47 protein-coding genes, 1 other RNA gene, 1 pseudogene and 1 riboswitch (1 of these 50 only partly in view) are annotated in these 48,216 nt (G+C 74.5%); of the genes and pseudogenes, 27 read left to right on the top strand and 22 right to left on the bottom strand.

Annotation, left to right across the window (positions count from 1 at the left end; all coding sequences use genetic code 11):
- Nucleotides 1-437: 437 nt before the first annotated feature.
- A complete protein-coding gene (locus ACWCYO_RS07055; RefSeq protein WP_270147257.1) occupies nucleotides 438-1,463 on the top strand; it encodes an ATP-binding cassette domain-containing protein in 1,026 nt (341 codons plus the stop codon).
- Nucleotides 1,460-2,287, top strand: coding sequence for an ABC transporter permease (locus tag ACWCYO_RS07050; protein ID WP_270147255.1), 828 nt, complete (start codon nucleotides 1,460-1,462; stop codon nucleotides 2,285-2,287). The genes ACWCYO_RS07055 and ACWCYO_RS07050 overlap by 4 nt, the downstream gene beginning before the upstream one ends.
- Nucleotides 2,288-2,423: 136 nt before the next feature.
- Here ACWCYO_RS07050 and ACWCYO_RS07045 read toward each other — a convergent pair whose 3' ends face one another.
- Nucleotides 2,424-5,792 (bottom strand): AfsR/SARP family transcriptional regulator, encoded by a 3,369-nt coding sequence (locus ACWCYO_RS07045; RefSeq protein ID WP_449783631.1) that lies wholly within the window; start codon nucleotides 5,790-5,792, stop codon nucleotides 2,424-2,426.
- 193 nt (nucleotides 5,793-5,985) lie between these two features.
- Here ACWCYO_RS07045 and ACWCYO_RS07040 point away from each other — a divergent pair, with 193 nt between their 5' ends.
- Nucleotides 5,986-6,810 (top strand): site-2 protease family protein, encoded by an 825-nt coding sequence (locus ACWCYO_RS07040; protein WP_449783630.1) that lies wholly within the window; start codon nucleotides 5,986-5,988, stop codon nucleotides 6,808-6,810.
- Here the strand turns inward: ACWCYO_RS07040 and ACWCYO_RS07035 are convergent.
- Nucleotides 6,807-6,989 (bottom strand): hypothetical protein, encoded by a 183-nt coding sequence (locus ACWCYO_RS07035; protein WP_270147250.1) that lies wholly within the window; start codon nucleotides 6,987-6,989, stop codon nucleotides 6,807-6,809. The two genes, ACWCYO_RS07040 and ACWCYO_RS07035, sit on opposite strands and share 4 nt — an antisense overlap.
- Nucleotides 6,990-7,102: 113 nt before the next feature.
- Nucleotides 7,103-7,795 (bottom strand): NADPH-dependent F420 reductase, encoded by a 693-nt coding sequence (gene npdG / locus ACWCYO_RS07030; protein WP_270147248.1) that lies wholly within the window; start codon nucleotides 7,793-7,795, stop codon nucleotides 7,103-7,105.
- Between the two features lie 47 nt (nucleotides 7,796-7,842).
- On the opposite strand from npdG, the gene ACWCYO_RS07025 reads away from it, so the two are divergent.
- Complete coding sequence (locus tag ACWCYO_RS07025; RefSeq protein WP_270147247.1) at nucleotides 7,843-8,448, top strand: hypothetical protein; 606 nt, start codon at nucleotides 7,843-7,845, stop codon at nucleotides 8,446-8,448.
- A gap of 187 nt (nucleotides 8,449-8,635) precedes the next feature.
- On the opposite strand, the gene ACWCYO_RS07020 is transcribed toward ACWCYO_RS07025, so the two are convergent.
- Nucleotides 8,636-8,866, bottom strand: a complete 231-nt coding sequence (locus ACWCYO_RS07020; RefSeq protein ID WP_270147246.1) for a hypothetical protein — start codon at nucleotides 8,864-8,866, stop codon at nucleotides 8,636-8,638.
- Nucleotides 8,867-8,972: 106 nt separating this feature from the next.
- Between ACWCYO_RS07020 and map the strand changes: the two genes are divergently transcribed.
- A complete protein-coding gene (gene map / locus ACWCYO_RS07015) occupies nucleotides 8,973-9,818 on the top strand; it encodes a type I methionyl aminopeptidase (RefSeq protein ID WP_270147244.1) in 846 nt (281 codons plus the stop codon).
- A 261-nt stretch (nucleotides 9,819-10,079) separates the two neighbouring features.
- On the opposite strand, the gene ACWCYO_RS07010 is transcribed toward map, so the two are convergent.
- Nucleotides 10,080-10,778 carry a bifunctional DNA primase/polymerase gene (locus ACWCYO_RS07010; RefSeq protein ID WP_270147242.1) on the bottom strand — a complete coding sequence of 233 codons (699 nt, stop codon included), beginning with the start codon at nucleotides 10,776-10,778 and terminating at the stop codon, nucleotides 10,080-10,082.
- A gap of 428 nt (nucleotides 10,779-11,206) precedes the next feature.
- Here ACWCYO_RS07010 and ACWCYO_RS07005 point away from each other — a divergent pair, with 428 nt between their 5' ends.
- On the top strand, nucleotides 11,207-11,425 hold the full coding sequence (locus ACWCYO_RS07005) for a hypothetical protein (RefSeq protein WP_270151507.1): 219 nt from the start codon (nucleotides 11,207-11,209) through the stop codon (nucleotides 11,423-11,425).
- A 43-nt stretch (nucleotides 11,426-11,468) separates the two neighbouring features.
- Nucleotides 11,469-11,678, top strand: coding sequence for a hypothetical protein (locus ACWCYO_RS07000; RefSeq protein WP_449783629.1), 210 nt, complete (start codon nucleotides 11,469-11,471; stop codon nucleotides 11,676-11,678).
- A 57-nt stretch (nucleotides 11,679-11,735) separates the two neighbouring features.
- Here ACWCYO_RS07000 and ACWCYO_RS06995 read toward each other — a convergent pair whose 3' ends face one another.
- The gene (locus tag ACWCYO_RS06995; protein WP_405000712.1) at nucleotides 11,736-12,410 is read right to left on the bottom strand and encodes a PadR family transcriptional regulator; all 675 of its coding nucleotides are present in this window, start codon (nucleotides 12,408-12,410) and stop codon (nucleotides 11,736-11,738) included.
- A gap of 156 nt (nucleotides 12,411-12,566) precedes the next feature.
- Between ACWCYO_RS06995 and ACWCYO_RS06990 the strand changes: the two genes are divergently transcribed.
- Both ACWCYO_RS06990 and ACWCYO_RS06985 read left to right on the top strand, forming a co-directional pair.
- Nucleotides 12,567-12,965, top strand: coding sequence for an ACT domain-containing protein (locus ACWCYO_RS06990; protein ID WP_270147239.1), 399 nt, complete (start codon nucleotides 12,567-12,569; stop codon nucleotides 12,963-12,965).
- Between the two features lie 113 nt (nucleotides 12,966-13,078).
- Nucleotides 13,079-13,336, top strand: coding sequence for a Prokaryotic metallothionein (locus ACWCYO_RS06985; protein ID WP_270147237.1), 258 nt, complete (start codon nucleotides 13,079-13,081; stop codon nucleotides 13,334-13,336).
- Nucleotides 13,337-13,560: 224 nt separating this feature from the next.
- Here ACWCYO_RS06985 and ACWCYO_RS06980 read toward each other — a convergent pair whose 3' ends face one another.
- From ACWCYO_RS06980 to ACWCYO_RS06970, 3 genes and pseudogenes are all read right to left on the bottom strand, one after another.
- Nucleotides 13,561-14,406 carry a GNAT family N-acetyltransferase gene (locus tag ACWCYO_RS06980; RefSeq protein WP_449783628.1) on the bottom strand — a complete coding sequence of 282 codons (846 nt, stop codon included), beginning with the start codon at nucleotides 14,404-14,406 and terminating at the stop codon, nucleotides 13,561-13,563.
- 96 nt (nucleotides 14,407-14,502) lie between these two features.
- A complete protein-coding gene (locus ACWCYO_RS06975; RefSeq protein ID WP_097238145.1) occupies nucleotides 14,503-14,700 on the bottom strand; it encodes a hypothetical protein in 198 nt (65 codons plus the stop codon).
- A 1-nt stretch (nucleotide 14,701) separates the two neighbouring features.
- Nucleotides 14,702-15,322 (bottom strand): annotated as a pseudogene (locus ACWCYO_RS06970) (radical SAM protein); the annotation flags it as partial.
- A 134-nt stretch (nucleotides 15,323-15,456) separates the two neighbouring features.
- Here ACWCYO_RS06970 and ACWCYO_RS06965 point away from each other — a divergent pair.
- Nucleotides 15,457-15,759, top strand: coding sequence for a hypothetical protein (locus tag ACWCYO_RS06965; protein WP_449783627.1), 303 nt, complete (start codon nucleotides 15,457-15,459; stop codon nucleotides 15,757-15,759).
- A 206-nt stretch (nucleotides 15,760-15,965) separates the two neighbouring features.
- Here ACWCYO_RS06965 and rnpB read toward each other — a convergent pair.
- The 5 genes from rnpB to ACWCYO_RS06940 form a co-directional block, all read right to left on the bottom strand.
- An RNA gene (gene rnpB / locus ACWCYO_RS06960) (RNase P RNA component class A) lies at nucleotides 15,966-16,363 on the bottom strand.
- Between the two features lie 13 nt (nucleotides 16,364-16,376).
- Nucleotides 16,377-17,888, bottom strand: coding sequence for an MFS transporter (locus ACWCYO_RS06955; RefSeq protein WP_449783626.1), 1,512 nt, complete (start codon nucleotides 17,886-17,888; stop codon nucleotides 16,377-16,379).
- Between the two features lie 197 nt (nucleotides 17,889-18,085).
- Complete coding sequence (locus ACWCYO_RS06950; RefSeq protein WP_270147229.1) at nucleotides 18,086-19,561, bottom strand: RNB domain-containing ribonuclease; 1,476 nt, start codon at nucleotides 19,559-19,561, stop codon at nucleotides 18,086-18,088.
- 54 nt (nucleotides 19,562-19,615) lie between these two features.
- A complete protein-coding gene (locus ACWCYO_RS06945; RefSeq protein ID WP_270147228.1) occupies nucleotides 19,616-19,990 on the bottom strand; it encodes a type II toxin-antitoxin system death-on-curing family toxin in 375 nt (124 codons plus the stop codon).
- Nucleotides 19,987-20,322, bottom strand: a complete 336-nt coding sequence (locus tag ACWCYO_RS06940) for a hypothetical protein (protein ID WP_270147226.1) — start codon at nucleotides 20,320-20,322, stop codon at nucleotides 19,987-19,989. The genes ACWCYO_RS06945 and ACWCYO_RS06940 overlap by 4 nt, the downstream gene beginning before the upstream one ends.
- Before the next feature lie 183 nt (nucleotides 20,323-20,505).
- On the opposite strand from ACWCYO_RS06940, the gene ACWCYO_RS06935 reads away from it, so the two are divergent.
- On the top strand, nucleotides 20,506-20,958 hold the full coding sequence (locus ACWCYO_RS06935) for a DUF3995 domain-containing protein (RefSeq protein ID WP_270147224.1): 453 nt from the start codon (nucleotides 20,506-20,508) through the stop codon (nucleotides 20,956-20,958).
- A 10-nt stretch (nucleotides 20,959-20,968) separates the two neighbouring features.
- Nucleotides 20,969-21,754: a peroxide stress protein YaaA gene (yaaA, locus tag ACWCYO_RS06930; protein WP_270147223.1), complete on the top strand. Its 786-nt coding sequence runs from the start codon at nucleotides 20,969-20,971 to the stop codon at nucleotides 21,752-21,754.
- A 37-nt stretch (nucleotides 21,755-21,791) separates the two neighbouring features.
- Here yaaA and ACWCYO_RS06925 read toward each other — a convergent pair whose 3' ends face one another.
- The 3 genes from ACWCYO_RS06925 to ACWCYO_RS06915 are packed head-to-tail and all read right to left on the bottom strand — an operon-like array spanning nucleotide 21,792 to nucleotide 24,542.
- Nucleotides 21,792-22,934, bottom strand: a complete 1,143-nt coding sequence (locus ACWCYO_RS06925; RefSeq protein WP_449783625.1) for a bifunctional RNase H/acid phosphatase — start codon at nucleotides 22,932-22,934, stop codon at nucleotides 21,792-21,794.
- Nucleotides 22,935-22,938: 4 nt separating this feature from the next.
- The gene (locus tag ACWCYO_RS06920) at nucleotides 22,939-23,682 is read right to left on the bottom strand and encodes a zinc ribbon domain-containing protein (RefSeq protein ID WP_270147219.1); all 744 of its coding nucleotides are present in this window, start codon (nucleotides 23,680-23,682) and stop codon (nucleotides 22,939-22,941) included.
- A gap of 23 nt (nucleotides 23,683-23,705) precedes the next feature.
- Nucleotides 23,706-24,542: a Nif3-like dinuclear metal center hexameric protein gene (locus tag ACWCYO_RS06915; RefSeq protein ID WP_449783624.1), complete on the bottom strand. Its 837-nt coding sequence runs from the start codon at nucleotides 24,540-24,542 to the stop codon at nucleotides 23,706-23,708.
- A 460-nt stretch (nucleotides 24,543-25,002) separates the two neighbouring features.
- Between ACWCYO_RS06915 and lanL the strand changes: the two genes are divergently transcribed.
- The 4 genes from lanL to ACWCYO_RS06895 all read left to right on the top strand — a co-directional run bounded on the left by lanL (nucleotide 25,003) and on the right by ACWCYO_RS06895 (nucleotide 30,784).
- The gene (lanL, locus tag ACWCYO_RS06910; protein ID WP_449783623.1) at nucleotides 25,003-28,014 is read left to right on the top strand and encodes a class IV lanthionine synthetase LanL; all 3,012 of its coding nucleotides are present in this window, start codon (nucleotides 25,003-25,005) and stop codon (nucleotides 28,012-28,014) included.
- A complete protein-coding gene (locus ACWCYO_RS06905; protein WP_270147214.1) occupies nucleotides 28,011-30,002 on the top strand; it encodes a S9 family peptidase in 1,992 nt (663 codons plus the stop codon). Before lanL ends, ACWCYO_RS06905 begins: the two co-directional genes overlap by 4 nt.
- A 145-nt stretch (nucleotides 30,003-30,147) precedes the next feature.
- Nucleotides 30,148-30,291: a VenA family class IV lanthipeptide gene (locus ACWCYO_RS06900; RefSeq protein WP_270147213.1), complete on the top strand. Its 144-nt coding sequence runs from the start codon at nucleotides 30,148-30,150 to the stop codon at nucleotides 30,289-30,291.
- A gap of 319 nt (nucleotides 30,292-30,610) precedes the next feature.
- Nucleotides 30,611-30,784, top strand: a complete 174-nt coding sequence (locus tag ACWCYO_RS06895) for a hypothetical protein (RefSeq protein ID WP_270147212.1) — start codon at nucleotides 30,611-30,613, stop codon at nucleotides 30,782-30,784.
- 87 nt (nucleotides 30,785-30,871) lie between these two features.
- On the opposite strand, the gene ACWCYO_RS06890 is transcribed toward ACWCYO_RS06895, so the two are convergent.
- Complete coding sequence (locus ACWCYO_RS06890; protein WP_449783622.1) at nucleotides 30,872-31,954, bottom strand: alcohol dehydrogenase catalytic domain-containing protein; 1,083 nt, start codon at nucleotides 31,952-31,954, stop codon at nucleotides 30,872-30,874.
- Between the two features lie 164 nt (nucleotides 31,955-32,118).
- Here ACWCYO_RS06890 and ACWCYO_RS06885 point away from each other — a divergent pair, with 164 nt between their 5' ends.
- From ACWCYO_RS06885 to ACWCYO_RS06865, 5 genes are all read left to right on the top strand, one after another.
- Entirely contained in the window at nucleotides 32,119-33,471 is a 1,353-nt protein-coding gene (locus tag ACWCYO_RS06885; RefSeq protein ID WP_449783621.1) for a M48 family metallopeptidase, read from the top strand.
- A gap of 115 nt (nucleotides 33,472-33,586) precedes the next feature.
- On the top strand, nucleotides 33,587-34,240 hold the full coding sequence (locus ACWCYO_RS06880; RefSeq protein WP_270147209.1) for a class I SAM-dependent methyltransferase: 654 nt from the start codon (nucleotides 33,587-33,589) through the stop codon (nucleotides 34,238-34,240).
- 217 nt (nucleotides 34,241-34,457) lie between these two features.
- A complete protein-coding gene (locus ACWCYO_RS06875) occupies nucleotides 34,458-35,735 on the top strand; it encodes a hypothetical protein (protein WP_449783620.1) in 1,278 nt (425 codons plus the stop codon).
- Nucleotides 35,736-35,742: 7 nt separating this feature from the next.
- Nucleotides 35,743-36,729 carry an N-acetylmuramoyl-L-alanine amidase gene (locus ACWCYO_RS06870; RefSeq protein WP_449783619.1) on the top strand — a complete coding sequence of 329 codons (987 nt, stop codon included), beginning with the start codon at nucleotides 35,743-35,745 and terminating at the stop codon, nucleotides 36,727-36,729.
- Nucleotides 36,730-36,938: 209 nt separating this feature from the next.
- Nucleotides 36,939-37,844 carry a hypothetical protein gene (locus ACWCYO_RS06865; protein ID WP_270147204.1) on the top strand — a complete coding sequence of 302 codons (906 nt, stop codon included), beginning with the start codon at nucleotides 36,939-36,941 and terminating at the stop codon, nucleotides 37,842-37,844.
- Nucleotides 37,845-37,910: 66 nt separating this feature from the next.
- On the opposite strand, the gene ACWCYO_RS06860 is transcribed toward ACWCYO_RS06865, so the two are convergent.
- The 3 genes from ACWCYO_RS06860 to ACWCYO_RS06850 all read right to left on the bottom strand — a co-directional run bounded on the left by ACWCYO_RS06860 (nucleotide 37,911) and on the right by ACWCYO_RS06850 (nucleotide 41,180).
- Complete coding sequence (locus tag ACWCYO_RS06860; protein WP_270147203.1) at nucleotides 37,911-38,972, bottom strand: prenyltransferase/squalene oxidase repeat-containing protein; 1,062 nt, start codon at nucleotides 38,970-38,972, stop codon at nucleotides 37,911-37,913.
- Complete coding sequence (locus ACWCYO_RS06855; protein ID WP_270147202.1) at nucleotides 38,969-39,718, bottom strand: class I SAM-dependent methyltransferase; 750 nt, start codon at nucleotides 39,716-39,718, stop codon at nucleotides 38,969-38,971. The genes ACWCYO_RS06860 and ACWCYO_RS06855 overlap by 4 nt, the downstream gene beginning before the upstream one ends.
- Before the next feature lie 151 nt (nucleotides 39,719-39,869).
- Nucleotides 39,870-41,180: a glycosyltransferase family 4 protein gene (locus ACWCYO_RS06850; protein WP_270147200.1), complete on the bottom strand. Its 1,311-nt coding sequence runs from the start codon at nucleotides 41,178-41,180 to the stop codon at nucleotides 39,870-39,872.
- Nucleotides 41,181-41,443: 263 nt separating this feature from the next.
- Between ACWCYO_RS06850 and ACWCYO_RS06845 the strand changes: the two genes are divergently transcribed.
- From ACWCYO_RS06845 to ACWCYO_RS06820, 6 genes are all read left to right on the top strand, one after another.
- On the top strand, nucleotides 41,444-42,064 hold the full coding sequence (locus tag ACWCYO_RS06845; RefSeq protein ID WP_449783618.1) for a TetR family transcriptional regulator: 621 nt from the start codon (nucleotides 41,444-41,446) through the stop codon (nucleotides 42,062-42,064).
- 103 nt (nucleotides 42,065-42,167) lie between these two features.
- A riboswitch (cobalamin riboswitch) is annotated at nucleotides 42,168-42,247 on the top strand.
- Nucleotides 42,248-42,354: 107 nt separating this feature from the next.
- Entirely contained in the window at nucleotides 42,355-43,611 is a 1,257-nt protein-coding gene (locus ACWCYO_RS06840; RefSeq protein ID WP_449783617.1) for a prenyltransferase/squalene oxidase repeat-containing protein, read from the top strand.
- Entirely contained in the window at nucleotides 43,611-44,522 is a 912-nt protein-coding gene (locus tag ACWCYO_RS06835; RefSeq protein ID WP_449783616.1) for an SCO2322 family protein, read from the top strand. Before ACWCYO_RS06840 ends, ACWCYO_RS06835 begins: the two co-directional genes overlap by 1 nt.
- 20 nt (nucleotides 44,523-44,542) lie before the next feature.
- Nucleotides 44,543-45,649: an energy-coupling factor transporter transmembrane component T gene (locus ACWCYO_RS06830; protein WP_449783615.1), complete on the top strand. Its 1,107-nt coding sequence runs from the start codon at nucleotides 44,543-44,545 to the stop codon at nucleotides 45,647-45,649.
- Nucleotides 45,646-47,247, top strand: coding sequence for an ABC transporter ATP-binding protein (locus tag ACWCYO_RS06825; protein WP_449783614.1), 1,602 nt, complete (start codon nucleotides 45,646-45,648; stop codon nucleotides 47,245-47,247). The genes ACWCYO_RS06830 and ACWCYO_RS06825 overlap by 4 nt, the downstream gene beginning before the upstream one ends.
- Nucleotides 47,244-48,083: an ECF transporter S component gene (locus tag ACWCYO_RS06820; RefSeq protein WP_449783613.1), complete on the top strand. Its 840-nt coding sequence runs from the start codon at nucleotides 47,244-47,246 to the stop codon at nucleotides 48,081-48,083. Before ACWCYO_RS06825 ends, ACWCYO_RS06820 begins: the two co-directional genes overlap by 4 nt.
- 93 nt (nucleotides 48,084-48,176) lie before the next feature.
- Here ACWCYO_RS06820 and ACWCYO_RS06815 read toward each other — a convergent pair whose 3' ends face one another.
- Nucleotides 48,177-48,216, bottom strand: partial view of a putative quinol monooxygenase gene (locus ACWCYO_RS06815; RefSeq protein WP_270147192.1) — the end only. The gene runs 266 nt beyond the window's last position; the window shows 40 of its 306 coding nt (coding positions 267-306); the start codon falls outside the window, past its right edge; the stop codon is at nucleotides 48,177-48,179.

The following is a 48,216-nucleotide window of genomic DNA, read 5'->3' as shown; positions in this document are numbered from 1 at the left end:
GCTGGCTGCATTTTTGGCGCTGGCCTCCTCGCTTGAGGAGGCCAGCGCCATTCTTCTTTTCCTTTGGCTCCCTCTCGATCGCCCGCCTCGCCGCCGAGGCGAGGCGGGCGATCGAGTTCCGATGTCCTGGGTTATTTAATATCTTTCGATGGCTGGGTTGAGGCCAACCCTCAGCAATCTTGGGCCAACCCTCGACTTGCCAAGGAGCCGGGCGTGATCTTTCTCTATTTGTTCAGAATTGGCTTTTCTTTCGGTGGCGCCTCCTCGATCGAGGAGGCGCCACCGATTTTCAAAAACTCTTGAAATGATGTGTGTGGGCCTCCTCCTGAGAGGAGGCCCGTACACCCGTACAGCGACGACAGTCGGGTGACAGCGGCGTGACAGTGGTGCCGGCGGCGTGACAGGGGGGTGACAGGCGGGGCGGACAGTCTGGGGGCATGACAGGAATCGCCATCGCCCCGAAGACGCGGGGAACAGTCGGGCACGCCGTCGAGGTGCGCGGCATCGTCAAGCACTTCGGCGCCACCAAGGCGCTCGACGGGGTCGACCTCACCGTCCGGGAGGGCACCGTCCTCGCGCTGCTCGGGCCGAACGGGGCCGGCAAGACCACGCTGGTGCGCGTCCTCTCCACGTTGATCAAGCCGGACGCCGGCACCGCGGTCGTCGGCGGGTACGACGTCGTGCGCCAGCCCAAGCAGTTGCGCCGCACCATCGGCCTGACCGGGCAGTACGCGTCCGTGGACGAGCTGCTCTCCGGGTACGAGAACCTCTACCTGATCGGGCGGCTGCTCGACCTCTCCAGCCGCGAGGCCAAGGCCCGGGCCGCCGAGCTGCTGGAGCGGTTCTCGCTCACCGAGGCCGCCAAGCGGCCCGCCAAGACCTACTCCGGTGGCATGCGCCGCCGCCTCGACCTCGCCGCCAGCATGATCGGCCGCCCCCGGGTGCTCTACCTGGACGAGCCCACCACCGGCCTGGACCCGCGCACCCGCAACGAGGTCTGGGACGAGGTGCAGCGGATGGTCGCCGAGGGCACCACCGTGCTGCTGACCACCCAGTACATGGAGGAGGCGGAGCAGCTCGCCGACGAGCTGACCGTCATCGACCGGGGCAAGGTGATCGCCAACGGCGGCGTCGCCGAGCTCAAGGCCAAGGTCGGCGGCCAGATCCTCCAGGTCCGCCCGGCCCACCCGGCCGAACTCCCGGAGATGGCCCGCTGCCTGCACGAGAGCGGGATCACCTCCGCCACCGTCTCCCCCGACGACGGCCTGCTCGCGGTGCCGATCACCGGCGAGGAGCAGCTCACCGCCGTGATCGGGGTGCTCGGCGGCCGCGGCTTCGCCATCGCCGCCATCGACACCAAGGTGCCCAGCCTGGACGAGGTCTTCCTCGCCATCACCGGCAAGCCCACCGCCGACGCGGCCACCGCGCCCGCCGCCGCCCCCGTCAAGGAGCCCGTCGCATGACCACCGCCACGCTCGCCCCCGCCCGGGTCGACAACGCCCCGCTCGAGGACAGCCGGATCGGCCTGGCCGGCACCCTGCGCCACATCGGCGCGCTGACCCGCCGCAACCTGATGCGGATCAAGGCCGACCCGGAGTCGATGTTCGACGCCGTGCTGATGCCGATCGTCTTCACCCTGCTGTTCGTCTACGTCTTCGGCGGCGCGATCTCGGGCGGTCAGGACGGCTACATCCAGCGCCTGGCCCCCGGTCTGCTCGGGCAGACCGGCATGACGCTGGCGCTGGCCGTCGGCACCGGCCTGAACAGCGACTTCCAGAGCGGGGTGATGGACCGCTTCCGCACCCTGCCGATCGGACGGGCCTCGGTGCTGCTGTCCAAGCTCGTGGCGGAGTCGCTGCGGGCGCTGCTCTCCTCCGCGATCCTGCTGTCCTTCGCGTTCCTCCTCGGCTTCGAGCTGAAGACCGGCGTGCTGGAGGTGCTGGCCGCGGTCGGCCTGTCGCTGGTGTTCGGCATGTCGATCGTCTGGATCTCGATGCTGCTGGGCATGTCGCTGCGCAACGCCCAGGCCGTCCAGGGCGTCTCCATGCTGGTCCTGATGCCGATGCAGTTCGGCAGCTCGATCTTCGCGCCGACCAGCACCATGCCGGGCTGGCTGCAGTCCTTCACCAAGGTCAACCCGCTGTCCCAGCTGGCCGACGCCTCCCGCGCGCTGCTCAACGGCGAGGGGGCGGTGGCCCACCCGGTGATGGTGGTGCTGATCTGGTCCGCCGTCTCGACCGCGATCTTCGCCCCGCTCGCGGTGGCCCGCTTCCGCAAGCGGACCTGAGCGAGCCGGGGTGGGGGCGGCCGGCGGCCCGGGACAGGACGCCGGCCGGGGACGGCCGGTCGGCCGGTGACCAAGGGGACGGGCACCGGCCGACCGGCCCAGGGCCTGCCCGGCGGATCGTGCCGGGCAGGCCCTACTAGTCGATCAACTCGGACAGCACGGCCTGGGTCTGTGCCTGGGTCATCCCCGTGCCGACGGCGTGGGCCGCCTCGTACCCGGCGTCCCCCAGCAGTTCCCGCAGGCAGGCCGCCGAACGGTCGCGCTCCGTGCGTTCCAGGAAGCCGCCCTTCGGACCGTTCAGCCCCCCGTGCGCGCCGAGCAGCACGGCCGCCTGCCGGGCCTGCTCGACGTCGCCGTCGCGCACCGCGAAGGCGCACAGCACCCCGACCGCGGCCGGCACCACCATGACCGTCATCTGCTCGGCGAAGCCGCTCGCCGCCGTCATCTCCAGCAGCAGCCGCCGGCCCTCGCGCAGCAGCTCGAGACCCCGGTCGGGATCCCCGGCCCGGGCCGTGACCCAGCCCCGGGAGCTGGCGACCAGACCGCTCACGATGCCCGGCACGAACCCGCCCGACGTGATCGCGTCGAGCGCGTCCAGCTCGGCCAGCGCCTGCTGGAACTCGCCGCGCTGGGCGTGGATGCCACAGAGCGTCAGGTGCCCGATCAGCAGGGCGCCGGTGGTGGACTGGTTGAGGCCGGTGCCGTCGATGGTGGCCAGCGTCTCCCGGACGATCCGCTCACCGCGGGCCATGTCCCGCTCCAGCAGGACGCTGCCGAGGTTCACCTGCAGCATCGGCACCTCGTGCGGCGCGCCCAGCGCCTCGGCCAGTTCGATCGCCCGCTCGTACGCGGCGGCCGCGCCGTCGACGTCGCCCCGGTTGGCCAGCGACTCGCCGCGGGCCGCCAGCGCCTGGGACACCCCCCAGAGGTCCCCGGCCTGCTCGAACAGCTCCAGGGAGCGCTGGCCGTCCCGGAGGCTCTGTTCCTCGCCCTCCGGCCAGTCGTTCAGCATCCGGGCCCGGACCTGCAGGGCGAACGCCAGGTCGTTCACGTCGCCGTACCGCTCGCAGCCGCGGACGGCGTCGTCCAGCAGGCCCTTCATCAGTTCCAGGCGGCCGGCGAGGAAGGCGCCGAACACCCGCATCAGCGCCGGGAACCGGTAGGCCTGCGGCAGGTCCTCGGTGTAGGTGCCCAGCAGGTGCTCCGCGATCCCGACCGCCTCCGGGTTGCCGAGCACGTCCAGGTTCCCCTCGAACAGCCCGAGCAGCCGGAACATCGCAACCAGCCGGCGGGCCTCCTCGAGCACTCCCTCGGGCATCGGCACGCCGTACGCGAGCACGTGGCGCTCCAGCGGCACCGGCGGCGGGGTGTCCGGGCCGAACGGGTCCGGGCCGAGCGCGGCGACGGCGCCGTACCAGCCGCGGGCCTCCATGCTGTAGCCGCGCAGCGACCAGTACCAGCCCATGCCGACGGCGAGGACCAGCGCCTGCTCCTCGTCCGCGAGGTCGATCGCCCGGCGCAGCGCGGCCCGGATGTTGTCCTGCTCGCGGTCCAGCACGGCCAGCCAGTGCAGTTGCCGCGGACCGTGGATGTTCAGTTCGGCGGTGGCGACCATCGCGCGGAAGTGCGCCAGGTGGCGGGCCCCGGTGGCGTCGCGCTCGGCGGCGGACTCGGCGAGGCGCTCGGTGGCGTACTCGTGGATGGTCTCCAGCATCCGGTAGCGCGGCTGGCCGCCGTCGTCGGTGAGGTCGGCCACCAGCAGGGACTTGTCGACCAGGGAGAGCAGCAGGTCGGCGACCTCCGGGGCGACCACCTCGGTGCCGTCGGCGCAGACCGCCTCGGCGTCCTCCAGCTGCCAGCCGCCCGCGAACACCGAGAGCCGGCGCAGCACCGCCCGTTCCCGTTTGCCGAGCAGGTCCCAGCTCCAGTCGACCACCGCGCGCAGGGTCTGCTGGCGCGGCAGCAGGGTGCGGCTGCCGGCGGTGAGCAGGGCGAACCGGCCGTCCAGGCGGTCGGCGATCTGGCGGGCCGTCATCACCCGCAGCCGGGCGGCGGCCAGTTCGATGGCCAGCGGCAGGCCGTCCAGGCGGCGGCAGATCTCGGCGCAGGCCTGCGGGTCGCCCTGCGGGTCGAAGCCGGGACGGGCGGCGGCGGCGCGCTCGGTGAGCAGCCGAAGCGCCACCGGGTCGGGCAGCGGCTCGACCGGCAGTACCGTCTCGCCGGGCACGCCGAGCGGCTCGCGGCTGGTGGCGAGCACGGTCAGTCCGGGGCACTCGGCGAGCAGGGTGTCGACGAGGTCGGCGGCGGCCTGGATCAGGTGCTCGCAGTTGTCCAGGACGAGCAGCATCCGGCGGTGGCCGCAGTGCTCGACCAGTCGGCGCGCCGGGTCCTCGGCACGCTTCTCGATCACTTCCGCGACCACGCTGCTGCTGTGCAGCACGATCTCGCGCAGGCCGAGCGCGGAGACCACGGCGGCGGGGACGGCCTCCGGGCTCTCCAGTGGGGCGAGTTCGGCCACCCAGACGCCGTCCGGCCAGTGCCCGGTGGACTGCTCGGCGCGGCCGGCCTCGACCGACAGCCGGGTCTTGCCGGAGCCGCCGGGGCCGGTCAGGGTGACCAGCCGGCGGTCCGCCACCAGCCGGCGCAGGGTGGCGAGATCGCCCTCCCGGCCGACGAAGCTGGTCAGTCGGCCGCGCAGGTTCCCCGCGGTGCGCGGGAGCTGGGGGGCGGGCGTGGGCGGCGCCGGCGCCGGCGCCGGTATCGGTATCGGTATCGGATCTGCCGTCGGCTCGGTCGAGTTCAGCAACTCGGCGTGGAGAGCCTGGAGTTGGCGGCCCGGGTCGGCGCCGAGCTCGTCCGCCAGGGCGCGCCTGGTGCGCTCGTAGTGGCGCAGCGCCTCGGCGGTGCGGCCGCTCTCGTGCAGGGCCCGCAGCATCAGCAGCTGCAGCGGCTCGTCCAGTGGCTGCCGTTCGCACAACTCGGCGAGTTCGGCTACCAGTTCGGCCGCCCGGCCGAGCCCGAGGTCGGCGGTGATCCGGTGACGGCGGGCCTCGTCCCGCTGCGCCTCCAGCCGGGCGGCCGGCCCGGCCCGGTCGGGCAGGTCCGCCAGCGCGGGGCCGCGCCACAGCGCCAGCGCGGCGCGCAGCCGCTCGGCGGCCAGCGCGTGGTCACCGGCCTCCAGGGCGCGGCGGCCCTCGGTGCTCAGCCGCTGGAAGTCGGCGAGGTCGGTGGCCGGACCGGTCAGCCAGTACCCGGCCGGGCCGGAGCCGACCCGCTCCCGGCCGATGGTTCGGCGCAGCCGGCCGACCAGGGTCTGCAGCGCGGCGGAGGAGTCCTGCGGCGGCTCGGCGTCCCACACCTCGTCCACCAGCAGGTCGGCCGGGACGGGCCGGCCCTGCCGCAGGGCGAGCGCGGTGAGCAGGGCCCGCAGCCGGGCACCGCCGAGCGGGACCGGTGTGCCGTCGTCGTGGTGGGCCGTGGTGGTGCCGAGGATGCCGTAGTGCACCGGTCCATTCTGGTCGATGAGCAGCGGCGGGGCCGCACAATTGTGCTGGCGCCCACCGGGCCACGCGCCCGACGGAACCGGGCGGCGCCCCTCGGACGTTCACCCGGCGCGGCTTGTCCGGTCACCGCCCCGCCCGGCATGATCGACCCCAGCCCGTATCCACCCCCTTCCTCTGCACCCGGAGCACCCACAGATGACCTTCGCCGCAACGCAGCGCTCCCGCAGCGAGGACCGCCGGATCAGCCCGGTGTTCTGGGTGCTCCTCGCCACCCTGGGCACCTCCGCCTGGGCGGTGTACTCCGGCTACGGCAACGCCTCGTTCGGGGTGTTCCTGTTCGTGGTGTCGGGCTGGATGGTCTCGCTCTGCCTGCACGAGTACGCCCACGCGCGCACCGCGCTGCACGGCGGCGACATCACCGTCGGCGCCAAGGGCTACCTCACGCTCAACCCGCTGAAGTACGCCAACGTGCTGCTCAGCTTCGTGCTGCCGATCCTCTTCGTGATCCTCGGCAGCATCGGCCTGCCCGGCGGCTCGGTCTGGATCGAGCGGAGCCGGATCCAGGGCCGGCTCAAGCACAGCCTGATCTCAGCCGCCGGCCCGCTGGTCAACCTGGTGATCGGGGCGGCGCTGCTGATCCCGGTCGGCGCGGGGTGGCTGGACAACCCGGGCCTCTCGATGGAGTGGCACGGCTTCGAGTGGCCGTGGCGCTACGCCCCGCTGGCCTGTGCCTTCGCCTTCCTCGGCCAGCTGCAGATCAGCGCCGCGATCCTGAACCTGCTGCCGGTGCCCGGCCTGGACGGCTACGGGATCGTCGAACCCTGGCTGTCGTACAGGACCCGGCGCTCGATCGAACCGTTCGCGCCGTACGGGATGCTCGCGGTGTTCGCCCTGCTGTGGCAGCCCGAGGTGCGGCACGTGTTCTTCGACCTGGTGTCCGCCGTGACGCACCTGTTCGGCATGACGGACGACAACTTCGCGGGCTACGGCCAGCTGCTGTTCCGCTTCTGGGAGAACTAGGCCCGCTCGGCCGCCTCCGCCAGCTTCGCCCTGCGCCGGTTCATCCACAGCACGTTGCTGGCCACCCCGGCCAGCGGCAGCCAGATCAGCCCGAGCCAGAAGCCCTCGATCACCGAGACCACGGCGGCCGCCAGCGCGAGGACGACGACGAGCAGGGCGAAGAGGGACGTGCGAGGCATGGCGCGGGGCTCCTAGGACCGGGTGCGGACGGCCGGGTGACGGCCGCCCCCCATTGTCGCCGACCTCACCTCCGGAACGGGTCCAGGGGTGAGGTCGACACGGCGCCCCTCGGTCACACGTCGGTGATCCGCAGGCCCGCGTGGGCCTTGTAGCGGCGGTTGACCGAGATCAGGTTGGCCACCAGCGCTTCCACCTGGTGGGCGTTGCGCAGTCGGCCGGAGTAGATGCCGCGCATGCCGGGGATCAGGCTCGCCAGTGCCCGGACGACGTCGGTGGCGGCCCGGTCGTCGCCGAGCACCATGACGTCGGTGTCGATCCGCTCCACCGACTCGTCCTGCAGCAGCACCGCCGAGAGGTGGTGGAAGGCGGCGGTGACCCGGGCGTCCGGCAGCAGGGCGGCGGCCTGCTGGGCGGCACTGCCCTCCTCGGGCTTCAGCGCGTACGCGCCCTGCTTGTCGAAGCCGAGCGGGTTGACGCAGTCGACGACGATCTTTCCGGCCAGTTCCTCGCGCAGCGCGGTCAGGGTGGCGGCGTGGCCCTCCCACGGGACCGCGATGATCACCACGTCGCTCTCCCGGGCGACGGTGGCGTTGTCGGCGCCGCGCACGCCCACGCCCAGCTCGGCGGCGGAGGCCTCGGCCCGGGCGCCGTCACGGGAGCCGATGATCACCTGCTGGCCGGCCTTGGCCAGCCGCAGGGCCAGGCCGCGCCCCTGGTCGCCGGTGCCGCCCAGGACGCCGACCACCAACTGCGAGACGTCCGGCAGCTCGTGGGCCGGGTTTGTCGCTGAATCGAGGGAAGTCATGGACTGATCTTCCCAAATCGCGGGCCGGGCGCGACATCCTGGCCCGCATGGACGCGGTGAGAGTTTCGGCACTCCGGGAGCGGCTCACGGGCACCGGCTGGCTGGAGGCGGTCGGCGGCTTCGCCGGCTCGCTGCGGCGCTCGGTGGAACGGCGCGGCGCGGGCGAGTTGCTGCTGGTCGGCACCGAGGCGTACGAGCCCTGGCACCTGGCCGCCCACCTGGAGGACGAGGCCGCCTGGTCGGCCGTCCCCCGGCTGACCCCCACCCTGCTGCGGCACCGCCCACCGGCCGCCGCCCCGGCCCACCTGACGCACGGCCTGCGGCGGCTCGCCGAGGCCGGGCGCGGCGCCACCGTGCTGGTGGTGGCCCCCGGGGCGGCGGGCACCCCGCTGCTGGAGCGGGTGCAGGACGCCCGCCGGCAAGGCGCGACGGTGCTCGCGCTGGAGGGCGCCGGCCCTGCGATCCCGGGGGACCTCGCCGGCCTCGCGCACGAGCGCCTCGCCGTCGGCACCGCCGCCGAGGAGCCCTTCGACCTCGCCCAGCACCTGGTCAGCGCCGCCGCCGGGCAGCCCGTCGGCCGCCGCTCCGCCCTGGGCCGGCTGGCCGAGCTCGCCGGGCGGCTGACCTCGACGCCCCCGCTCAGCCGCTGGTGAGGAATCCGTTGCGGGGAGTGAAGTAGCCGTCCCAGGATGGTGGTTCGTGAACGACGACGAACCACCCCGTACCCGGTCAGCCGTGCGCGCTGCTGCGCTCGCTGACGCCCGACCTGTACGTCGCCGTGCCGATGCGTCAGTCGGCACGGCGGTGGCGGCCTCGTCGTCGCGGCGCACGATCACGGGGCTACTCGGTCCCCTCGTCCTTCGGCTTGTCGCTCCAGCGCGGGTCGTTCTGCCACTCCCGGTTGCGCTCGTCCGCGATCTGCAGGGCGTGGGCGGCCTCGTCGGGAGTGGCGTACGGGCCGAGGCGGTCCTTGGCGGGGCACTCGGGGCCCTCCTCGACCTTGCCGTGCTTGATGCAGTAGAACCACTCGCCGGGCTTGCCGGTCGGCTTGCGGTGGAATCCGAGGGGCATCGCGCTCTCCCGTCCAGACGTAGGGGTGGGTACCGATCATTCCCCGGGCCGGGCCCCCGCGCACACCACCCGGGGACGACGGGGCCCGGCGGATAGACTCGCCGCCATGGCTCTCGTACCCGGCATCCAGTCCCCCACCCGCAAGGTCCCGGCGCACATCCCGCGCCCCGAGTACGTCGGCAAGCCCGCGCCGACGCCGTACACCGGGCCCGAGGTGCAGACCGCCGAGACGATCGAGAAGATGCGGATCGCGGGCGGGATCGCCGCCCGGGCGATGGAGGAGGCGGCGAAGCTGATCGCCCCCGGCGTCACCACCGACGCGCTGGACGCCGTCGCCCACGCGTACATGTGCGACCACGGCGCCTACCCCTCCGACCTCGGCTACCGCGGCTTCCCCAAGTCCGTCTGCACCTCGATCAACGAGGTGATCTGCCACGGCATCCCGGACTCGACGGTGCTGCAGGACGGCGACATCGTCAACATCGACGCCACCGCGTACATCCACGGGGTGCACGGCGACCTCAACGCCACCTACCTGGTCGGCGACGTGGACGAGGAGTCCCGGCTGCTGGTCGAGCGCACCCGGGAGTCCCTCAACCGGGCGATCAAGGCGGTCAAGCCGGGCCGTCAGATCAACGTCATCGGACGGGTCATCGAGTCCTACGCCAAGCGCTTCGACTACGGCGTGGTGCGGGACTTCACCGGACACGGCATCAACACGTCGTTCCACTCCGGCCTGATCATCCCGCACTACGACAGCGAGCGGGCCACCGAGGTCATCAAGCCCGGCATGACCTTCACCATCGAGCCGATGCTCACCCTGGGCACGTACGACTACGAGATCTGGCCGGACGGCTGGACGGTCGTCACCAAGGACCGCAAGCGCACCGCCCAGTTCGAGCACACCCTGGTGGTCACGGCGGACGGCGCGGAGATCCTCACCCTGCCGTGAACCCGTGCGGGCGCGCCCCGAGCCGAAGGGGCGCGCCGGTGTCGAAAGGGAGAAGCGACAAGCGAGGAACGAGCGCCGGAGCGCCGACCGTCGGCACCGGGTCAGAGCGGCCCGGAGGCGAGCGGGTGAGTAACCCGCCCCGAGCCGAAGGGGCGCGCCGGTGCCGAAAGGGAGAAGCGACAAGCGAGGAACGAGCGCCGGAGCGCCGACCGTCGGCACCGGGTCAGAGCGGCCCGGAGGCGAGCGGGTGAGTAACAGCCGTCAGCCGATCAGCCACTGCTCCTCGGCGACGGCGCCCACCTCGGTACAGGCGTCGGTGAGCACGTCCAGCACCCGCAGCGGGTCCGGCAGCGGCAGTTCGGGCCCGCGCAGCCACCGCACCTGGGAGCCGTCCGGCAGCGCGGCCGGCGGGAGCAGGGTGTACGAGCCGCGGCAGTGCCAGCGCAGGCCGGGGTGCTCGGACATGGTGTCCGGGGTCGAGTCGAGCGCGCTGTCCCACCACTCGTCCTCGTCCTGCGGGGTGCCGCGGGTGGCGGTGAAGAACAGGTAGCGGTCCTCGCCCACGGCGGCGACCGGGCCCTCGACGCCCAACGCGGTCAGCCGCTCGAGTGCCAGCCGACCGGCCTCGGCCGGGACGTCCAGAACGTCGTGCACCCGCCCGGTGGCGGTGACGAAGTTGGCCTGCGGGTCGCGGGAGAGCCAGCGGGAGAGCTGCTCGGGGTCGGTGGTGGCCTGGGTCTGCCAGGCGAAGGAGACCGGGTGCTGGGCCGGGGCCGGACAGGCCACCCGGTCGCAGGAGCACCGGTAGCCGGCCGGGTGGGCGGCGGGCGCGAGGGGGAATCCGGCGCGCACCGCGCCGAGCAGGTGGTCCAGTCTGGCTGCCGGGTCCGTGCCGTCGGGGCGGGCCCGCTGTCGGTCACGCTTCTGCCACCAGGTCGTCCACCTGCTGCCGGCTTCCATCGGGCCCCTTCCGCGCAACTGCCGTGCCTGGTGCGACACAGCGTTCGACGTTCCACTCCGACGCAACGCACAGCGCCCCCCGCTGCTTCCCGGGGCAGTGCTCGGCCCTGCTGTCCGCGCCCTGCCGACCGCGGCCCGGGGTCACCGGACGGCCGACGCCCGGGTCTCGGTACGCCTGTCGCGGCAGCACGCTGTCCGCGCCGGTGACGGCCGGAGGGCACGCAGACTCGCGCCTCGCCCGGCCCGTACGGGGCCCGCTGACCCGGGGTGAACCCGAGGGCGTAACAGGAAGGATAAGGGTGCGCGGGGCCTCCCGATGACCGGGGGCGGTGCCTCTCCGGTCACACCCCGGGCACTTCGTCCTCACCGGGCCTCCGCTGCGGGGTGCTCCCGGCGTGGCCACCGCGTGGAGGTGAGACCCTGGAGGGGTGAAGAGCGCGGACACCGAATTCGTCGGCGGCCCCCTGGACGGGAAGGTCCTCCCGATCCCGCTGGGGCCGATGCTCGGCGTGCCCAAGAAGTACAAGGTCCCGGTCCCCGCGCACGGTGACTCCCCCGCGCGCACACTGGTGTACGTCCGGACCAAGCAGGTGCGGGGGCTGAGCTGGTTCTGGCGCTACGAGTACGACGAGGCGGCCTCCGGCTGACGGTCCGCCCGTCCGTTCCCCCCTCGCCTCCCGGGAGGTCGGCATGGCCAGGACGGTCCGGTACGGGGACCGGCACCGCAGGAGCCGCGCGCAGGCGGCCGCCCACCACAACCGGCAGGTCGCCGGGGTGACGGCGGTGCTGCTGCTGGTGGTGTGCCTCTACTCCGTGACGATCGGCCCGGACGGCTGGCTCTGGTTCGGCTGGGCGGTGCTGCTGCTCGCCTGTGTGGCCCTGTTCCTGACCCATCCCTGAGCAGCCGCAGCGCCCGTGCCCGCCGGCTCACCGGCGGCACCGGTCCCCCCGGACCGGTCAGTCATCCTCGGCGAGGATGAGGTACAGCTTCTTGCGGGCCTCGGTCAGCACCGCCAGGCCCTTGGTGCGCTGCGCCTCGGTGCCGGTCCGCATCACCTGCTGGACCGCCTGGTCGACCGCGGCGAGCGCCTGCCCGACCTCCTGGACGGCCTCCCAGTCGACCTCCCGGCCGGCCTCGGCCCACGGCTCCGCGGGCCCGGCCTCGGCCTCGGCGCGGCCCGCCTCGGTGAGCGAGACCAGCCGCTTGCCGCCGACCTCCTCCGCGGTGATCAGGCCCTCCTCCTCCAGCAGCTGGAGGTTGGGGTAGATCGAGCCCGGGCTGGGCCGCCAGGCCCCGTTGGTCCGCTCGGTGATCTCGGCGATCATCTCGTAGCCGTGCATCGGCCGCTCCTTGAGCAGCGCCAGCAGCGAGGCCCGGACGTCACCGCGCCGGGCCCGGCCACCGCGCCGACCGTGCGGGCCGCCGCGCCGACCGCCGTGCCCGCCGAAGCCGTGCCCGAACGGGCCGCCCATCGGCCGGCCGGGGCCGCCGCCGAACGGCGGGCCGAAGCCGCCGAAGGCCGCCCGCTCCCCGAAGCCCTCCCCGGGCATGCCCCGGAAGTCCGGACCCGGACCACGACGTCGTCCGCCGCCGCGCGGGCCCTCTCCGCGGAATCGCATTCCTGAGCGCATGGCGCCCACCTCCTTGAGGTTCCATCTGGTTCTCCGAGACAGTCGAGTCACTGTCTCGATAGTTCGACGATATATCGGTGACTGTCGCTCGTCAACTGATTCCGACACGCCTCCACCGGGCGGCGCGGCCACCGACGAGCCGATACGGTGACGGGCATGGCCGGTGAACGAGACCTTGCGACCCTGCTGCGCGGGATGCGACCGCAGCTCAACCCGGGGCGGTACGTCTACTGCACCCTCCCCGCGAAGGTGCCCGCCGGGATGCGGCCGGTGGTGACCGTCGCCGAACCCGAAGGGGTGACGGTCGTGGTCCCCCAGGAGGAGGCGGACGCCCTCGGGCTGCGCTACGAGTACGTGGCGGCCTGGATCACCCTGCAGATCCACTCCGCGCTGGAGGCCGTCGGACTGACCGCGGCCGTGGCCGGGCGGCTCGCCGAGGAGGGCATCAGCTGCAACGTGGTGGCCGGTTTCCACCACGACCACCTGTTCGTCGCCGCCGACGAAGCCGACCGCGCCGTCCGGGCCCTGGCGGAGCTCTCGGCCCGCTCCGCCTGATCCGCCTGATCCGCCTGGCGGTCCCGCCGGGTGGCCGCCTTCGACCTCCGCTTCGACACTGGGAGTGTCAGCCGCCACCCACCGGCTGCCCCCACCGGAAGGAGACGGCCGCCATGGCCACCTGCGTCACCTGCGGAAACGACTACTGGCTCGCCTTCGAGATCAAGACGGTCACCGGCGACACCTACACCTTCGACAGCTTCGAATGCGCGATCCAGAAGCTCGCCCCCCGCTGCGAACAATGCGATGTCCGCATCGTCGGCCACGGCGTCGAAGTGGCCGGCAGCTTCTTCTGCTGCGCCAACTGCGCCCGCGTCAACGGCGGCCTCGGCGATCAGATCCGCGATGCCGTCGGTTCCCGCCCGGCCTGAGCCCCCTCGATGCACGAAGGCCCTCCGACCCGTGCGGGTCGGAGGGCCTTCGGCCGTTCAGGGGGCGGAAGAGCCGGCCTGTACGCCGGGAACAGTCTCCTCACGAGCAGCGACCTGCGGAAACGTCGTTCCCGGCGGTCCGATCGCCACGTGATCGCCACACCTTCGGCGACCGCCACTCACCTCGCCTCTTCAGCGGCTCCTCGTCCGTCGTGAGGCTCTCGTCAGACGGTGGTGGTGCAGACGAATCCGAGGTCGGCCAGGCCCTCGCTCTGGCACAGCCGGTCGGACGCGCCCCCGGCAGCTGTCTGCAAGAGCTGGTAGTCGGCGCCGCACTCCTTGCCCCAGTGCATCGCCGAGCGCCACAGGAGCCGCCCGAGGCCGAGGCCTCGGTATTCCGGCAGAACACCGAAGTACTGCGGGAGGAGTCGTCGCCTACCGATGGGGTCGGCCATGGTCTCCATGGGGCCGATTGCGCCTACTACGCGCTCGTCCTGGACAGCGACCAGCACGGGGCCGACGCTGTCGATCCGGGAGTGCAGGAACACGAAGCCCTCGCCGGCCAGCTTCTCGGCGAACTCGGGGAAGGTGGTCCGGATGGCTTCGGGCCGTTGGCCGAGGGCCTCGATTCCCTCAACGGCAGGTGCGTCCTGATCGAAGGCACGGAGCTGTACACGGGTAGAGGCGGCCACTGGGTCGGCGGCGTCCTGGAACCACACCACACGGGCTTTGGATGCACCGCGCCCGGCGGCGAGCTTGGCGGCCAGCTCCTCGGCCTCCGGCCGGTGTTCGCGGGCGCCATAGAGATGGACGCGCAGGATGCCGCGACCGGTGATGGTGGGGATCAGCGTGCGAGCCTGGTCCTGAACGACGGCGTCCACCAGGACATGCTCGTCCTTGTGGTCGGACCACCGCCGGCCCTTGTCGTGCGGCAGGAATTCTCCAGTGCCAGCGACGGCGAACACCTCGGCCAGAAGCTCAGCGGAAACAGCTTCGGGGTGGAGCGGCCCGAGCGTCGGAAAATACGGGACGCACATCACGGGGCGCAGCAAGTCCCAGCGCAGATCCATACCCGCACCCTACTCGCCCGCCCCGCACGGCTCAGGCCCCGACGCAGAGAGCGCCGGGGCCTGAGCGTTACTGATCAGGTGCGATCAGCGGGTGGTTCAGTGGGGGTTGTCGTCGCCCGCGTTGCACGAGCACTTCACGCTGTCCATGACGTCGTCCAGGTCGCCGACGGCGATGATCTCGGTGACGGGCGGGGTCGGGGCCGCGATCGGCCTCGTGAGGTACGGCAGGCGCTGGGCCGGGCCGTCGTCCGGGAGCGGACGCCTCGGGGAGAGTTCGACAGCTACAGCGGTCATGTCATCCTGCTTTCTTGATCCCGTGCTGGCAGTAACTTGCGAGTGGTGCCTTCGCCTCCTGGTAGTGCTTGGCCAGCGGCCGGCAGACAGTGCACGAGCCTGAGAGCTGGCAGCCGGAGCAGCCACCGGTGCGAAGCATGAGGCGGTCGGCGATGGCGCCAAGCCGGGCGAGGCCGTCGATCCCCTCGGAGGGAAGACTGATCTGGTCGTCACGGCCGATCTTGCAGATGGACACCAGCCCGTGTGGGTCGGTGTGGAAGAAGGTGTGTCCGGCGTTGCAGCCGCCGAACGGCCTGCGCATCCGCAGGTGCTCCTTGGACTGCGCGGTCAGCGTCTCCCCGCCGCCGTAGATGGTCGGCGTCATGTTGGTGAAGACGTTGTACTCCAGGCCCCAGCCCTCGCACAGGTCGATCATCGCCTGTTCCTCGGTGGCGTTGTCCTCGGTGACGATGATGCTCATCCGCAGTGGGAGCCTGGCGCGGCGGGCGGCGTTCATGCCCTGGATGAACAGGTCCCAGGCGCCCTGTCGCTGGGTCAGCTCGTCGTAGCTGGCCTTGGTCGCCCCGTACATCGACACCGTGACTCGGTAGGGCGGGCACTCGCGGAACATCTCCAGCAGGTTCTCCAGCGCAGGCGACCTCCGGAGACCTCGATGGGGCCCGGCGAGCACTGGACGACGCGCGCAATCTCGCGGAGCGCCTGGACGGCGCCGAGGCGGCCGACACCTGGTTCGGCTACCCCGAGCAGAAGCACCACGTGCACCTGTCGCAGGCGTACACACTGCTGGGCGACACGGGCAGCGCCCACCAGGCGCAGGAGGACGCCCTGGCGCTCACGGATTCTCCGTCGGTGATGGTGCGCGCCCTGCTGGCAGTGGACACCGCCGCATGCCTGCACGTCGACGGCGACCCGTCCGGTGCCGCCGAAATGGCATCCGGGGTGTGGGAGCGGCTGCCGGCCACCTACCGTGAGGGTCTGATCCGATCCCGCGCCGAGACGCTGCATCGCCGGCTCACCGGTCGGCCGTACGCGCTGCTCGGGGAGGCGCTGGCCAGCTGAGTCGCGCGTCGAGTGCTGTCGTGATCAGCGCATGGGTCTCGGATGGCTGTTTCGACAGTTCTCACCGCCACGCGATCGCGACAGCACACCCAGAAACAGGCAGAAACAGAAACGAAGAGTCAGCAAGTGGTTACAGGTCTTCGAGGCATGAAAAGGCCCCCTGACCTGCTGTTTCGCAGGTCAGGGGCCTTCCCTCAGGTCGGCGACGGAAGAGTCGACCTGTACGCCGGGTTCTGTCACCCGGGTCGCTTGCGCGGCCCGGGGAGACGGCCATCCATCTAGGGCTGCCGTTGCCGACAGCCTCGTGCGGTCTACCCGCGAGCTCGGGCGAGCAGCCCTCGAACACTCGCGCACGGTGCCCGGAGGCACCGATCTTGACCTTGCTCCAGGTGGGGTTTACCTAGCCGGCCGGGTCACCCCGGTCGCTGGTGGTCTCTTACACCACCGTTTCACCCTTACCCACGCGCCGAAGCGGTGGGCGGTCTGTTTTCTGTGGCACTGTCCCGCGGGTCACCCCGGGTGGGCGTTACCCACCACCCTGCTCTGTGGAGCCCGGACGTTCCTCGGCGGGTCAGGGACCCGTCGCGACCGCCCGGCCGGCTCTTCCGCCGTAGTGGTCATAGTAGCCGCTCGGGCGGGGCCTCCCGAACACCGGACCGGGCCACCGGGGGCTCGGCGCCGAGGCGGGCGGCCACCCGGGCGGCGGTGTCGGTGGCCCAGGTGCCGGTGGTGAGCACGCCGAGGGCGAGGATCGCGGCGCCGAGGCCGACCAGGATCCACCAGCCGGCGTGGCTGGCCGGGGCGAAGCCGGTGGCCAGCGGGCCGACCACGGCCGAGGTGACGACCGTACCGATCACCGCGACACCCAGCGACTGGCCGACCTGGCGGCTGGTCGAGGCGACGGCGGCGGCCACGCCCGCCTGGGAGCGCGGCATGCCGGAGACGGCCGCGTTGGTGATCGGCGCGTTGACCATGCCGAAGCCGAAACCGAACAGCGCGTACGCGACCAGCAGCAGCGCGGCCGGGGAGTCCGCGGTCAGCCGGGTGAGCAGCAGGCCGCTCGCGGCCAGGCCGAGCCCGGCCACCACCAGCGGCAGGCGCGGGCCCCGGCTGCCGACGATCCGTCCGGACAGCGGCGCGCAGACCAGCATCAGCCCGGCCATCGGCAGCGTCCACAGGCCCGCCTCGACCGGGCCGTAGTGCCGGACGTCCTGCAGGTAGAGGGTGTTGAGGAAGAGGAAGCCGCCGAGCGCGGCGAAGGCGCAGACCGCGGTGACGGTGGCGCCGGTGAACGGCGCACTGGCGAAGAACCGCGGGTCCACCAGCGGCTCGGCGACCCGTCGCTCCCAGAGCGGGAAGGCGATCAGCGCGGCCACCGCGGCCGCGGCGAGGGCGAGGATCAGCGGGGAGGTCCAGCCGTTGCCCGGGCCCTCGATGATCGCGGCGGTGCCGCAGCCGAGCAGCACGATCATCAGCAGCTGTCCCACCGGGTCGAGCCGGCGCGGCCGCGGCGCGCGCGACTCGGGGACGTAACGGATGGTCAGCAGTATGGCGAGCAGGGCCACCGGAACGTTGATCAGGAAGATCGAGGGCCAGCCGGCGCCGTCCACCAGGAAGCCGCCGAGCAGCGGGCCGAGCGCCATCGAGATGCCGACCACACCGCCCCAGACGCCGATCGCCCGGGCCCGTTCCTTCGGGTCGGTGAAGGTGTTGGTGATGATCGACATCGCCACCGGGTTGAGCATCGAGCCGCCCACCGCCTGCAGCGCCCGGAACACCACCAGCCACTCCAGGCTCGGCGCCAGGCTGCACAGCAGCGAGCCGAGCGCGAAGCAGGTCAGCCCGATCTGGAACACCCGGCGACGGCCGAAGCGGTCGGCCACCGAGCCGAACAGCATCAGCAGCGAGGCCAGCACCAGGGTGTAGGCGTCGATGATCCACTGCAGGCCGGAGGCCGGGGCCCCCAGGTCCTTCTGGATCACCGGCAGTGCGATGTTCACCACGGTGTTGTCCAGGCCGACGATGAACAGGCTCAGGCAGCAGATCGCGAGGACGAGCAGACGGCGGCGCCGCCCGGCGACGGGGACGCGGGCGGCGGGGATGGCGGCGGGGGGCTGGGGATCGGGCACGGACCGATCCTCCCACTCCGGGGCGGGGGCGGGGTGGTACGGCGGACCGTCCGGGTGGCCGGGTCGGCGGCTCTCGGTCTCCGGCTTCCGGTCTCCGGCTTCCGGTCTCCGGCTTCGGTCTCCGGTTTTCCGGCTTCCGGCTTCCGGCTTCCGGCTTCCGGCTTCCGGCTTCCGGCGGTGGACCATCGGACGGCGCCTCAGACCGCGGCGAAGCGGACCGTCCGGGTCGCCGGGTCGGCCGTGGTGAGCCGGACGTCGATCATCCGGCCGAGCGGCAGCCGGGCGGCGACCCCGTCCGGCGAGCCGGACGCCGCGCCGTCGCAGCGGGCCCGGACGGCTGGCTCGCGCAGCTGGACGGTGCCCGAGCCGGGACGCCTCTCGTCCACCTCGATGACCACCGCGGCGAAGTCCTCGCCCTCCCGGCCGACCAGCAACTCCGCCTCCACCAGGTCCACGCAGGCCCGTTCGACCTCGCCCGCCCGCCGGTCCCCGCCCGCCATCAGCGCCGGCACGGCCGGCAGCGCCTCCCGCGCCCAGTCCGGCACGTCCTCCCCCGCCGCCACCGCCACGCACACCTCCTGGGCGAAGCGGTCGCCGAGCCGGCGCAGCGGCGCGGTGCAGTGCGCGTACGGGGCGGCCAGCGCGGCGTGCCCCGGCTCGGCGGGGGCGGGCAGGCCGCGGGACTCGTCGAAGGCGTGGTAGCCGGCGCCGCGCAGCAGACCGGTGCAGGCGTTGAGGAAGGCGGCGTTGAGCGGCACCTCCGGGTCCAGCGAGCGGATCAGCTCCGGGTACGGGACGGCCTGCGGCCAGTCGACGTCCAGCGCGGCGGCGATCCGGCGCAGCCGCTCGTACGCGGCGGCGGGCGCGGCGGGGAGGGTGCGCAGCAGGCCGACGCCCGCGTCCAGCATCAGTTCGGCCGCGGCCATGCCGGTGAGCAGCGAGATCTGGGCGTTCCAGCCGTCGGCGGGGCTGGGCGCGCGGTAGCCGAGGACGTAGCCGTGCAGGGTCTCCTCGACCTCCTGCTCGGGCACCGGCAGGCTGATCCCGCCCCGGGCGCGCTCCTGCTCCTCGCGCAGTCGGCCGACGGTGGCGAGCAGGGCGAGCTGCTCGTCGGCGCCGCCGAGGTCCACGGCGCGCTGGACGGCGGCGTAGTCCAGGCGGCGGTGCGAGCGCACCAGGGCGCGGCGGACGTCCGCCAGCACGACGGCGCCGTCGGCGTCCAGGTCCAGCTGCCAGAGCAGGGCCGGGCGGGGCTCGCCGGGCAGCAGGCTGGCGGCGTCCTCGGAGATCCGGGTGGGGTGGAGGGGGACGCGGTGGTCGGGGAAGTAGAGGGTCTCGACCCGGCGGCGGGCCTCGGCGTCGATGGCGCCGCCGGGGCGGACGAAGGCGGCGACGTCGGCGATCGCGTAGTGCACCCGGTAGCCGCCGCCGGGGCGGTGGCTGAGGTGCATGGCCTGGTCGAGGTCGCGGGAGCCGGGCGGGTCGACGGTGAACAGCGGCAGGTCGGTGGCGTCGTGCTCCGGCAGCCACGGGTGCTCGGCCGCCTCCTCCGCCTCGGCGAGCACCGCCTCTGGCCACTCGGTGTGGATCTCCAAGTGGGTGCGCAGTTCGGTCAGCTCGGTGTTGATCCGGGCGGAGTCGGCGGCCTTGACGCGTAGTTTTCGGCGAGGCATGCAGGCCAGCGTAGGGCGGAATCAGGTGATTCCGGACGGAGGCTCAGCGCGCCCTCAGCGCCCGAGCAGGGACTTCAGGTCCTTGGCGGCGAGCCCGATCGCGTCGTCGTACCCGCCGGTGGCGAGCCGCAGCATGAACGCCACGGCGTCGTCCGGGTGCGGGTCGGCGTAGGGCTCGGCGTTGTAGTCCAGGAACAGCAGCATCGCCTCGAAGGCGGTGCGCTTGTTCCGGTCGACCAGCGGGTGGTTGCGGGCCAGGCTCTGGCCGAGCGCGGCCGCCTTGGTCCACAGGTCGGGGTAGGCGTCGGAGCCGAAGAGGCTCGCCTGCGGGCGGGCGATCGCCGAGAGCAGGCCGCCGAGGTCGCGGACGTTCTGCGGGCCCCCGGCGAGGTAGGTGACGTCGTCGAGGTCCAGGTACTCGGTGGTCACAGGTCCTTCAGCCTCTCCAGCGTCTCCGCGTTGGCGGCGCGGATCCGGGCCACCATGGCGGCGCGGCGCTCGGCCTTGCCCGGTGCGCCCTCGGTGAGCGCCTCCGGGAGCTCGGACTGGCGGACCTCGAAGGCCAGTTCGGCGGTGTCCGACCCGGTGGCCGCCTCCGTCACCCGGACGCGCCCGGCCATCACCGCCTGCGCGGCAGCCCGCAGCGCGAACTCCAGGGCCTGCCGGGTCTCGTCCGGCAGGCCGGCGGGCAGGCGCACGGACAGGGACTCCTCCACGGCTTCGCCGTCGCCGGGCACCAGGTCCAGGGGTCGCATGGTCATCTCGGTCACTCTCCTTCGCGGCTCACCGTGGTGCGGCTCACCGTAGTGGGGAACGCCGGACATTCCCACCGAATTGCCGCCGCCCCGGCGGCGGCCGCGTGCGTCGGGCGGCCCGGTGCGGGTGTCGGCGGCGGTGTGAGCACTCGTACGGTGGGGGTGGAACAGGGCGGAGGGGGTTCGGGCATGGGTGCTGCGGTACGGGTCGCCGGGGGTGCGGTGTCGGCGGCGTTGGCGGTGACCGGGGCGCTGCACGCGGTGTGGGCGGTGACGCCCTGGCCGTTGCGGACGCCGGAGGACTTCGCGGACACCGTGGTCGGCACGGGGGACGGGGTGCCGCCGGCCGGGGCGTGCCTGGCGGTGGCGGGGTTGTTGGGGGCGGCCTCCTACCTGGTGGGGGCGGAGGCCGGAGTGCTGCCGCAGGCCGGTCCGCGGGCGTTGCGGCGGGCCGGGGTGCGGGCGGTGGCCGGGGTGCTGGTGGCGCGCGGGGTGGCCGGGCCGGTGGTGTTCGGGCGGGTCAGCGGGCGCACGGAGCGGTTCCGGCGGCTGAACGTGCGGTACTACTCGCCCCTGTGCGTGGCGTTGGGCGCCGGAGCGGCCGCAGTAGGGTGGCGGGGTTCGTCCGCCACAAAGTGTTGAGGAGTCCGCTGTGCTGGTGCTGTTGCCGCCCTCGGAGGGCAAGGCCGCGTCCGGGGACGGCGAGCCGGTCGCGCTCGAGCGGCTGTCGCTGGCGGGGCTGACGGCGGCGCGCGGCGCGGTGCTGGACGCGCTGGTCGGGTTGTGCCGGGGCGACGAGGACACCGCCGCCGAGGTACTCGGGCTCACGCCCGGCCTGCGCGGCGAGATCGCCAAGAACGCAGGCCTGCCCACCGCCGGGGCCCGCCCGGCCGCCGAGGTGTACACCGGGGTGCTGTTCGACAACCTGGGCCTGGCCACCCTGGACGCCGCCGCGTACGACCGCGCCGAGCGCTCGCTGCTGGTGTTCTCCGGTCTGTGGGGCGCGGTGCGGATCTCCGACCGGATCCCGTCCTACCGCTGCTCGATGGGCGTGAAACTCCCCGGACTGGGGGCGCTCGGCGCGTACTGGCGGAGCGCGACGGCCTCCGTGCTCCCGGAGGTGGCGGACGGGCTGGTGCTGGACCTGCGCAGCTCCGCTTACGCGGCGGCCTGGAAGCCGGCCGGCGAGGTGGCCTCCCGTACCGCGACCGTCCGGGTGCTGCAGGAACGGGACGGCAAGCGCACGGTGGTCAGCCACTTCAACAAGGCGACCAAGGGGCGGATCGTCCGGGACCTGCTGGTCGCCGGGACCGAGCCGAAGACCCCGACCGAGCTGATGGACGCGCTGCTGGCGCTGGGCCACCACGTCGAGCTGGCCGCGGAGGGCACGGCGCGCAAGCCGTGGCAGCTGGACGTGGTGGTCACCGAGGTGCACTGACCCCGGCGACGTGCGCTGCCCCCCGCTGGAAGGGGCTTCAACGCAGGTGCGAGGCGTCGTTGAGCAGCCGCAGCGAGGCGTTGCCGTCCGCGTAGTACTGGACGGCGCAGATCGAGGCGGCGGACAGCTCCATCCGGTACATCGAGTCCGGCGGGGCGCCGAGGGCGAGCCGGACCAGCGTCTTGATCGGGCTGACGTGGGAGACCAGCAGCACCGTCTTGCCCGGGTACCGGGCGAGGATCTTGTCCCGGGTGACGCCCGCCCGGTGGGTGAGGGTGGTGAAGCTCTCGGTGCTGCCGGTCGGCTTGGCCTTGGCGGAGCCGAGCCAGGCCGTCAGGTCGTCCGGGTAGCGCTCCCGCACCTCCGCGAAGGTCAGGCCCTCCCAGGCGCCGAAGTCGACCTCGCGCAGCCCGTCCTCGTACCGGACCTCCAGGCCGAGCCGGGCGGCGACGATCTCGGCGGTCTGCCGGGTGCGGCGCATCGGTGAGGCCACGACCGCCTGGATGCTGCCGCGCGCGGCCAGCGCCTCGGCGACCCGCTCGGCCTGCCAGCGGCCCTTGTCGGAGAGCTCCGGGTCGGTGCCGCCGCTGCCGGAGAAGCGCTTCTCCGGGGTGAGCGGGGTCTCGCCGTGGCGCAGCAGGACGAAGGTGGTCGGGGTTCCGAGGTCGGCGGGGGCGACCCAGCCGGCCTTGGGGACGGCCTGCTCGAGCGGCGGCTCCTCGGTGACGGCGACGGCCCCGACGGGCTTGCGGGGCTCCCACTGGCGGCCGTCGCGGCCGGCGTCCATCGCCTCGTTGGCCAGCCGGTCGGCGTCCTTGTTCCGCTCGCGCGGGATCCAGGTGTACGTGACCCGGCCGTGCGGGAAGACCGCGCGCGCCTCGGCGGCGAGCGGCTGCATGTCGGGGTGCTTGATCTTCCAGCGCCCGGACATCTGCTCGACGACCAGCTTGGAGTCCATCCGGACGTCCACCGAGGCGTCCGGGTCGAGCTCGCGGGCAGCCCTGAGTCCGGCGATCAGGCCCCGGTACTCGGCCACGTTGTTGGTGGCGTGGCCGATGAACTCGGCGGCCTCCGCGACGAGCTGCCCGGTGTCGCCGTCCCGGACCACCGCGCCGTAGCCGGCCGGCCCCGGGTTGCCCCGGGACCCGCCGTCCGCCTCGACGATGAAGCGCGCCGCCACCGGGTCAGACGCCCGAGTCGGCCGTACGGACCAGGATCCGCGAGCAGTTCTCGCAGCGGACGACCTTGTCGGCCGGCTCGGCCTTGATCGCGTTCAGCTCGGTGATCGAGAACTCGGTGCGGCAGCCCTCGCAGCGGCGCTGGTAGAGGCGGGCCGCGCCGACGCCGCCCTGGGTCTCGCGCAGCTTGGCGTACAGCTTCAGCAGGTCGGCCGGGATGACGGCGGCGACGGTCTCGCGGTCGCGCTTGACCTTGTCGGCCTCGGCGTCGATCTCGGCGAAGGCGGCGTCGCGGCGGCCCTCGGCCTCCTTGAGGATCACGGTGGAGTGCTCCAGGCGGGCGCTCAGCTCCTCGACCCGGGTGTTGGCGCTCTCCTGGCGCTCCATGATCTCCAGCACGACCTCCTCGAGGTCGCCCTGGCGCTTGGCCAGCGAGCCGATCTCGTGCTGGAGGTTCTCCAGGTCCTTCGGCGAGGTGATCGCGCCGGAGTCGAGGCGCTGCTGGTTGCGGGCGGCGCGGGCACGGACCTGCTCGACGTCCTGCTCGGCCTTGGTCAGCTCGCGGGCGGTGTCGCCCTTCTGGGCCTCGGCGGCGATGACGAGGTCCTTGAGCGCGGTGTGGTCGGCGGTGGCCTTCTCGATCTCGGCGTGCTCGGGCAGGCTCCGGCGCCGGTGGGCCAGCTGGTCGAGCTTGGAGTCGATGGCCTGGAGGTCGAGCAGGCGGATCTGGTCGGCGGGCGCGGCGTTCAAGCGGAAAGCTCCTGTGAATCGGGTCAGGCGGTGAAGGACATGGGGGCGTGCGCGGTCCACGGGTCGGTGACCCGGTGGGAGACCTTGGTCTCCACGGCCCAGCCGCGCTGGTCGGCGGCGGCCAGCAGGGCGCGCTCGGCCAGGCCGAGCCAGGGCCACTCGGTGGCCCAGTGGGCGGCGTCGACCAGCGCGACCGGCGCGGCCTCGGTGGCCTCGGAGGCCGGGTGGTGGCGCAGGTCGGCGGTCACGTAGGCGTCCACGCCGGCCGCCCGCACGTCGGCGAGGAAGCCGTCGCCCGAGCCGCCGCACACCGCCACCCGGCTCACCAGCCGGTTCGGGTCGCCGGAGACGCGTACGCCGGCGGCGGTGGCGGGCAGGCCACTGGCGACCTGCGCGGCGAAGGCGGACAGCGTCAGCGGGGTCTCCAGCAGGCCGATCCGGCCGGAGCCGCGACGGCCCAGCGGGTCCGTGGGGTCCGGCACCAGCGGACCGGTGACCCGCAGACCGACCGCCTCTGCGAGGGCGTCCGAGACGCCGGGGTCGGCGTGGTCGGCGTTGGTGTGGGCGACGTGCAGCGCGATGCCGTTGCTGATCAGCGTGTGCACCACCCGGCCCTTGAAGGTGGTGGCGGCGACGCTGGTGGTGCCGCGCAGGTACAGGGGGTGGTGGGTGACCACCAGGTCGGCGCCCCACTCCACGGCCTCGTCGACGACCGCCTGGACGGGGTCGACGGCGAACAGCACGCGGCTGACCTCGGCCTGAGGGTCCCCGCAGACCAGGCCGACGGCGTCCCAGGCCTCCGCCCACTGCGGGGGGTAGACCTCTTCGAGCGCGGTGATGACGTCGGACAGTTTCGGCACCTGTCGAGACTACCGTGCGCGCGGGGGCGGTCGGGCCTCGGCCGATCGGGGGACGCCGTCGGCGTCCCGCGCGGGCGTCCGGAGCCGTTCGGTCGCGGGTGCCGGGCCCGTTCGGTCGCGGGTGCCGGGGCCGTACGGATGCGCGTCAACCTGCGACGGGGGCGCCCCGAGCGCCCCGCGCGGGCGGCGCGCTCCCGCACGCCCGGCGACCGTTACTCACAGCAGGGTTCTCGTACGAATTCGAAACCGCCCCTGGCTCACCCTTACGAGTGAAGTGACCGGCTCTGCGTTGAGCCCGCGGTTTTCTCGAAACTAACTTCAGTCCTGCGAACGGCAGTTGCCCCGTTCGCCCCGGCCGGAAGCCGGGGCGGGAGCGCTGCCGACGCGGTCCGGGCCCGTCGATCGAGCGGCCCAGTCCTCATCCCCCCGGAGGGGTTCCCCGACAACAACGGACGAAGGGATGTGGTGGCGAATGGGGGCGGGCCCATCGCTGCGTACTGCTGTGGGCGGGGGATCGGCGGGACACGGACCGGATGATGCGGCCGGCGGCTGGCCGGAGGCGGCGCGGGCGGCACTGGCCGGTGCCGGAGGCCGGGGAGGCGGCGGTGCTTGGGAGGTCACCGTCGGGGGCTTCTGGTGCACGGCCAGGCCGTCCGCGTCCTCGCCCTTACCGGAGCAGGGCTGGAAGCTCCACGTCAGCGCGGCCTCGATGGTCGGCGGGGAGGTGCTCGCGGCGGTGCTGCGGGTGCTCGCCGTGGACCCGTGCAGCTTCAAGTTCGCCGCTGCGGAGGAGCGGCTGCGCGAGCTCAACTCCCGTAACAGTGAACGTGGTTCGGCGGGCAAGTTCATCACCGTCTACCCGGCCGACGACGCGCAGTTCCAGCGGCTGGCGGCCGAGCTGGACCGGGTGACGGCCGGACTGCCCGGCCCGGTGGTGCTGTCCGACCGGCCGTACCGGCCGGGCAGCCGGGTGCACTACCGCTACGGCGCGTTCGCGGCGCGGGCGGAGCTCGGCAACGACGGGGAGTACCGCTCGGTGCTGCGCGGGCCGGGCGGGGAACGCACCGAGGACGTGCGCGGTGGGTCGTACCGGGCACCGGGGTGGGTGCGGGACCCGTTCGCTCCCCCCAACGCGCGCGAACGCGGGAGCGGGGGCGGGGCCGGGGTGCTGCTGGCCGGGCGCTACGCGGTGACGGCCGCCGTGCGGCACGGCGCCAAGGGGGGCGTGTTCCTCGGCCGGGAGACGGCGAGCGGCGCGGAGGTCGTGGTCAAGCAGGCCCGCGCCCACATCGAGGTCGACCGCGCCGGCACGGACGCCCGCGACGCGCTGCGCCACGAGGCCGCGCTGCTCGCCCGGCTGGACGGGCAGGAGGTGGTACCGCGCGCCGTCGAACTGATCGAGCAGGACGACTCCCTCTTCCTGGTGCAGGAACGGATCGCCGGACAGCCGCTCGGCAGCTGGGTCGCGGCCCGGCTGCGACGCGACGGCAGCCCCGACGTGGACTGGGCCGAGGCCGGACCGGTGGCGCACGGGCTGCTCGACCTGGTCGAGCGGGTGCACGCCCAAGGGCTGGTGCTGCGCGACCTCTCGCCCGGCAACGTCATGGTCCGCCCGGACGGCAGCCTGCGACTGGTCGACCTCGAACTCGCCGCCGAAACCGGCCGCCGGGCCGGAACCGCCGGCACCCCCGGCTACCGCGCCCCCGAACAAGGCCGGCTCGCACCCGCGGGCTCCAGCCTCGCCGCCCCGGCCGTCGACCTGTACGCGCTCGGCGGACTGCTCTTCCTGCTCGCCACCGGACACGACCCGCTCCTGCCCGAGGACCTTCCGCAGGCCCGGCCCGTCGCCGAACGCCTCGGACGCTGGCTCGCCCTCGCAGCCCGTTCGGGTGCGACGGCGCGGCGGCTGGCGCCGGTGGTCCTGGGCCTGCGGGCGGAGGAGCCGGCAGCACGGTGGGGGGTGGCCCGGGCCCGGGAGGCCCTGGGCGGGCGGGCCGGGCGGGCTGGAGCGGACGACGCGGCCGGGCGACCGGACGGCCCCGCCGCGGGAAGCACCCGGCTCAGTGGGCGCCGGGGTGGCAGCGGCCCGCACCCACCCGGCCCCGCGTCCACCGCCGTCGTCGCTCCGCTGTGGCACGCCGTCCCCCGACCGGGCGGCGACCCGGCGCCCTCCGACGTACCGGCGGACACCCCCGCGCTCGACCGCCTGCTGCACGACGGCCTGCGGCACCTCGCCGCCGGCGCGACGCCCGAGCGGTCCGACCGGCTGTGGCCCGTCGTGCCCGCCGGGGAGCGGACCGACCCGTGCAACGTCCAGCACGGCGCCGCGGGCGTGCTCGCCGTACTGGCCCGGGCGGTCGCGACCGACGGCCTGCCGGCCGAGGTGCGGGCGGAGGCCGCCCGCACGGCCCGTACCGCCGCGGACTGGATCGAACGGCGGGTCGCCGCCGAGCCGGTGGTGCTGCCCGGGCTGCACTTCGGGCGCTCGGGGACGGCGTGGGCGCTGCTGGACGCCGCCCGCGCGCTGGGCGACGACGCCGCGGCCGAACGGGCCGCGGCGCTCGCCCGGCGGGCGCCCGTCGAGTGGCCCAACCCCGATGTGTGCCACGGCGCGGCGGGCGCTGGGTTCACCCAACTCCGTTTCGCCGCGGACCACTTCGGCGAAGGCTTCGCCGAAGACTCCCGCGCGGGCTTCGCCGACCGGGCCGCCCGCTGCGCCCGCGCCCTGCTCGCCGCCGCGCGGCAGGAGCCGTACGGGACGGTCTGGCCGGTGCCCGGCGACTTCGACTCGGCACTCGCCGGGATCACCCACCTCGGCTTCGCCCACGGCGTGGCGGGCGTGGGCGCCTTCCTCCTCGCCGCCGCCGGGGCGACCGACCACCGCGCGCTGCGCGAGGACTGCACGGCCGCCGCGCTCGCTGCCGGGCGGACGCTCGGCGCGACCGTACGGTGGGGCGACGCCGAGCGGAGCACCGCCTGGTGGCCGCAGAGCGCGGGCGATCCGGAGCACCTCCGGCTCTCGCACTGGTGCAGCGGCTCCTCCGGCGCGGGCAGCTTCCTGCTGCGGCTGTGGCGGGCCACCGGCGACGCCGAAGCCCTCGGCCTCGCCCGCGCCGCCGGCCGGGCCGTGCTGGCCGGCCGCTGGCACAGCGGGGTGAGCGCCTGCCACGGCTCGGCCGGCGACGGCGAGTACCTGCTGGATCTCGCCGAGGCCACCGGCGAGCGGGAATTCCGCACCAGCGCAAGGGAGTTGGCCGATGTGATCACCGCCCGCTCCGCACTGCGGGACGGCCTGCTGGTCCTCCCCGACGAGACCGGCACCGGCTGCGCCGCCGGCTACGGCACCGGCACCGCAGGGCCGTTGGCCTTCCTGCTCCGGCTCCGCCACGGCGGCCCCCGGCTCTGGCTGGACCCGGTCTCCCCCGTTCGGCGGCAACTCCCCCACCACTCAAGCGGGGTGAGCGAGGCGTGAACGTGGCCACCCGCACCACCACCCAGGCCCTGCGCCGGCTGAGCTTCGCCTTCGCCGCCGACGGCAGCCACGCGGCCTGCCTGGCCTCGGCAGCCGACAGCGGCTGGTACGTGGAGAGTTGGCGCCTCCCGCCGGACGGTTCAGCGGCCGCGCCGGCCGCGCTGCCGCTGCCCGGCAACCGCTCGGAGAGCCTGCGTTCGCAGCTGGTCGCGCTGCCCGACGGCTCGGTGCTGGTCTGCCGGCACGACGGCGAGCGGCACGACCTGGTCCGCCTCTCGTACGGTGAGAACGGCACCGTGGAGGAGCAGTTGGCCACGCTCCGGATGCCCGGACTGCGCCTACTGGCGCTCCCGGTGCCGCCCGGCGCCGACCCGCGCACCCCGGTGGCGATCGCCCTCGGCACGGACACCCGCCCGGCGACCACCGCGTGGCTGGTCCGGGTGGACGGCAGCGAGCCGGTACGGGTCGCCGAGATCCCCGGCCTGCACGGCGGCGGCGCCTGGCTGGACCACGCGGGCGCGCTGCTCGCGCTGGACCGGGTGGCCGGCGGGCTGGTCCGCAGCGTGGTGCTGGACCTGCGCAGCGGCATCACGACCCCGCTGCTGGAGATCGGCGAGCACAGCAACGACCGGCTGGTGCTGTTCGACCCGGACAGCCGCTTCGCGATGGTGCGCAGCGACGCGCCCGGCACCGATCGGCTGGGCTGGGGCGTGCTGGGCGGCGGGGAGCCGCTGCGGTTCCCGGAACGCCTGCACGTCACGGGCATGTTCCTGCGGCCGGTCGCGCTTCGGCAGGCGGCGGACGGCCCCCGGGTCGCGGTGCAGATCGACCACGGCGCCGGGTCGGCGCTCGCCCTGTGGCGGCCCGGCGTCGGCCGGCTGGACCCGCTGCCGGTGCCGCCCGGGCGGCTGGGCGCGGTCGGGCACTGGGACGAGGCGGGACTGCGGATCCCGTACTCCTCCCCCGATCACCCGGCGGCGCTGGCCACCCTGGACGTGGACGCCCTGCTGGCGCACGGACCGGCTCCGGCAGGATCGGCCCCGATCCCGCTGCCGCTCCAACTCGCCCCGCTGGGCTCGGGATTGCCCGGCCCCTGGCGGGACACCGCACTGCCCTGGCAGCCCGGCGGACCGCGCAGCTCGCCCGCCCCGCCCGCCGGCTGGCGCCTGGACGGCAGCACCCCGCCCGGTGACGGCGGCCGCTGGCAGCCCGCGCAGAGCCTCGAACTCGCGGGCCCGGCAGGCCCCTTGGAGGCCGTGGTGTACGGCGGGGACGCCTGGCTGAGCAGCCCGCACCTGGTGCTGGCGCTGCACGGCGGACCGGCGGACGCCTGGCGGCTGGAGTTCGACCCGGCGCTGCAGCGGATGGCCGCCGAGGGTCTGGCCGTGGTCGCGCCCAACCAGCGCGGCTCCACCGGCTACGGGGTGCCGCACGCGCTGGCGATCCGGGGCGCCTGGGGCGGTCCGGACCTGGACGACGTGCTGTACCTGCTGGAGGGCATCGCCGGTCAGCGCGCTGCACTCGGCCTGGAACCGCCCGCCCTGTTCGGGGTCAGCTACGGCGCGTTCCTGGCCCTGCTGGCGGCCGCGCACGCCCCCGCCGAGCAGGTCGCCCGCTGTGCGGTGGTCGCACCGTTCCTGTCCGGCGCCCGGCTGCTCGCCGAAGCGGCGCCACCCGTACGGGCGTTGACCACCCGGCTCGGCGGCGGCGAGCCGGTCCTGGACGCCCGCGGTCCGCGCGACGTGCTCCAGCTGGCGCACCGGCTGAGCGCGCCGCTGCTGGTGGTGCACGGCAACCGGGACGAGGTGGTGCCGGTGAGCCAATCCCGTTCGCTGCGCCACGAGTTGCTGCGGATCGGGCGGGTCGAGGGCGCGGACTTCCGGTACGTCGAGGCGGCCGGCTCCGGACACGAGGTGCTCGCCGAGGAGGGCGCCGCCGTGCTGCACGAACTGCTGGCCGCGTTCCTGCGGACCGGCCGACCGGGCTGACCCCTCACCACACACACCACGGACTCCCGGGCCCACGGCGGCCCGGGGCACGACCCCCGGCGCGGCGGATGGAGGCCGCCCGGGGCGAACACCCGATGCCCGCAGGCAGATCGCCGCGGGCGCACCTCAAGGGGAGGATCCGACCATGGAGAACATGGTGGACTTCGAGACCGACCTCGCGGCGCTGCAGGACCTGCCGGAGACCGAGTCGGTCGAGCTGACCGGCCACGGCAGCGGCTGCCAGTACACCTGTCTCGTCCTGACCTGCCTGATCTTCACCAACAGCTGATCAGGTTCGGCCCACGGGTGCCGTCCCCGCCTGTCCGGACAGGCGGGGACGGCACCGGTCTTCCCGCACCGACTTCTCGCAGCTGGGTGCGGTCGGCCGCCGGGCGGCGAAGGCGTCGGTCAGCCACCCCGGGCGGGGCGGGACTCGCCCCACGAGGTCGATAGGATCTCGTCCGTCCCGGCCGTTATGGTGGCCGGGGCACGGGCCGCGATCACCGGCTGTGGCGCGTACCGAGCGCCCGATCGGGGACCCGACCGTGTGCCGCAGGCGCCGGGCGGGCGCCGATGACCTGCACCCTCCGCACGGAAGACGATTTCTCATGTCCGACACCCTCACCGACACCACCGGCCCCGCGATCACCGGGACCGACGCCGACGAGAAGACGGCCGAGGACACCGCGTCGCACGGTCGCCACCGCGGTGGCTCCGCCTCCGACGACACCCCCGGGGCCGACCCGCACGGCCGCCACCGCGCGGCCGGCGCCCAGGGCTGATCCCGAGGAACGACCGCACCCGCGAGGGCCCGCCGAGGACACATCCCGGCGGGCCCTCGCCCGTCATGGGCCCGGAAGAAGACAGAGCTAGCCGAGCGAGACCACCGTCCGCAGCGCCTCGCCGCCGCGCATCTGCTCGACCGCCAGGTTCACGTCCGCCAGCCCGACCCGGTGGGTGATCATCCCGTCGAGGTCGATCCGTCCGGCCCGCCACAGGTCCACGACCAGTCCGACGGTGCGGGCCACCGGCGCCCCGCCGTACAGCGAGGGCAGCAGCCGCTTCTCGTTGAAGAACAGCTCGCCCATGGCGAACTGCGCGAGGTCGTCCTGCGCGCCCGCGCCGATGACGACGACCGCGCCGCCGCGCCGGGCCGCGTCGTAGCCGGCCCGGACGGTGGCCGCGCGGCCGACCGCCTCGAAGACGTAGTCGAAGCCGCCGCCGGGCAGGCCCTTGGCGGCGGCCTTCAGCTCCTCGGGGGCGATCGCCTCGGTGGCGCCGAAGGCGAGTGCCCGCTCGCGGCGGGAGGCCACCGGGTCGACGACGGTGATCCGGGCGGCACCGCAGACCCGGGCACCCTGGACGGTGGCCACGCCGACGCCGCCCGCGCCGATCACCGCGACCGTGGAACCGGGTTCGACCCGGGCGGTGTTGACCGCGGCGCCGATGCCGGTGGTCACCCCGCAGCCGATGAGCGCGGCGGCCTCGTACGGGAGGTCGGCCGGCACCTTGATGACGGCGTCGGCGGCGACCACCACCTCCTCGGCGAAGGCACCGGTGCCGTAGAAGCCGGAGGCCTCGGTGCCGTCCTCGGCCAGCCGGAAGCCGGGCGCGCCGAGCCGCCGCAGGCTGGCGACGCACAGGTGGCCGCGGCCGCGCTCGCAGTGGGCGCAGCGGCCGCAGGGGGGCATCCAGCAGAGCACCACCCGGTCCCCGGGGGCGACGCCGGTCACGCCCTCGCCGACCTCGACGACGTCCCCGGCGCCCTCGTGCCCGGGGACGAACGGCGCGGGCTGCGGCAGGACGCCGCTCATCGCGGAGAGGTCCGAGTGACACAGGCTGGCGGCGCGCATCCGGACCCGTACGGTGCCCGGTCCGAAACCGACCGCGGTGACGTCCTCCCGGACGTCGAGGGTGTCCTGGCCGGTCTTGTGCAGAACGGCTGCGCGCATGGGGCTGCTCCCGGTGTGCCTCGGGTCAAGGGTCGGGGCGATTCTGGCACGGCCTCCGGCGGCTCACTGGAACGCGTTCCAGAACCACCCCGGACCACCCGCCCGACCAGCGGCTCCACGAAAACGCACTACACGCGCACCACCGGCGCGCCATCATCTCCGACGTGGCCACATCCATCGAGACACCCTCCGGCATACCCGCCCACGGCGGGCCCTGCCCCCGCTGTCGCGCCGCCCTGACCGACGACCCGCGCTTCGTCGCCTGGTGCCCGGCCTGCGACTGGAACCTCGTCCCCGGTCAGGACCGCGCCCCCGAGCCAACCCGGCGGGAACGGGCGGCGGCCGACCGCACCGACCGGCTGTTCGAGGAACAGGCCGCCGGAGGCGCTTCCCCCACCGCTCGCCTCGACTGGCTGCTCGCCTCCGCCGCCGCCGGTCTGGTCCACCTCGTCACCGTCGGCCTGTGCTGCCTGGCGCTCTGGCTGCTCGTCACCGGGAACGTCGTGCAGCGCTGCACCGGCGCGATGCTGCTGGTGTTCGTCGTCACCCTGCGGCCCCGGCTCGGGCGGCTGCCGCGCGACGAGAACTGCCTCGGCCGCGACCGGGCGCCCGCGTTGTACGGACTGGCCGACCGGGTGGCCGCCGAGGTCGGTGCCGTGCCGGTGGCCGTCATCCAGGTCACCGACGAGTTCAACGCCTCGTACGGGCTGGTCGGGCTGCGCCGCCGGCCCGTCCTCTGGCTGGGCCTACCGCTGTGGGAGGTGCTGGACGACCGGCAGCGGATCGCCCTGCTCGGCCACGAGTTCGGACACCACGTCAACGGCGACCCCCGGCGCTCGTTCTGGCTGCACAGCGCGATGTCGGCGCTCTCGGGCTGGTACGACATGGCCCGCCCGGGCCATGTCTGGGGCCAGCGGCGAGCCGACGAGCTCTCGCTGCTGATCCGAGCCGGCGCGGTCCTCGGCCGGATGGTGCTGCGGGCCGTCGCCTGGCTGTTGCTCCAGGGCCTGCGGCTGTTCGACCGGCTCACCTCCCGGGCCGGCCAGCAGGCGGAGTACCGCGCGGACGCCCTCGCCGTCCGGGTGGGCGGCAGCGAGGCGGCCCGGGGGATGCTCTCGGTGCTGCTGCTCGACAACGCGGTGGGTACCGCGATCAACCGGGTCCGGGCGGAGGAGCGGCAGCGTCCCCGGGTGGTCCGCTCGCGGAAGCGCCGGAGCGAGGACGGTCCCGAGCGAACCGCCCAGGAGCAGGCCACCCCGGACCTGCTCTGGGAGCGGGTGCGCGAGCACCTCGCCTCCGTCCCCGCCGTGGAGCAGGAGCGGTTGCAGCGGCTCAGCGCCCGCGACCGTACCGCCGTGGACGGTTCGCATCCGCCGACCCACCTGCGGATCGCCCTGGTCGACCGGTCCGGGGCCCGGCCCGCCGCCGTCACCGCCACCGCCACCGAGGTCGGGGCGATCGCCGCCGAGCTGGCCCCGTACCGGGCCCGGATCGCCGCCGAGTTCCTCACCGGCTGACGGCACCGGCCCACCGCACCCGCTGATCGGACCGGCGACCCGGCACCGTCGCCGCGGCTACCGTCGAGTAGGGTCCGAGCACGTCCGTCCGCCGTCCGAACCCGAGGAGCACCGCATGTCCGACCTGCTGGAGGGCGCCCGTCCGGCGCCGGAGGTGCTGGCGGCGTTCGAGGCGGCCACCGGGTTCATGCCGGTGGACGAGGGGCTCGCGCTGTACGCGGCGGCGGTGGCGGCGGCCCGGCGCACCGGGCTGCCGGTGCTGGAGATCGGCACCTACTGCGGGCGCTCGGCGGTCCTGCTGGCGGCCGCGGCCCGGGAGGCCGGGACGGTCGCGCTGACCGTGGACCACCACCGCGGCTCGGAGGAGCAGCAGCCCGGCTGGGAGTACCACGACCCGACCCTGGTGGACCCGGAGGTCGGGCGGATGGACACCCTGCCCCGGTTCCGTCGCACCCTGCACGCCGCCGGGCTGGAGGAGCACGTGGTCGCGCTGGTCGGCCGCTCGCCGCAGATCGCCGCGCTGTGGGGCCGGCCGCTGGCCCTGGTCTTCATCGACGGCGGGCACACCGACGAGCACGCCACCGGCGACTACGAGGGCTGGGCACCGCACCTGGCGCCGGAGGGCCTGCTGGTGGTGCACGACGTGTTCCCGGACCCGGCGGACGGCGGCCAGGCCCCGTACCGGGTGTACCTGCGGGCGCTGGCCGAGGGCTTCGAGGAGGTCTCGGTGACCGGCTCGCTGCGCGTGCTGCGCCGGACCGCCGCCTGACCGACCCGGACCGGCCCTGACGGCCCCGCCCCGACCGCCCCGACCGCCCCGACCACCCCGCGAGATCGCCCCCACAGCCCCGCCCGGATGCTCTAACGTCGTGCCGGGGCTGTCGGGCGCGTGCTCGAACGGTACGGTGGCCGCGCAGCACCAGGCAGCTGCGGCACGGGCGGCAGCACCAGGCAGAGCATCGGCGGACGGTGGGGGCTAGCGGCACATGACGGACCAGCACAACACCGCTCCGGCGGTCTGGGACCCGACCGCGCGCGGCGGCGCGGGCGGCTGGGTCCGCAATCCGCAGCACCCGGACGCCGGGTCCGCCCCCGGCGAACCGCCGGCGCCCCCCACCGCGGGCGCGGTCGGCGATCAGGGACCGCCGCTGGGCGCCCGCCCGTACCTGTCCACCGCCCCGGGCTTCGGCCCGCCGCCGGACATGTCGGCACCGGCCCCCGCGCCCACCCCGATGCCCACCCCGATGCCCGCCACGGAACCGGGCCCCGGGGCGCCCACCACCGCCCTCCCCCGGGTCGCCCCGCCGCCCCCGGGCGCCCCGCCCTCGGCGGGCCCGCCCGCGCCCACGCCGTTCCCCTCCCACGCGACCCCGCAGGACCGCGGCTCCCAGGGCGGGCAGCTCCCGGGCCCCGGCTACGTCTACCCGCCGCCGCCCACGGCCGGCCCGTACCAGCAGGCCCCGTTCCAGCAGCCCCCGTACCCCGCCCAGCCGGACTACCCGACCGCCCAGCCGCTCGACGACGAGGACGAGGACGACCGGGACCGCCCGGCCGACCGCAGGACCCCGCTGCTGATCGGCTTCGCGGTGCTGCTGGTCCTGGCGGTCGGCGGCGGCCTGCTGTACGCGACCACCGGCAACGACGGCGGCAAGAACGACCAGGCCGCGCCCGCCCCTTCGGCCGCCACCACGACCGACTCCGGCAACCCGCCGCCCGCCCCCGCGCCCACCGGTACGGACGCCGCGCCGAGCGCCACGGCCACGCCCTCCGGTTCGCCCTCCCCGACCGCGACCGGCGCCGGCCCCAACGCCAAGGCCCAGGCCCAGGCACTGGACGCCCTGCTCACCGAGGGCGGGAACGCCCGGGCCCAGATCGGCAACGCGGTGGCCAAGGTGACCAGTTGCCCCGCGAAGGCCGACATCGAGAGCGCGGCGCAGGTCTTCGACGGCGGTGCCAAGCAGCGCGACGGCCTGCTGGGCAAGCTCGGCAAGCTGAGCGTCACGGACCTGCCGGGCGGCACGGACGCGGTGAACTCGCTCAAGTCCGCCTGGCAGTTGTCCGCCGACGTCGACCGGGCGTACGCGAGCTGGGCGCGCGCCGTCGTCGCCCAGGGCTGCTCCGGCACCGCGCCGAGCACGGCGGACAAGAAGCACGCGGACGAACTCAACCCGCAGGCCACCCAGGCGAAGAACGACTTCCTGAACAAGTGGAAGCCGATCGCGACCACTTACGGTCTCACCCCGCCCACCTCGGACAGGATCTGAACCACCCGTGACCGGCCCGACCTCCCGACCGCCCCGCCGTTCCGCCCTGCTGCGCGCCACCACCGTGGTGGCCGCGGTCGTACCGCTGTGCACGGCGGGCTGGTTCGGCTGGCGGGCCCTGGACGACTCCGGCCCGGCGGGCGCCTCGGCCGCCGCGTCGCCGGGCGCCGTCGTCTCCACCAGCCAGGCCCCGGCCACCCCGATGGCGCCGCCGGCCGGCAGCACCCCGACGGGCGCCACGCCGACGGGCACGCCCACCGAGACGTCGACCCCCACCGCGGAAACCCCCACCCCGGAGACCCCCACCGCGGCGCCCCCCGCCGACCTCACCGGCCGCACCATCGTGCTCGACCCCGGCCACAACCCCGGCAACTTCGCCCACCCCACCGAGATCAACCGTCAGGTCGACATCGGCAACGCCCACAAGGAGTGCGACACCACCGGCACCGAGACCGACGCCGGCTACACCGAGGCCGACTACACCCTGGACGTCACCCGCCGGGCCCGCGCCCTGCTGACCGCCCGGGGCGCCAAGGTGGTGTTCACCCAGGACGGTGACCGCCCCTGGGGCCCGTGCGTGGACGAGCGCGCCAGGGCGGGCGCCGACGCGCACGCCGACGTCGCGGTCTCGGTGCACGGCGACGGCGGTCCGGCGAGCGGCAGCGGCTTCCACGTGATCATGCCCGCCAGGGTGGTCGCCGGCAAGGCGGACAACTCCGCGATCGTCGAACCCTCGCACCGCCTCGGCCTGCTGCTGCGCGACCGCTTCCACGCCGCGACCGGCGAGCCGTACGCCGACTACGTCGCGGACGAGGGCCTGGACACCCGCTCCGACCTGGGCGGCCTCAACCTCTCCGCGGTTCCCAAGGTGTTCATCGAGTGCGGTAACATGCGCAACTCCGCGGACGCCCGACGGATGACGGACCCTCAGTGGCGGCAGCAGGCCGCCCAGGGGATCGCCGACGCGCTGACCGCCTTCCTGACCACGCACTGAGCGGGCCCGGCAAGGGAGTTGGGACGGGCGGGCCCGGTGGACGACGCACCACCGGGCCCGCACGGTTTGCAACGACTTCGACCCGTTCCCGGTCCCGCCGTGCACCGGCAGGACGGTTGGGCCTAGGCTTCTGGTCCGTTCGGGAGTTTCGGCCGGTCAGCCCGACCGCGCGAAGCACCGTCCACGACACGTCAACGAGGGGAACGTAAGTGAATCTGCGCGCTCTCACCAGGGGAGACGCCGCCGTCGCAGGCGCGGCCGTCCTGCTGTTCATCGCCTCCTTCCTGCCTTACTGGTCCGTGGACTGCAGCGGCCGGTACTGCGGGAACACCTCGCAGAACGCGTGGAGCACCGAGCTGTTCCCCATCCTGCCCTCGATCTACCTGCTGGGCATCGCCGCCGCCGTCCTGATCCTGGTGCAGCGCTTCCAGGGCCCCGCCGCCGCCAACCGCCAGGTGCTCGGCCTGCGGCTGGACCAGTGGGGCATCGCGTTCGCCGTCGCGGCGCTGTGGACCTCGATCTGGGCGCTGGGCGGCGGCCCGTCGATCCCCGGCTACGGCCACGGCTTCGGCGCCTGGCTCGGCCTCATCTCGCTGATCGTGCTGGCCGGTGCGGCCGCGGCCGCGCCGCTGGTGCCCGCGCTGAAGGCCCCGCTGGTCACCGACCGCCCGGCCGCCGGCCCGTACCAGGGCGGCTACCCGATGCCGGGTCAGCCCGGTCACCCGGGTGCCCCCGGTCAGCCCGGCCAGTACGGCTACCCGGGCCAGGCCCACGACCCGGCCTTCGGCGCCCAGCCGGTCCCCGGCGGGTACGGCTACCCGGCCGCCGGCCAGCCGGTGCAGCCGCATGACGCCGGCGCCCCGGCCCCGCAGCCGACCCCGGCCGCCGCCCAGCAGCCGGCCGCCCCGGCGGCGGACTTCCAGCCGTTCTGGTTCGCCGTCCCGGCCCCGCGCCAGCTGGCCCCGAAGGACAACCCGGCCGGCGCCCCGGTCGGCGAGCTCGTGCCGGGCACCTGGTACCTGGCCGTCGAGCAGCGCGGCGCGGCCCTGGTCGCCCAGCTGGCGGACGGCACCCAGGGCGTGCTGGCCGACACCGCGGGCATCCAGCGCGGCTGACGCCCGTCGAGCACGCCGAAGGGGCGGGACCGGATCACCGGTCCCGCCCCTTCGGTCTTCGTGGGCTCAGCAGCAGTCCTGGACCACCAGCCCGGCGGGCAGCTGCTCCCCGCCGAAGACCGCGACGGTCGCCGGGTCCCCGCCGAGCGCGGCCACCGCGAGCAGCAGCGCCCCGGCCGTCCAGGTGGTGCGCTCCTCGGGCCAGATCGCGTCGTCCTCGAAGACGTACCCGGTCCAGTACGAGCCGTCCTGGTGCCGCAGGTGCTTCTGGATCCAGCGCAGGATGTCCACCGCGCGGTCGGACTGGCCGATCGCCCAGAGCGCGAGGGCCAGTTCGGCGCTCTCCCCGCCGGTCACCCACGGGCGGTCGCTGACGCAGCGCACGCCGAGGCCGGGGACGACGAAGCGGTCCCAGTCCCGCTCGATCCGGGCCAGCGCCGCGTCGCCGCGCAGGCCGGTGCCGAGCACCGGGTAGTACCAGTCCATCGAGTAGCGGCCCTTGTCCAGGAACCGCTCGGGGTGGTGGGCGATGGCGTGCCGCAGCCGGCCTGCCGCGAGCTCCCAGTCGGGCTGCGGCTCCTCCAGGTAGTCGGCGATGGCCAGGCCGCAGCGCAGCGCGTGCAGGATGCTGGACGAGCCGGTGAGCAGCGCCTCCCCGGTCGCGGCGCCGTCCTCGTCGACCCGCCAGGCGATCGGGCCGTCGGGCAGCCGCAGGCCGACGATGAAGTCCAGCGCCCGCCGGACCACCGGCCAGATCCACTCCAGGAAGGCGTCGTCGCCGGCGCTGAGGTGGTGGTGCCAGACCCCGACCGCGATGTACGCGCAGAAGTTGCTCTCCTTGGCCCGGTCGGTGACCACGCCGTCGGTGTACGCGGCGTACCAGGAACCGTCCGGGTTCTGCTGCGCGGCGAGCCAGCGGTAGGCGGCCTCGGCGGCGGCGTGCTCGCCGGCGGTGTCGAGGGCCATCGCGGCCTCGGTGTGGTCCCACGGGTCGAGGTGGTGGCCGGCGAACCACGGGATGGCGCCGTCGGGGCGCTGCTCGGCCAGGATGCTGCGGACGGTGTCGGCCGCCTGCTCGGCGTCCAGCACCCCGTCGAGCAGCAGCACCTCGGGGACGGCGGGGGTCATGCGCCCGCCTGCCCGGGCTCCGTGCGGTTCGGCTTGGCGGCGTAGGCGACGAAGCTCTTGCCGATGACCGGGTTGAGCGCCTTCTCGGCGGCCCTGGTGAGGGTGCTGATCACCGGGGTCCCGACGATGTCCCAGACCAGCAGCTGGTGGTACGCCTTGACCGGCAGCGCCTTGTCGTTGTCCACGCCGACGGCGCACTTGATCCACCAGTACGGCGAGTGCAGCGCGTGCGCGTGGTGGGTGCCGTACGGCTCCAGGCCGGCGTCCTTGAGCTTGCCGAGCAGCTCGTCACCCCGGTAGATCCGGATGTGACCGCCCTCGACCTCGTGGTACTCGTCGGACAGCGCCCAGCAGATCTTCTCCGGCAGCCAGCGCGGCACGGTGACGGCGAGCAGGCCGCCCGGCTTGAGGACGCGGAACATCTCGTTGAGCACGCCCTTGTCGTCGGGTATGTGCTCCATCACCTCGGAGATGATGATCTTGTCGAAGTACTCGTCCTCGAACGGCAGCGCCAGCGCGTTGCCCTCCATCGCGACCGCCGACGCGCCCTCGGGGGCCTCGCCGGCCAGCTCCATCGCGGCGAACCACTTCTTGACCTCGGCGATCTCCTCGGCGTTCTGGTCGAGGGCGATCACGTTGGCGCCGCGGCGGTAGCACTCGAACGCGTGCCGGCCCCCGCCGCAGCCCAGGTCGAGCACCCGGTCGCCGGGGGCGAGCGGGAAGCGCGAGAAATCGACGGTCAGCACTGCAGGGCTCCCATTCCTATTGCAACCAAGCGTTTCCGACGTTTCGTCAGCACGCTTCGCCAGAAGGCTTCGTCAGAAGGCTTCGTCAGGTGACTCGCCTGATGCCCGGGGCGCGCCGCGCCCGAGCCGCGCCGCTCAGGGCACGTACCGGTCAGGGCACGTACCGCCAGCCCGGCCCGGAGCGGGCCCGGGCGCCGACACCGGTGGCGATCGCCGCCCGGTACGCGTCGGCGGTCAGCTCGGCGGCCCGCTCCCAGGTGAACCGGGCCAGCACCCGCTCGCGGCCGGCCGCGCCGAGCTCGGCGCGCAGCCGCGGGTCGTCCAGCAGCCGGCCGAGCGCGGCGGCCAGCGCGTCCGCCTCCCCCGGCGGCACGGCCAGGCAGGTCTCGCCGTCCGGCCCGGCCACCTCGGGGATCGCCCCGCCGGTGGTCGCGACCAGCGGGGTGCCGGTGGCCATCGCCTCGGCGGCGGGCAGCGAGAAGCCCTCGTACAGCGAGGGGACGCAGGCCACCTCGGCGGAGCGGTACAGGTCGACCAGCTCCCGGTCGGTCAGTCCGGTGCGGAACTCGATGTGCTCCGCCAGCCCGAAGCGGCGCACCGCCTCGGCCACCGGCCCGTCCTCCTTCTGCGGCTTGCCGACCACCACCAGGTGGGCCTCCCGCTCGGTGCGGACCTTGGCCAGCGCCTCGACCAGGAAGACCAGGCCCTTGAGCGGCACGTCCGCGCTGGAGGTGGTGACGATCCGGCCGGGGACCCGCTCGATCTCCGCGGAGGGCGACCAGAGCCGGGTGTCGGCGCCGATCGGCACCACCGAGATCGCGCCGGGGGCGGCGCCCAGGTGCTCGGCGATCTCGCGCTGCGAGGTGCCGGAGACGGTGATCACGTGGTCCAGCCGGGCCGCGACCCGGCGCTGCATCCGGGTGAAGGCGTACCAGCGGCGCAGCGAGAGCCGCTTCGCCCTCGTGGTGGCCGCGTCCAGCTCCAACTGCCGGTCGACGGTGATCGGGTGATGGATCGTGGTGACCAGCGGGAAGCCGTGCCGGGCCAGGCCCAGCAGGCCGTAGCCGAGGGTCTGGTTGTCGTGCACCACGTCGTAGCGGCCCTTGTGCCGGGCCAGGTACTGACGGGCGCGCAGCGAGAAGGTGAGCGGCTCGGGGAAGCCTCCGGTGCGCATGGTGGCGAACTCCAGCACGTCCACCGGCCCGCGGAACTCGTGCCGGGCGGGGGTGCGGAAGGGGTCGTCGGCGCGGTAGAGGTCCAGACTGGGCAGCTCGACCAGGCGGACCGTTCCGGGGCCCTCGACCTCGTCCAGCACGGGGTAGGGCTGGGCGCCGATCACGTCCACGTGGTGGCCGAGCCTGGCCAGCTCACGGGAGAGGTGCCGTACGTACACGCCCTGGCCGCCGCAGAACGGGTCCCCGCGGTATGACAGCAGGGCAATCCGCAGCGGGTGCGCGGTCATCCTCGGCCCTCATCTCTGGCTGCTATCGGTGCGAGCGGCCCCAACGGTGGCGCCGGTCGCTAAAGTAGATCAGGTTTCAGTGGCTGTGGAACTCGTCATCGACCGTGTGAACAATGAGAGACCTCGAAGATACCGGCCCGTAGCTTTCGCTCAGGAGCCAGGGCTGGTGATTCCCGCCACGCGCCCGCCCCGACCGACCGCGGGTCGCCTTCGGGTCGACCTTTCTGGAGCACGCCGCCACCCACGCGCCCCCGGGAGCACCCTTGCCGTCGCCGACCACGTCCGTGAGCCCCGCCACCCCTCCGCAGGGCGAGCCGCCGCTGTCCGCGCGCCAGGCCGAACGGCGCCGCCGGATCCTGCGGGCCGCCACCGCGCTGGCCGCCCGCGGCGGGTACGAGGCGGTGCAGATGCGGGAGGTCGCGGAGAGCGCACAGGTCGCCCTCGGGACGCTGTACCGGTACTTCCCCTCCAAGGTCCACCTGCTGGTCGCGGTCATGCTGGAGCAGCTGCAGGAGCTCCAGGAGCACATCCGGCGGCACCCGCCCACCGACCGGGAGCCGGCGCCGAGGGTCGCCGACACCCTCACCCGGGCCTTCCACGCGCTCCAGCGCGAGCCGCTGCTGGCCGAGGCGATGGTCCGCGCGATGTGCTTCGCGGACCGCTCGGTCGGTACCGAGGTGGACCTGGTCAGCGCCGCCACCGGACAGCTCATCCTGGACGCGATCGGCCAGTCCGGACCGCCCAGCGAGAGCCAGCGGGCGGCCGTCCGGGTGATCGAGCACACCTGGCACTCGGCCCTGGTCGCCTGGCTCTCCGGACGCGCCTCGATCGCCGAGGTCCGGGCCGACCTGCACACCGCGGCGCGGCTGCTGACCCTGCCGTGACGGGCCCGATGACTGGAACGTGTTCCTGCTGAGCCGGTCCGCGGGCCGCGGCCCGGCGGTTAGAGTCGACGGGCAGCACAACTCCATCCCGCTCCTCCCCCGGGGGAAGCCGGTGCGAATCCGGCACTGACCCGCAACCGTGAGCCCCACCGCGCTCCCGCGCGCCGGGCGAGTCGGAGCACCCGGGGAGGGACGAGCGGCGAGCCGGACGCCCGCGCCCGGCACCCGTCGAGGACTACGGAACGGCCCCGCCCGGGCCCCCACCGCTCACCGAAAGGCACACCCGCACCATGCTGACCGCCGCCCGCCTGGGCGCCGCCGCCCTGTCCGCCGCGCTGCTGGCCGGCGTCGCCGCCGGACCGGCCCTCGCCGACGGCCCGTCGCCGTCGGCTCCCCTGCCCGAGGGCCTGTACGGCAAGAGCGACCCGACCTACGACGGCGTCTGGCGGCAGTCCCTCGCGCTCACCGCGCTGGCGGCGGACAAGATCACCCCGGCCGACTCGGCGGTGGCGTGGCTCACCGGGCAGCAGTGCGAGGACGGCGGCTGGCCCTCCTACCGGGCCGCCGGCGCGGCCTGTGACGCCAAGACCGAGGACAGCAACGCCACCGCCGTCGCCATCCAGGCCCTGGTCGCGCTCGGCGGGCACCAGCCGGCCGTCGACAAGGGCGTGCAGTGGCTCAAGGCCAACCAGAACGCCGACGGCAGCTGGCCCTACAACCCCGGCAACCCGGGCGACGCCAACTCCACCGGACTCGCCGTCAACGCGCTGTTCGCGGCCCGCACCGACCCGGCGAGCGCCGCCAAGCCGGGCAGCGGCGGCGCCGCGGCCGGCAAGAACGCCTTCGACGGCCTCGCCCGCTTCCAGCTCGGCTGCACCGCCCCCGCCGACCAGCGCGGCGCCTTCGCCTACCAGCCCGACCCGGCCGCCGGCACCCTCGCCCCCAACACCCTGGCCAGTGCCCAGGCCGCCCTCGCCGCCGCAGGCGGACACCTGCCGGTCGCCACCTCGGTGCGCGCCGACGAGCCCCCCAAGGCCCTCGCCTGCGCCGACGGCTCCGCGCCGGCCACCATTCCGCACGCCGAGTCGGGCGAAGCGGTCGGCGCCTACCTCACCGCGCAGCTCGCGGCCGGCGGCGAGCACCTCACCCTCACCACTCCGGGCGCCGACCCCAAGCCCGACCACACCGCCACCGCCTGGGCCGCCCTGGCCCTGATCCAGAACGGCCACCCCGAGCAGGCCACCGACGCCGTGGACTGGCTCGAGGGGCAGCGCGCCGCCTGGACCAAGAACGGCACCGACGCCGCCGCCACCGCCAGCCTCCTCCTGGTCTCCCAGGCCGCCCACCGCTCCACCACCGACCTCACCCACCAGCTCACCGCCCTCGGCCCGGCCCCGAAGGGTGGCGCCTCCCCGGCGGACGCCACCCCGGTGAAGAAGAAGAGAGACGGCATGGGCCAGTTCTGGCTGATCATCGTCGGCCTCCTCATCGGCATCGGCGGCGGCCTCCTGCTCAGCCTCCAGCGCAAGCGCAACCCGAACCTCTGATGGTCTCCGCCCCTGACGCCCGGCCGGGCGGAGCTTCGACCCTGCCCGGCGGCTGCGCGGCAACGCGTGGCCGGCAAGCATCGGGTGGCCGGGCCGCTGACCAGCCCTGCCGGCACACCACCGAGCCGCCCACACCCGATGCGAGCGGCGAGGCCGTCGAGGCGCAGCCCGCGTCGGCCTCGGGCCACGTCGACGTCGGCCCGCCCCGGCACCGCCACATCGCCGCCGGGCCCGCCCACCATCGCGCCCCGGCCGTGGCCCGGCGCCCACGCCGGGCCCTGGGGGCCGTCCTCCTCGGGGCGCTGGTGCTGCTCGTCGCCGCCGCGCCCGCGCAGGCGGCCGGGTACCGGTACTGGTCGTTCTGGCGCGGGGCCGACGGCGGGGCGTGGACGTACCAGCAGCAGGGGCCCGCGATCGCCGTGCCGCCGGACGGGGCGGTGGACGGATGGCGGTTCGCCGTCAGCCCGGACGGCGGGCAGGACGCCGCGAAGCCGCGCGCGACGGCCCGGTTCGACGAGATCTGCGCCGGCACGCCCGCCCAGGACGGCCGCAAGCGGGTCGCCGTGGTGCTGGACTTCGGGACGGCCGAGGACGCCGGGACGGCCGCCACGCAGCCGCCCGGGCAGCGGACGGCCTGCGCCGGCGTCGCGCCGCGCGCCACCTCGGCCGAGGTGCTGGCCGCCGTCGCCCCGCCGCTGCGCTACGACTCCAACGGCCTGCTGTGCGCCATCGCCGGGTACCCGAAGGCGGGTTGCGGCGACCAGGTGGACGCCGCCGCAGGGGCCGCCGAGGCCAACCCTCCCGCCGGCCACGGCAGCGGCCCGGACGTCGGCCCGGTCGCCGGCGGTGCACTGGTCGCCGTCCTCGCCGGTGGCGCCGTCTGGCAGGCGCGCCGCCGCCGTCACTCCTAATCCCCTTCCAGGACGGATCCGTGAGCAGCCCTGCCCGTAGCACCCGACCGCCCATCGGTCCGCGCCAACTGCACCCCGGGGCCTGGTGGTTGTGGGCGCTCGGGCTCGGCGTGGCGGCGACCCGCACCACCAATCCGGTGATCCTGCTGCTGCTCGCCGCGACCGCCGGCTACGTGGTCGCGGCGCGCCGCGGCGATGCGCCCTGGTCGCGTTCGTACGGGGCGTTCCTGCGGCTCGGACTGCTGGTGCTCGGCATCCGGCTGGTGTTCGCCGTGCTGCTCGGCTCGCCGGTCCCCGGCACCCACGTGCTGTTCGCCCTGCCCGAACTCCCGCTCCCCGCCTGGGCGCAGGGGGTGCGGATCGGCGGGCGGGTCACGCTCGAGGGCCTGCTCTCGGCGCTGTACGACGGGCTGCGCCTGGCCACCCTGCTGGTCTGCGTCGGCGCCGCCAACTCGCTGGCCAGCCCGGCACGCCTGCTGCGCGCCCTGCCCGGCGCGCTCTACGAGGCGGGCGTGGCCGTGGTCGTGGCGATGACCTTCGCGCCGAACCTGGTCGCCGACGTCCGCCGGCTGCGCGCCGCCCGCCGGCTCCGGGGCCGTACGGACAGGGGCGTCGCCGCCGTCCTGAGCATCGGACTCCCGGTCCTGGAAGGCGCGTTGGAGCGGTCGATCGCACTGGCGGCGGCGATGGACACCCGCGGCTTCGGCCGCACCGCCGACGTCCCGCGCCGGCTCGCCCGGGTGACCGCCGCGCTCACCCTGGCCGGACTGCTCGGGGTCTGCCTGGCCGCGTACGGGCTGCTCAGCGCCGACGGCACCGACTGGGCGCTTCCGGTGCTGCTGCTCGGCCTGGCCGCCGCGTTCGCCGGGCTGCTGCTCGGCGGCCGACGATCCGCCAGATCTCGCTACCGGCCGGACCCCTGGGCGCTGCCCGAGTGGATGACCGCCGGGTCCGGCGCCGCCGCGGCCGCCCTGGTGGGCTACCTCGCCGCCCGGGATCCGGCCGCCTTCGCCCCCACCGTCGTCCCGCCGACCGTTCCCGTGCTGCCGCTGGCCGCCGTACTGGCCGTACTCCTCGGCCTGGTACCGGCGTTCGCCGCCCCGACCCCGCCCCGGAGGGCATCGTGATCACCTTCGAGCAGGTCTCCGTCCGGTACGCGGACGCGGCCGAACCGGTTCTCTCGAACGTCGATCTCACCGTTCCCGAGGGCGAACTCTGCCTGCTGGTGGGCCCGTCGGGCTCCGGCAAGTCCACCCTGCTGGGGACGGTCAGCGGGCTGGTCCCGCACTTCACCGGCGGGGTGCTGCACGGCCGGGTCACCGTCGGCGGCCGGGACACCCGCGAGCACCGTCCGCGCGAACTCGCCGACCTGGTCGGCACGGTGGGCCAGGACCCGCTGGCGCACTTCGTCACCGACACCGTCGAGGACGAACTCGCCTACGGCATGGAGTCCCTGGGCCTGCCGGGCGACGTCATGCGGCGCCGGGTGGAGGAGACGCTCGACCTGCTCGGCCTCGCCGACCTGCGCGACCGCGCCCTGAACTCCCTCTCCGGCGGCCAGCAGCAGCGCGTCGCGATCGGCTCGGTGCTCACCGTGCACCCGCGCGTGCTGGTGCTGGACGAACCCACCTCGGCGCTGGACCCGGGCGCGGCCGAGGAAGTGCTGGCCGTCCTGCAGCGACTGGTGCACGATCTCGGCACCACCGTGCTGATGGCCGAGCACCGGCTGGAGCGGGTCGTCCAGTACGCCGACCAGGTGCTGCTGCTGACCCCGGGCACCGAACCGGTGCTGGGCGAACCCGCCGAGGTGATGGCGCACTCCCCCGTGCACCCGCCGGTGGTCGGCCTCGGCCGGCTCGCCGGCTGGCGGCCGCTGCCGCTGTCCGTGCGCGACGCCCGCCGCAAGGCTTCGGGGCTGCGGGAGCGGCTCGACGGCCGGATACCCGTTCGCGCCGACGTTCCGGACGGTGCGCCGATCGCCGTCACCGACCGCCTGGCGGTACGGCGCGGCCCGGTCCAGGCCCTGCGCGGGGTCGACCTCGCGCTGCGCCCCGGCGAGATCACCGCCCTGATGGGCCGCAACGGCGCCGGCAAGTCCACCCTGCTCGGCACCCTGGTCGGCCTGCACGCCCCCACCTCCGGCAGCGTCACCGTCGGCGGCCGCACCCCGCACCGCACCCGCCCCGCCGAACTGATCCGGCACGTCGGCCTCGTCCCCCAGGACCCGCGCGACCTGCTGTACGGCGAGACCGTCGCCGCCGAGTGCGCCGCCGCGGACGCGGACGCCGGCGCTCCCGCCGGCTCCTGCCGCGCCCTGGCGGAACGCCTGCTGCCCGGCATCGCCGACGCCACCCACCCCCGCGACCTCTCCGAGGGCCAGCGGCTCACCCTCGCCCTCGCCGTCGTCCTCACCGCCCGGCCCCCACTGCTGCTCCTGGACGAGCCGACCCGCGGCCTGGACTACGCCGCCAAGGCCCGGCTGGTGGAGATCCTGCGCTCGCTGGCCGCCGAGGGCCACGCCGTGCTGCTGGCGACCCACGACGTCGAGCTGGCCGCCGAGCTGGCGCACCGCACGCTGATCCTGGCCGAGGGCGAGCTCGTCGCGGACGGGCCGACGGCGGAGGTGGTGGTCTCCTCGCCCGCGTTCGCGCCGCAGGTCGCCAAGGTGCTGGCGCCGGGGCCGTGGCTCACCGTCCAGCAGGTCGCGAAGGCGCTGAGCGCATGAGCGGCCGTCCCGTCCCGCTCGGGCGCCGGTCCGTCGCGGCGCTCCTGCTCGTCTCCTCCGTCGGCGTGACGGCCTTCGGCTGGCCGCTGCTCGCCTCCACCAGGTCGGCCCTGGTCGGCCACTCCGCCGACGCGCCGTGGCTGTTCGCCCTGCTGCTTCCCCTGCTGCTCGCCGTCGTCATCGCCCAGATCTCCGAGGGGCGTTCGGCGGGCGGCGGGGCGCCGGGGTTGGACGCCAAGTCGGTGGCGCTGCTGGGGGTTCTGGCGGCGGCGGGCGCGGCCCTGCGCCCGCTGGGGGCAGGGACGGCGGGCCTGGAGCCGATGTTCTTCCTGATGGTCCTCTCCGGCCGGGTCCTCGGCCCCGGCTTCGGCTTCGTGCTGGGTTCGCTGTCGATGTTCGCCTCCGCGCTGCTCACGGGCGGGGTCGGGCCGTGGCTGCCGTTCCAGATGCTCGCCATGGGCTGGGTCTGCCTCGGCGCGGGCCTGCTGCCGGGCGCCGCCACGGTGCGCGGCCGCCGCGAACTCCTCCTGCTGGCCGGCTACGGCGCGCTCGCCTCGGTTCTGTACGGCACGATCATGAACCTCCAGGGCTGGCCGTACATCGGCGGGATGGCCGGCTCGATCTCCTTCGTCCCGGGTGATCCGCTGCCCGCCAACCTGGTCCGCTTCGGCGCCTACTGCCTGACCACGTCCCTGGGTTGGGACCTCCCGCGCGCCGTGCTGACCGTCGTCCTGTGCCTCACCCTCGGCAGGCCAGTGCTGCGCGCCCTGCGCCGCACGACCCGCCGCGCGGCCTTCGACGCACCGATCGACTTCCGTCCACCGTCGGCCGGGTGAACCGCCACCGCCGGGGTGGACGGCGGCCGGGTGGAACGACGCCGCCGGGCCCCCGCTTGCCGGCGCGGGCCCGGCGACGACGGCTTGCGAGGGTCAGATCAGGCCCTTGGCCGCGTCTCCGGCCGGGAAGGGC

This window comes from Kitasatospora sp. NPDC001683 (assembly GCF_053596495.1).
The sequence above is the reverse complement of the archived record's forward strand: the minus strand, read 5'-3'. Positions and strand labels throughout refer to the sequence as shown.

What these genes read in the sequence shown, in the direction of transcription:
- ACWCYO_RS06840 (WP_449783617.1), top strand. Translation starts at nt 42,355, where the DNA reads ATGCTGACCGCCGCCCGCCTGGGCGCCGCCGCCCTGTCCGCCGCGCTG.
- ACWCYO_RS07010 (WP_270147242.1), bottom strand. Translation starts at nt 10,778, where the DNA reads ATGGAAGCCGGCAGCAGGTGGACGACCTGGTGGCAGAAGCGTGACCGA.
- ACWCYO_RS07050 (WP_270147255.1), top strand. Translation starts at nt 1,460, where the DNA reads ATGACCACCGCCACGCTCGCCCCCGCCCGGGTCGACAACGCCCCGCTC.
- lanL (WP_449783623.1), top strand. Translation starts at nt 25,003, where the DNA reads ATGTGGTGGCGAATGGGGGCGGGCCCATCGCTGCGTACTGCTGTGGGC.
- ACWCYO_RS06975 (WP_097238145.1), bottom strand. Translation starts at nt 14,700, where the DNA reads ATGACCGCTGTAGCTGTCGAACTCTCCCCGAGGCGTCCGCTCCCGGAC.
- ACWCYO_RS06985 (WP_270147237.1), top strand. Translation starts at nt 13,079, where the DNA reads ATGGCCACCTGCGTCACCTGCGGAAACGACTACTGGCTCGCCTTCGAG.
- map (WP_270147244.1), top strand. Translation starts at nt 8,973, where the DNA reads ATGGCTCTCGTACCCGGCATCCAGTCCCCCACCCGCAAGGTCCCGGCG.
- ACWCYO_RS06990 (WP_270147239.1), top strand. Translation starts at nt 12,567, where the DNA reads ATGGCCGGTGAACGAGACCTTGCGACCCTGCTGCGCGGGATGCGACCG.
- ACWCYO_RS07000 (WP_449783629.1), top strand. Translation starts at nt 11,469, where the DNA reads ATGGCCAGGACGGTCCGGTACGGGGACCGGCACCGCAGGAGCCGCGCG.
- ACWCYO_RS06995 (WP_405000712.1), bottom strand. Translation starts at nt 12,410, where the DNA reads ATGCGCTCAGGAATGCGATTCCGCGGAGAGGGCCCGCGCGGCGGCGGA.
- ACWCYO_RS06875 (WP_449783620.1), top strand. Translation starts at nt 34,458, where the DNA reads ATGACGGACCAGCACAACACCGCTCCGGCGGTCTGGGACCCGACCGCG.
- ACWCYO_RS06880 (WP_270147209.1), top strand. Translation starts at nt 33,587, where the DNA reads ATGTCCGACCTGCTGGAGGGCGCCCGTCCGGCGCCGGAGGTGCTGGCG.
- ACWCYO_RS06935 (WP_270147224.1), top strand. Translation starts at nt 20,506, where the DNA reads ATGGGTGCTGCGGTACGGGTCGCCGGGGGTGCGGTGTCGGCGGCGTTG.
- ACWCYO_RS06820 (WP_449783613.1), top strand. Translation starts at nt 47,244, where the DNA reads ATGAGCGGCCGTCCCGTCCCGCTCGGGCGCCGGTCCGTCGCGGCGCTC.
- ACWCYO_RS06895 (WP_270147212.1), top strand. Translation starts at nt 30,611, where the DNA reads ATGTCCGACACCCTCACCGACACCACCGGCCCCGCGATCACCGGGACC.
- ACWCYO_RS06980 (WP_449783628.1), bottom strand. Translation starts at nt 14,406, where the DNA reads ATGGATCTGCGCTGGGACTTGCTGCGCCCCGTGATGTGCGTCCCGTAT.
- ACWCYO_RS06860 (WP_270147203.1), bottom strand. Translation starts at nt 38,972, where the DNA reads ATGACCCCCGCCGTCCCCGAGGTGCTGCTGCTCGACGGGGTGCTGGAC.
- ACWCYO_RS07035 (WP_270147250.1), bottom strand. Translation starts at nt 6,989, where the DNA reads ATGCCTCGCACGTCCCTCTTCGCCCTGCTCGTCGTCGTCCTCGCGCTG.
- ACWCYO_RS06850 (WP_270147200.1), bottom strand. Translation starts at nt 41,180, where the DNA reads ATGACCGCGCACCCGCTGCGGATTGCCCTGCTGTCATACCGCGGGGAC.
- ACWCYO_RS06835 (WP_449783616.1), top strand. Translation starts at nt 43,611, where the DNA reads ATGGTCTCCGCCCCTGACGCCCGGCCGGGCGGAGCTTCGACCCTGCCC.
- ACWCYO_RS07055 (WP_270147257.1), top strand. Translation starts at nt 438, where the DNA reads ATGACAGGAATCGCCATCGCCCCGAAGACGCGGGGAACAGTCGGGCAC.
- ACWCYO_RS06940 (WP_270147226.1), bottom strand. Translation starts at nt 20,322, where the DNA reads ATGACCATGCGACCCCTGGACCTGGTGCCCGGCGACGGCGAAGCCGTG.
- ACWCYO_RS06890 (WP_449783622.1), bottom strand. Translation starts at nt 31,954, where the DNA reads ATGCGCGCAGCCGTTCTGCACAAGACCGGCCAGGACACCCTCGACGTC.
- ACWCYO_RS07040 (WP_449783630.1), top strand. Translation starts at nt 5,986, where the DNA reads ATGACCTTCGCCGCAACGCAGCGCTCCCGCAGCGAGGACCGCCGGATC.
- npdG (WP_270147248.1), bottom strand. Translation starts at nt 7,795, where the DNA reads ATGACTTCCCTCGATTCAGCGACAAACCCGGCCCACGAGCTGCCGGAC.
- ACWCYO_RS07020 (WP_270147246.1), bottom strand. Translation starts at nt 8,866, where the DNA reads ATGCCCCTCGGATTCCACCGCAAGCCGACCGGCAAGCCCGGCGAGTGG.
- ACWCYO_RS07025 (WP_270147247.1), top strand. Translation starts at nt 7,843, where the DNA reads ATGGACGCGGTGAGAGTTTCGGCACTCCGGGAGCGGCTCACGGGCACC.
- ACWCYO_RS06950 (WP_270147229.1), bottom strand. Translation starts at nt 19,561, where the DNA reads ATGCCTCGCCGAAAACTACGCGTCAAGGCCGCCGACTCCGCCCGGATC.
- ACWCYO_RS06900 (WP_270147213.1), top strand. Translation starts at nt 30,148, where the DNA reads ATGGAGAACATGGTGGACTTCGAGACCGACCTCGCGGCGCTGCAGGAC.